At 48.7% G+C, this 57,671-nt stretch carries 46 protein-coding genes and 2 pseudogenes (1 of these 48 running past the window's edge); 32 read left to right on the top strand and 16 right to left on the bottom strand.

Features of this window, described 5'->3' with window-relative positions; translation table 11 throughout:
* The 3 genes from abnB to ACWXW9_RS25385 all read left to right on the top strand — a co-directional run.
* Positions 1-812, top strand: the 3' portion of a protein-coding gene (abnB, locus tag ACWXW9_RS25395; RefSeq protein ID WP_494931680.1) for an arabinan endo-1,5-alpha-L-arabinosidase AbnB. The gene continues 1,624 nt to the left of window position 1, outside the view; 812 of the gene's 2,436 nt are visible here — the last part of the coding sequence; its start codon lies off the left edge, out of view; its stop codon occupies positions 810-812.
* A gap of 400 nt (positions 813-1,212) precedes the next feature.
* A complete protein-coding gene (gene cspD, locus ACWXW9_RS25390; protein ID WP_013308356.1) occupies positions 1,213-1,413 on the top strand; it encodes a cold-shock protein CspD in 201 nt (66 codons plus the stop codon).
* A 131-nt stretch (positions 1,414-1,544) separates the two neighbouring features.
* Positions 1,545-1,760, top strand: coding sequence for a cold-shock protein (locus tag ACWXW9_RS25385; protein WP_013308357.1), 216 nt, complete (start codon positions 1,545-1,547; stop codon positions 1,758-1,760).
* Between the two features lie 148 nt (positions 1,761-1,908).
* Here the strand turns inward: ACWXW9_RS25385 and ACWXW9_RS25380 are convergent, their stop codons facing one another.
* A complete protein-coding gene (locus ACWXW9_RS25380) occupies positions 1,909-2,712 on the bottom strand; it encodes an alpha/beta fold hydrolase (RefSeq protein WP_494931679.1) in 804 nt (267 codons plus the stop codon).
* A gap of 187 nt (positions 2,713-2,899) precedes the next feature.
* Between ACWXW9_RS25380 and ACWXW9_RS25375 the strand changes: the two genes are divergently transcribed.
* Entirely contained in the window at positions 2,900-3,226 is a 327-nt protein-coding gene (locus ACWXW9_RS25375) for a hypothetical protein (RefSeq protein ID WP_494931678.1), read from the top strand.
* Positions 3,227-3,301: 75 nt separating this feature from the next.
* On the opposite strand, the pseudogene ACWXW9_RS25370 reads toward ACWXW9_RS25375, so the two are convergent.
* Together ACWXW9_RS25370 and ACWXW9_RS25365 are read right to left on the bottom strand one after the other, a co-directional pair.
* A pseudogene (locus ACWXW9_RS25370) lies at positions 3,302-3,496 on the bottom strand (GNAT family N-acetyltransferase); the annotation flags it as partial.
* 339 nt (positions 3,497-3,835) lie between these two features.
* Positions 3,836-4,399, bottom strand: a pseudogene (locus ACWXW9_RS25365) (hypothetical protein); the annotation flags it as partial.
* 214 nt (positions 4,400-4,613) lie between these two features.
* On the opposite strand from ACWXW9_RS25365, the gene ACWXW9_RS25360 reads away from it, so the two are divergent.
* The 6 genes from ACWXW9_RS25360 (at position 4,614) to ACWXW9_RS25335 (ending at position 9,377) form a co-directional block, all read left to right on the top strand.
* Positions 4,614-5,027 (top strand): GntR family transcriptional regulator, encoded by a 414-nt coding sequence (locus ACWXW9_RS25360; RefSeq protein WP_494931677.1) that lies wholly within the window; start codon positions 4,614-4,616, stop codon positions 5,025-5,027.
* The gene (locus tag ACWXW9_RS25355) at positions 5,024-5,737 is read left to right on the top strand and encodes an ABC transporter ATP-binding protein (protein ID WP_494931676.1); all 714 of its coding nucleotides are present in this window, start codon (positions 5,024-5,026) and stop codon (positions 5,735-5,737) included. The genes ACWXW9_RS25360 and ACWXW9_RS25355 overlap by 4 nt, the downstream gene beginning before the upstream one ends.
* Positions 5,734-6,501, top strand: a complete 768-nt coding sequence (locus ACWXW9_RS25350) for an ABC-2 transporter permease (RefSeq protein WP_494931675.1) — start codon at positions 5,734-5,736, stop codon at positions 6,499-6,501. Before ACWXW9_RS25355 ends, ACWXW9_RS25350 begins: the two co-directional genes overlap by 4 nt.
* Before the next feature lie 41 nt (positions 6,502-6,542).
* A complete protein-coding gene (locus ACWXW9_RS25345) occupies positions 6,543-7,028 on the top strand; it encodes a CcdC protein domain-containing protein (protein ID WP_494931674.1) in 486 nt (161 codons plus the stop codon).
* Between the two features lie 352 nt (positions 7,029-7,380).
* Positions 7,381-8,604: a stalk domain-containing protein gene (locus ACWXW9_RS25340; protein WP_494931673.1), complete on the top strand. Its 1,224-nt coding sequence runs from the start codon at positions 7,381-7,383 to the stop codon at positions 8,602-8,604.
* 95 nt (positions 8,605-8,699) lie between these two features.
* Positions 8,700-9,377, top strand: a complete 678-nt coding sequence (locus ACWXW9_RS25335; RefSeq protein ID WP_494931705.1) for a hypothetical protein — start codon at positions 8,700-8,702, stop codon at positions 9,375-9,377.
* A 100-nt stretch (positions 9,378-9,477) separates the two neighbouring features.
* Here ACWXW9_RS25335 and ACWXW9_RS25330 read toward each other — a convergent pair whose 3' ends face one another.
* The 3 genes from ACWXW9_RS25330 to bglX form a co-directional block, all read right to left on the bottom strand.
* Positions 9,478-10,482 (bottom strand): LacI family DNA-binding transcriptional regulator, encoded by a 1,005-nt coding sequence (locus ACWXW9_RS25330; RefSeq protein ID WP_494931704.1) that lies wholly within the window; start codon positions 10,480-10,482, stop codon positions 9,478-9,480.
* 79 nt (positions 10,483-10,561) lie between these two features.
* Complete coding sequence (locus ACWXW9_RS25325) at positions 10,562-14,002, bottom strand: GH36-type glycosyl hydrolase domain-containing protein (RefSeq protein WP_494931703.1); 3,441 nt, start codon at positions 14,000-14,002, stop codon at positions 10,562-10,564.
* 13 nt (positions 14,003-14,015) lie between these two features.
* Positions 14,016-16,190, bottom strand: coding sequence for a beta-glucosidase BglX (gene bglX / locus ACWXW9_RS25320; protein WP_494931702.1), 2,175 nt, complete (start codon positions 16,188-16,190; stop codon positions 14,016-14,018).
* Between the two features lie 490 nt (positions 16,191-16,680).
* Here bglX and ACWXW9_RS25315 point away from each other — a divergent pair, with 490 nt between their 5' ends.
* The 3 genes from ACWXW9_RS25315 to ACWXW9_RS25305 are packed head-to-tail and all read left to right on the top strand — an operon-like array spanning position 16,681 to position 19,728.
* Complete coding sequence (locus ACWXW9_RS25315) at positions 16,681-17,934, top strand: extracellular solute-binding protein (protein ID WP_494931672.1); 1,254 nt, start codon at positions 16,681-16,683, stop codon at positions 17,932-17,934.
* A gap of 36 nt (positions 17,935-17,970) precedes the next feature.
* A complete protein-coding gene (locus ACWXW9_RS25310; protein WP_494931671.1) occupies positions 17,971-18,855 on the top strand; it encodes a carbohydrate ABC transporter permease in 885 nt (294 codons plus the stop codon).
* Positions 18,856-18,873: 18 nt separating this feature from the next.
* Positions 18,874-19,728 carry a carbohydrate ABC transporter permease gene (locus tag ACWXW9_RS25305; RefSeq protein ID WP_494931670.1) on the top strand — a complete coding sequence of 285 codons (855 nt, stop codon included), beginning with the start codon at positions 18,874-18,876 and terminating at the stop codon, positions 19,726-19,728.
* A 91-nt stretch (positions 19,729-19,819) separates the two neighbouring features.
* On the opposite strand, the gene ACWXW9_RS25300 is transcribed toward ACWXW9_RS25305, so the two are convergent.
* A complete protein-coding gene (locus ACWXW9_RS25300) occupies positions 19,820-20,689 on the bottom strand; it encodes an Rpn family recombination-promoting nuclease/putative transposase (protein WP_494931701.1) in 870 nt (289 codons plus the stop codon).
* A gap of 135 nt (positions 20,690-20,824) precedes the next feature.
* Between ACWXW9_RS25300 and ACWXW9_RS25295 the strand changes: the two genes are divergently transcribed.
* The 5 genes from ACWXW9_RS25295 to ACWXW9_RS25275 all read left to right on the top strand — a co-directional run bounded on the left by ACWXW9_RS25295 (position 20,825) and on the right by ACWXW9_RS25275 (position 28,513).
* Positions 20,825-22,588, top strand: coding sequence for a sulfatase family protein (locus tag ACWXW9_RS25295; protein ID WP_494931669.1), 1,764 nt, complete (start codon positions 20,825-20,827; stop codon positions 22,586-22,588).
* A gap of 218 nt (positions 22,589-22,806) precedes the next feature.
* A complete protein-coding gene (gene arfA / locus ACWXW9_RS25290; protein WP_149095497.1) occupies positions 22,807-24,321 on the top strand; it encodes an arabinosylfuranosidase ArfA in 1,515 nt (504 codons plus the stop codon).
* A 421-nt stretch (positions 24,322-24,742) separates the two neighbouring features.
* Positions 24,743-26,590, top strand: coding sequence for an HSP90 family protein (locus ACWXW9_RS25285; RefSeq protein WP_494931668.1), 1,848 nt, complete (start codon positions 24,743-24,745; stop codon positions 26,588-26,590).
* A 26-nt stretch (positions 26,591-26,616) separates the two neighbouring features.
* Positions 26,617-27,678, top strand: a complete 1,062-nt coding sequence (locus tag ACWXW9_RS25280) for a hypothetical protein (RefSeq protein ID WP_494931667.1) — start codon at positions 26,617-26,619, stop codon at positions 27,676-27,678.
* Between the two features lie 88 nt (positions 27,679-27,766).
* On the top strand, positions 27,767-28,513 hold the full coding sequence (locus tag ACWXW9_RS25275; protein ID WP_494931666.1) for a glycerophosphodiester phosphodiesterase: 747 nt from the start codon (positions 27,767-27,769) through the stop codon (positions 28,511-28,513).
* A 170-nt stretch (positions 28,514-28,683) separates the two neighbouring features.
* Here ACWXW9_RS25275 and ACWXW9_RS25270 read toward each other — a convergent pair whose 3' ends face one another.
* From ACWXW9_RS25270 to ACWXW9_RS25250, 5 genes are all read right to left on the bottom strand, one after another.
* Positions 28,684-29,511 (bottom strand): class I SAM-dependent methyltransferase, encoded by an 828-nt coding sequence (locus tag ACWXW9_RS25270; protein ID WP_494931665.1) that lies wholly within the window; start codon positions 29,509-29,511, stop codon positions 28,684-28,686.
* 173 nt (positions 29,512-29,684) lie between these two features.
* Positions 29,685-30,560 (bottom strand): UTP--glucose-1-phosphate uridylyltransferase GalU, encoded by an 876-nt coding sequence (galU, locus tag ACWXW9_RS25265; protein ID WP_494931664.1) that lies wholly within the window; start codon positions 30,558-30,560, stop codon positions 29,685-29,687.
* Complete coding sequence (locus ACWXW9_RS25260) at positions 30,557-30,979, bottom strand: GtrA family protein (protein ID WP_494931663.1); 423 nt, start codon at positions 30,977-30,979, stop codon at positions 30,557-30,559. The genes galU and ACWXW9_RS25260 overlap by 4 nt, the downstream gene beginning before the upstream one ends.
* A gap of 3 nt (positions 30,980-30,982) precedes the next feature.
* Positions 30,983-32,074 carry a glycosyltransferase family 2 protein gene (locus ACWXW9_RS25255; protein WP_404521647.1) on the bottom strand — a complete coding sequence of 364 codons (1,092 nt, stop codon included), beginning with the start codon at positions 32,072-32,074 and terminating at the stop codon, positions 30,983-30,985.
* A 17-nt stretch (positions 32,075-32,091) separates the two neighbouring features.
* Positions 32,092-34,377: a glycosyltransferase family 39 protein gene (locus ACWXW9_RS25250; RefSeq protein ID WP_494931662.1), complete on the bottom strand. Its 2,286-nt coding sequence runs from the start codon at positions 34,375-34,377 to the stop codon at positions 32,092-32,094.
* Positions 34,378-34,667: 290 nt separating this feature from the next.
* On the opposite strand from ACWXW9_RS25250, the gene ACWXW9_RS25245 reads away from it, so the two are divergent.
* Together ACWXW9_RS25245 and ACWXW9_RS25240 are read left to right on the top strand one after the other, a co-directional pair.
* Complete coding sequence (locus tag ACWXW9_RS25245; RefSeq protein WP_192511729.1) at positions 34,668-35,354, top strand: response regulator transcription factor; 687 nt, start codon at positions 34,668-34,670, stop codon at positions 35,352-35,354.
* Complete coding sequence (locus ACWXW9_RS25240; RefSeq protein WP_494931661.1) at positions 35,351-36,841, top strand: sensor histidine kinase; 1,491 nt, start codon at positions 35,351-35,353, stop codon at positions 36,839-36,841. The genes ACWXW9_RS25245 and ACWXW9_RS25240 overlap by 4 nt, the downstream gene beginning before the upstream one ends.
* 60 nt (positions 36,842-36,901) lie before the next feature.
* On the opposite strand, the gene ACWXW9_RS25235 is transcribed toward ACWXW9_RS25240, so the two are convergent.
* Positions 36,902-41,194, bottom strand: a complete 4,293-nt coding sequence (locus tag ACWXW9_RS25235; RefSeq protein ID WP_494931660.1) for a S8 family serine peptidase — start codon at positions 41,192-41,194, stop codon at positions 36,902-36,904.
* Positions 41,195-41,553: 359 nt separating this feature from the next.
* Between ACWXW9_RS25235 and ACWXW9_RS25230 the strand changes: the two genes are divergently transcribed.
* Positions 41,554-42,489 carry a manganese-dependent inorganic pyrophosphatase gene (locus ACWXW9_RS25230; RefSeq protein WP_494931659.1) on the top strand — a complete coding sequence of 312 codons (936 nt, stop codon included), beginning with the start codon at positions 41,554-41,556 and terminating at the stop codon, positions 42,487-42,489.
* Positions 42,490-42,569: 80 nt separating this feature from the next.
* Here ACWXW9_RS25230 and ACWXW9_RS25225 read toward each other — a convergent pair whose 3' ends face one another.
* From ACWXW9_RS25225 to ACWXW9_RS25215, 3 genes are all read right to left on the bottom strand, one after another.
* Entirely contained in the window at positions 42,570-43,493 is a 924-nt protein-coding gene (locus tag ACWXW9_RS25225) for an alpha/beta hydrolase (protein ID WP_431091023.1), read from the bottom strand.
* Positions 43,478-44,020, bottom strand: a complete 543-nt coding sequence (locus tag ACWXW9_RS25220) for a MarR family winged helix-turn-helix transcriptional regulator (RefSeq protein ID WP_494931658.1) — start codon at positions 44,018-44,020, stop codon at positions 43,478-43,480. The genes ACWXW9_RS25225 and ACWXW9_RS25220 overlap by 16 nt, the downstream gene beginning before the upstream one ends.
* Positions 44,021-44,128: 108 nt before the next feature.
* Positions 44,129-45,091, bottom strand: a complete 963-nt coding sequence (locus tag ACWXW9_RS25215) for an ATP-dependent DNA ligase (RefSeq protein ID WP_494931657.1) — start codon at positions 45,089-45,091, stop codon at positions 44,129-44,131.
* 158 nt (positions 45,092-45,249) lie between these two features.
* Between ACWXW9_RS25215 and ACWXW9_RS25210 the strand changes: the two genes are divergently transcribed.
* From ACWXW9_RS25210 to ACWXW9_RS25160, 11 genes are all read left to right on the top strand, one after another.
* Positions 45,250-45,525, top strand: a complete 276-nt coding sequence (locus tag ACWXW9_RS25210; protein ID WP_134911509.1) for a GNAT family N-acetyltransferase — start codon at positions 45,250-45,252, stop codon at positions 45,523-45,525.
* Between the two features lie 293 nt (positions 45,526-45,818).
* Entirely contained in the window at positions 45,819-46,382 is a 564-nt protein-coding gene (locus ACWXW9_RS25205) for a DUF420 domain-containing protein (protein WP_430044496.1), read from the top strand.
* Between the two features lie 185 nt (positions 46,383-46,567).
* Complete coding sequence (locus ACWXW9_RS25200; protein ID WP_494931656.1) at positions 46,568-47,839, top strand: ABC transporter substrate-binding protein; 1,272 nt, start codon at positions 46,568-46,570, stop codon at positions 47,837-47,839.
* Between the two features lie 64 nt (positions 47,840-47,903).
* Positions 47,904-48,785: a carbohydrate ABC transporter permease gene (locus ACWXW9_RS25195; protein WP_134911507.1), complete on the top strand. Its 882-nt coding sequence runs from the start codon at positions 47,904-47,906 to the stop codon at positions 48,783-48,785.
* Positions 48,785-49,675, top strand: coding sequence for a carbohydrate ABC transporter permease (locus ACWXW9_RS25190; RefSeq protein WP_494931700.1), 891 nt, complete (start codon positions 48,785-48,787; stop codon positions 49,673-49,675). The genes ACWXW9_RS25195 and ACWXW9_RS25190 overlap by 1 nt, the downstream gene beginning before the upstream one ends.
* 52 nt (positions 49,676-49,727) lie before the next feature.
* The gene (locus tag ACWXW9_RS25185) at positions 49,728-51,557 is read left to right on the top strand and encodes a protein O-GlcNAcase (protein ID WP_494931655.1); all 1,830 of its coding nucleotides are present in this window, start codon (positions 49,728-49,730) and stop codon (positions 51,555-51,557) included.
* 98 nt (positions 51,558-51,655) lie between these two features.
* Positions 51,656-53,197, top strand: a complete 1,542-nt coding sequence (locus ACWXW9_RS25180; RefSeq protein WP_494931654.1) for a DUF4127 family protein — start codon at positions 51,656-51,658, stop codon at positions 53,195-53,197.
* Between the two features lie 5 nt (positions 53,198-53,202).
* Positions 53,203-53,922, top strand: coding sequence for an N-acetylmannosamine-6-phosphate 2-epimerase (locus ACWXW9_RS25175; RefSeq protein ID WP_494931653.1), 720 nt, complete (start codon positions 53,203-53,205; stop codon positions 53,920-53,922).
* The gene (locus tag ACWXW9_RS25170; protein WP_494931652.1) at positions 53,900-54,739 is read left to right on the top strand and encodes a MurR/RpiR family transcriptional regulator; all 840 of its coding nucleotides are present in this window, start codon (positions 53,900-53,902) and stop codon (positions 54,737-54,739) included. Before ACWXW9_RS25175 ends, ACWXW9_RS25170 begins: the two co-directional genes overlap by 23 nt.
* A 138-nt stretch (positions 54,740-54,877) precedes the next feature.
* Positions 54,878-55,792 (top strand): ROK family protein, encoded by a 915-nt coding sequence (locus ACWXW9_RS25165; protein ID WP_494931651.1) that lies wholly within the window; start codon positions 54,878-54,880, stop codon positions 55,790-55,792.
* Between the two features lie 25 nt (positions 55,793-55,817).
* A complete protein-coding gene (locus tag ACWXW9_RS25160; protein ID WP_494931650.1) occupies positions 55,818-57,428 on the top strand; it encodes an FAD-dependent oxidoreductase in 1,611 nt (536 codons plus the stop codon).
* The last annotated feature ends 243 nt before the right edge of the window (positions 57,429-57,671 follow it).

Genomic DNA, 57,671 nt, shown 5'->3' with positions numbered 1-57,671 from the left:
TGCCTACTCAAGCTACACAAGATACCACCATTTCGTGGGAGTCTTCACGTCCTGAGAACATTTCCGTGACAGGTGAAGTGTACCGTCCAGAAGCGGGTTCCCAGCCTGCAACGGTCACATTGACAGCGACCATTAAAAAAGACAAAGCAGCAGCGAAGAAAAGCTTTATAGCCACGGTTCCCGAGCAGGCTCAGGGTCCGCAGCTCGTGCACTATTCATGGAGTGAGGATCAAGGGACAACGGTCGTGGATAGCACATACAACAACTATGATGGCAAGGCATTTGGGGGAGCCACATGGGACAAGGAAGGGAAGTCCGGCGGAGCTCTTGTTTTGAACGGCAAGGATGGTTACGTGCAGCTACCGGGTATGGTAACGGATGCCGAGGACTTTACTTTTTCTGCGTGGGTAAACTGGAAGGGTGGTGCAGCCTGGCAGCGGATTTTTGACTTTGGAAATGGGCAGAGCCGACATATGTTCCTGACTCCATCTCAAGGAAGTGGTGTGCTACAGTTTACGATCCATGAAGGTACGGATCAAAGCCTGCTTTCCAAAGCACCGCTGCCATTGAACCAATGGACGCATGTAGCGGTTACATTGGAGGGGAACACCGGGAAGCTGTATGTAAACGGTGAAGAGGTAGCTGTTAATGATAGCGTTACCTTTAACCCGATAGAGCTGCTGACAAGCGAGGCTTATCTCGGTAAAAGCCGCTTTGCTGCCGATGCTAACTTTAATGGCAGTCTGGATGAGGTACAATTGTATAACAAAGCGCTGACAACAGATGAAATTAAGGCATTGGCAGGTCTTTGATGCTAGTTAAAAGGTAACGCAACAGAGTGGATGCAGAAGACGGGCATATTTTAGAGAAAGTTCGTCTTCTGCATAATGTTTTGTATATTTATTTTTCATTTGCTGGTATAATAAGAAGCAGTTGCGGATATACTGTTTTAAGTAGGCGTTGATGATTGACTTTCGCCTGATGAATACAGCTTGGACACATAAATAGAGGACAAAAGCACTCTGCATAATTTAAATTCACCAGTGCTTGCGTTTTCAATACACTTATGGTAATATGAGTATATTGAAATTGTGACCTGAGATTCGCATATTGTAGAGGGTTATTGTTTTAGGTTGAAATAACCTTGTGCAATATGTGAATTTTTATTTGTAAAAAATAAAGGTCATATAAATACATTTTGGAGGTAATTCCATGCAAACAGGTACAGTAAAATGGTTTAACGCAGAAAAAGGTTTCGGTTTCATCGAGGTTGAAGGTGGAAGCGACGTATTCGTACACTTCTCCGCAATCCAAGGCGACGGCTTCAAATCTTTGGACGAAGGCCAACGCGTAGAATTCAACGTAGTTGAAGGAAACCGTGGACCACAAGCTGAGAACGTTGTAAAACTGTAATTTAAAATTACAGCCTACTTCAGATGCCCCGAACATAGCGTTTGGGGCATTTGTTTTTATCTGTTCACAAGGCCGTTTTTGAACTGATTACATCTTATCGCTTTATAAATCATGAAGAAAGAGGGATGTTTATGTACAATTCACGGAAAAAGCCAATGGATGAGATTCCTGAGGAAATTACAACTGTCTGGAATTGCGCCAGCGATACGTGCAACGGATGGATGCGGGATAACTTCGCTTTTTCTGTCGAGCCGACATGCCCCATTTGCGGTTCTGCCATGGTGAAGGGCGAGAAAAAGCTGGCCGTTTTGAATAATACGAGCTTTAATCATACCAAACAATCCTAATGGGATATATGTTTGTAGTGAAGGATGCCCCATAGCCGCTAACGGCGCTGAGGCGTCTTTTTTGTTTTTTTTGGAGAACGCACCGCAAGGTGCTATTTTTTTTGAACATATGAATGTCCTGGTTCTCCGATTATGGCATGGGGGAAGGTTAAGATAGTATGCTCAGCAAGGTGGAATTAAATTCGGGGAGCGCATCGTAGAATACAGCATGACCGCTTCGTTCAAAAGGAATAAGCCTTGACCCAGCAATTCCTTTTTGGGTTTCGACAGCCAGTGGGAAAGGGCAGACCTGATCAAGCTTCCCGTGTAAAATCCAGGTAGGTACACGGATATGCGGAAGATCTGGGCGTAAATCAGAATCACGCAGTGAATATAAAGTGAAGGCCATGCTATGGACAGAGGCTGCAAAGCCCTGATCACGTATCCAGTCGCGAAAGCTCTGGCTGACGGGGTTGGCAAACAATAGTTCGCCAAATGAAGTGACCAGTTGCGGTCGATCTGTATAGGCTTGCTTGATGAGCTTATCCACTTCCGTGACCGGAGTGCCTTGAGGAAAGTCGCTGGATGGAGTGAAACGGGGCGTAGCCGCTCCCAGCAGAATAAGCTGATCGACGCCAAATCCCCGGTGCCTGCTCATATAACGTACGACAATAGCTCCCCCCATGGAAAAACCAATCAGTCGTACCTGTCTTAGCTGGAGCGCCTGAATGACAGCCAACAGATCGTCTGCTAGTCGATCATAGTTGTAGCCTTGCCATGGTCGGTCGGACCTGCCGAATCCCCTAAGATCCACCTGAATACAGCGATAACCGTAGGAAGGCAGCAGAGCTACCTGATATTCGTACATTCGATGATCCAGCGGCCAGCCATGCACCATCAGAACGGGGATGCCGGCTCCTGTATCTTCCACATACAGATTGACGCCTCGTTCCACCTCGATATAATATCCCAATGCGTTCACCCCTTTGGAGTCACAAAAATTCGTTCTTTCTCACATATATGTAGTCGGGGCTTAGCTCATTCAAAAAAGGGATAGCAGCAGTCACGATTTAAACATATTGATTGTTAAAAAATGTATGTCATCCCGCATAGCGATAAGATATAATGATGGGATGAAATAGCAACGGGAGAGTGGAACCATGGCACCATCAAAAACTTTAAAATGGATTACAGGTGGTTTAGAGCTATTTTTGGCTATTCCTATTTTGGGTGGATTCGTCGTCTTAAACTCTGCGTATACCGTATTGTTTTTTATGATGATTTTCCATATCGTTACATTAGTGCTATCGGTGGTAAACAAGGAGGCCTATTATGGATCTATCTTAGGGATCGTGACCTCTGTTGTCGGATGGATTCCGTTCGTGGGTTGGCTGATGCATTTGCTTTCAGGTATATTTTTGATGATTACAGCAGCTCAACAGCCGCGTTATCAAGATCGCAACTCCTATGATGATTATCGCTACTAAGTTACACACGGCATGAAATGATAAAAGATCCTGATAATACAGGGTCTTTTTTTTCACTCCTTAAATCTACCCATATCTTGGAAATTCGTCGATTTTATCATGAACTACAGCAATTAAAAAAAGATTTCGGCTATCCCGGGTATCTGTTTCAATGAGCCGTTCAAAACTGGGTGTATCTATAAAGCCCTCGCCTTGTTCTCTGTCTAAATTTTCAGTTTCTCCATCAATCTGCAACCGGATTTCAGACAAACGCTTCGCATCTTTATCCATGGCAGATCTAATAATATAGCTTATTCTCTTCACATAAAATTCCAGTAATGTTACCTCTTGACCAAGCTAGTCTACCACATATTATCTTGGTAAAAGAAAAATAAGCCTGTCCCCTTCTGCCGCAAAGCAGCAGGGGACAGGCTTATCTACTCCTCTATCCGTACAGGGAAGCCGGATGGAGATTTATTTAACATGGGGTGGCTATGTTTGATTAACAAATGGTTCTGTAAATGTGAATTATTGAGCTAAAGATTTTTGGAAAACTGGAGCCTTGTTAGCTTCAGCTTTAACAGGAGCTTTAGCTACTTCAGCCTTAACAGGAGTTTTGGCTACGTCAGCTTTAGCAGAAGTTTTAGCTGCATCTGCTTTAGCAGGAGCTTTGGCTGCATCTGTTTTAGCAGGAGCTTTAGCTGCATCTGTTTTACCTGCTTCTACTGGTGGCTTGGACGGTTTAACGCCGTTTACCAAATCCGTAACCATTTTTTTCAGGTTGGAGACACGTTGGTCATATTCAGTTGCTGTAATTTTGCTGTTTTGTTTTTCAGTGGCCAGCTTCGCTTTCAGATCCGAAACAAGCACATCAATAACAGAATCTACGCTTACGCCTTGTGCTTTAGCAATTGCTGCGAGTGTCTTGCCTGATTTTAACTGTGTATTCAACTCGCTGGAGGACAATTTCAATACTTTCAGAAGAGCCTTGTTCTCAGCGAAATTTCCCCCTACGATGGCAGGACCGTTAGCGTCGCCAGGGTTACCTTTAGGTGCCTGAGTTTTGTCTACAATTGGAGCTTTCTCAGGTGTAGTTGAAGCAGCATGGGCTGCGCCAGTGGAGTACAGTGCTCCACCTCCTAAAAATGCCAATGCCATCGTTCCTGCCAAAATCGCTTTCTTGGTTTTCTTCATCTTCATTTTCCACCTTTCGGTTATGGTTTGTTTGGTACGAGACTTATCATAAGATATGAACTTGAATGCTGTCTGAGCGCAAGCTGAGCATTTGCTGAATAGGTTTTGAACGGCATGACTAAAATTTCAACTAAAAATATACTTGTGTTATGTGTATTAAGTGATATAATACACTACATGCACGATAGATGCAGCGGATTAGGGGGAAACACCCATGGAAGAGCAAAAGGTTGGCTCGCTTCGGTTTTTAATTGATTTTAGCCAGCCATTATATGAACAGATATTAAATCAGGTACGAAGCTCCATTGCCAAAGGGGAGATTGAAATGGGAAGCAAAATGCCGTCCGTTCGTGATCTGGCACAGGAATTGCGTATGAATCCGAATACAGTGATGCGGGCTTATCAGGAGCTGGAGCGGGACGGACTGACCGAGAAGCGGCGCGGCTTGGGAACCTATGTTACGTCGTCCAGTGAGCGGGTAGACAACTTTCGGGAACAACTGGCCCTGACGTATATAGACCAGTTCCTGGGACAGATGAGCAGTCTGGGGCTGTCATGGGAGGATGTACAGCGGTATATAGCAAGCAAACAGAACGGGAATGATGAGGAAGGAGGCGAAGGGGCATGACGGAATCTATTGTGGTTGCGAACCGTATCACGAAGCAATATGGCAGTAAAAAGGCGCTGGATCAATTAGATGTCGTCATTCCTGCGGGCCGCATTGTAGGGGTGCTTGGGCCGAATGGCTGCGGTAAGTCCAGCTTTTTTCGGGCGATCACCGGATTGATTCAGCCGGACGGAGGCAGTCTTGAGGTGCTGGGGCAAAAGCCCGGCTGGGAAACCAACCGTGGCATATCCTACCTGCCTGACCGGGCTCGCTGGTACCCTAATCATACGGTGCAGCAGACAATGGAGTGGGGACAGTCCTTTTTGCCCGGCTTTAATATGAAGGATGCGCATAAGCTGGCTGATCATATGGACGTGGAGCTGGAGTTGAAAATGGCCGGGTTGAGCCGCGGGCAGGAGGCACGTGTGCTGCTGATTCTGTGTCTGGCGCGTGAGGTTCCGCTTATGATTCTGGATGAACCGTTTGCCGGCATTGATGTCCTTTCCAGAGAAGCAATCGTGGCTGGTATTATTGATTATTTGGAGGATCGGCAGCAATCCATACTTATGAGTACGCATGATATTCAGGAAGTGGAAGGCTTATTTGATTACACGGTGATGATGGACCGCGGGCGGGTGATATGGTCCGGTGATTCGGATGATCTACGTGGAGAGCATGGATCACTGAATCAGGTGTTCCGCAATTTGTACAAAAAGGAGTGGAAGGCGTGAATTCATCAGGGCTGTTCAAAGATTTGATACGGCATGAATTTCGAAATAAAGGAAGCTGGAGAAAGCAGAGCCGCAATCGACTGCCCAGATCGTGGAGACTTGTATATTTCTCACTATTTCTAATTATGTCGTTCGTTATTTCCTTGTATTTCGCGCTTCACAACCAACTCGAATTGACAAGGCTGTGGTATGTCACCCTGGGCTTGCCGTACATGATCATTTTCATGGGCGTGGGAAGTCTGAGAAGAGAATGGGAGAATGACACCTACGGATGGTGGCTGACCCTGCCCTATCCGCGAATGTGGCTGATTAGCGCCAAATGGATTGCTGCTATTTTACAAGCCATGGTAGTGACATTGTTCCTGTTTGTGGTAGGTTCTCTGTACGCGCTGTTCATCTCATCGACCATACAGCCTTACACGTTTGCGGATGCAGTGTCCTTTATCATAGCCGGATTGAACTGGTTTGTGATGATTATCGCGTTCACCCCATGCGTTATTGCGCTTGGTCTGCTTACAGTTAGTACAAAATTCAGCACATGGAGACCGATTAGCCCGATTCTCTGGATTGTGTTGATGGGTGGCGGGAGTGTCTTTTATTGGTCAGGCGATCAGGGGCTTTATGAGCAGTTTGACCATATTCAGACAGGACAATGGTTTCCTTTTACTTGGCATTTCCCGGTTGCGGTGTTGATCAGTTGGGTTGCTGCGTATGCAATAATCCGGCTGAACGCTTATTTGCTGGAGAAAAAACTGTCGATTTAGCATCGTCTCAAAAGATATATATATAGGAAAGGAATTTCACCATGACGACGATATTCATCTATGCATTGTTGGCTGTTTTGGTGGGGCTGATGATCTGGTTGAGAACCAAAAGACGAGGGGGACCGGTAAAAGGAAACGGAGTCCGTCTTTTGCTACCCTTATTTATCGCATTCCCACTCATGATGATGTCTGTGTACCAATTGATGCATATTCCCGGTCAAACGCATGCGTTTCCCGCCTTTTGGGAGCTATTTGCTGCTGGGCTGTTAGGTGCGGTGTTTGGTTACGTCATTCTGCTGCATACGGCATATGAGAGACGGGACGACGGACACATTTATCCCAAGCCGAACAAATATTTTAAATACATTATTATTGCCATTATCTTGATTCGCATTATTTTGACCCAGTATCTCAGCAGCTTAGGTACGTCCGAGATTAGTGTATTGGCGATTACGATGGCGCTCGTCTATATCTCCATCTGGCGAATTGGGAGCTTCATTAAGTTTCGGAGAACGTTATCGGTTTAAAGGGTATATGTCGTGTAAAGAAGCGGGTTTTCTGTTCAAAAGCGTTCATTCGCTTGGTGATAGAACCGGCTTCTTTATGGCTTCATCATAAATTCATCTGTTGGCCCATAAACATACATTGTTATTAACCTCTGTATCCTTTATTCTAAAGTTGTAGCTTGCTGTTTCACCGGCTGCAAATATAAAAAAATTTGAAAGGAGGGACATTGAGGTTTCAAAAGAATCCATCGGGGTTTAAAGGATAGGGTAGGATTGTAAATTCTTTTTTTTCGTGATAAGTTGTAACTGAAATAGTTACATATAAGGAAATCGTTTTTTATATTATTTTACAAGATGAGAGGGGTTTACATTCATGAAAAAACATACGGTTACCGCTGCACTCGCTGGCTTGCTCGTCCTGTCTTCTGCTGTGCCTGCTTTAGCTGCCGAGGTAAAACCTGCTACAGGTATCCAGGTTTGGGTAGATGGCAAGAAAGAAGCTTACAAGATCGCTCCTATCGTGAGAAATAAGCAGGTCTTAATTCCTTTGAGACAATTGGCCTCCAGTTTAGGGATTCCGCTGGATTCCAAGCATATTACGTTCAATACGGCGCGTCAAAGCACGACCATTCGTTATGATCAGGCGACGGTTGTACTGGTGTCGGGCAGTCCGGAAGCGCAAATCAATGGGATTAAGGTACCGCTGTCCACCTCGACCATCTTGACGAAACAAGGGGTAACCTATGTTCCGGTCGATGTTGTCAAAGAAGCGTGGGGCAAGCAAGTGACTTGGGACCCGACCAGCCAAACGGTGCAAATCGGGGTGAGCAATAAGGATAAGGTTGTTGAAATCCTGAAAAGCTTTGAAACCGGAGATACAAAAGCGGCTGAGACTTGGATCAGCAAAGATCAGTACATTCAGCACAATCTGAGCTTTGCCAGCGGGAGAGACGCTTTGCTGCAAGGGATTAGCCAATTGAAGGGAGCCAATGTACAGGTTGAAATCCACCGAGTCATTCAGGATGGCAACTTTGTAGCAGTTCATTATAAAGAGTCCATTGCAGGGAAATCAAGCATTGTCTTTGATATTTTCCGCTTCGATAGCAATGGTAAAATCGTTGAGCATTGGGACAACATTCAAGACTCGGCCCCAGCCAATCCAAGCGGACGTACGATGATTGACGGAGCAACACAAATCACAGATCGCAACCAAACCGAGAAGAACAAAGAGTTGATCCGCAAGTTTGTGGATGATATCCTGATGGGCAAGAACCGCGCCGCACTGGAAAGCTACTTTAACGGTGATCATTACATTCAGCATAATTCCTTTTTTGGCGACGGTGTTTCCGTTCTGAAGCAACTATTCCCCGCAGCAAATGGAAACCAGGGAAATTCCTCTGGATACGATAAGGTGCATATGGTCATTGGAGAAGGGAACTTCGTACTGGCTGTGAGCGAAACCAAATCGCCTGAGAGGAACACGACTGCTGTCTATGATATGTGGCGTGTAGAGAACGGCAAAGTGGCAGAGCATTGGGATGTACTCCAGAACGTTCCGCCTCAAGCAGAGTGGAAAAATACGAACGGCAAGTTTTAAAAACGACATTCACGGCATGACTGATACTTAAGGTGATTCCTCAACTACCCTATCCCTGCTAAAATGATGGAAACATGATGAGTGGGGATGGGATGATGGGGAATTTTAAACAGAGGGTAGGCTGTCTGCATGCGCATCACTCGAACATTGCCTATGTGGAACGGGCTTTTGCCCTTTATGAGGTGGAACTGGAGCATTTTGTGGACCCTGCACTCATGTACAGAGTTTCATCTGATCCAGACTTCTCGGCGGCGGATGCCAGTCGGAAGGTAGAAGAGCAACTGGAATGGATGGCTCAAAGTGGCGTAGATGTAATTTTGATTACGTGCACGAATTATATAGTCTTCGCGGAAGAGGTTCAATTGACAATGCCTACACCCGTGATAGTGTTGGATGAGTCCTTTTTCCATGAAATATGCGATGATCTGTTGCCACGGACCTTGGTATTTACGAATCCGGCTACTGTAGAGGGAACGATGAAGCGTCTTTATCATATAGCGGCCCTGTTGGGCAAGCCAGATATCTCTTCATTGATAGAGGTCAAGGTGGTGGAGCACGCTTTTGAACTGATTATGCAAGGTCGCAAAGGCGAATATATGGAAGTGCTGGTCCGTGCATTGCATGAACTGAGAGAGGCTGATCCAGACAGAACGCTGGCTGTGGCGCAGTTATCTATGGTTGATGCTGCATTGCAGGTGGAACTGGAGACGGGGCAGGCGATTGGCAATCCCTTACGGTCGTTGATGAATTTGCTTGAGAATTGGTTAGGTTGAAAAATAAACATGACTAAAAGAACTTCCAACCCGTGTTCGGGGGCAGTGGAAGTTCTTTTTTTGCAGGATAGCGTGTAATTGGGGGCTTATGCGGCGTTCATCAGGCATTCTGTTGATGTGGATTGCTGAATGCTACGCCTGCGGATTCCCTTTGGACGAGTGTAACGTACAGCCGTTCATGCTCCACGTCTTCCCCGGCAATGATTTTAAGAACTTGTCCGGCAGCTACTGCGCCCCATTTACGTTTGGAGTAATCAATGGTTGTCAGACGGGGCTGAATATATTGTGCCAGCTCGATATTATCAAAGCCGACGATATGAATGTCCTTGCCGATGGTAAGCTCCGACTGAGCCATTCGATTGTAAAAGCCTACTGCCATCTCATCATTGAGACAGAATACCGCGACGGGTGCCGAATCTGGGCTAACATGTTGCTGCAAAATGATCTCGGCCGCCTGTTCGCCGCCTGATTTCTCAAAATCGCCGTCAATCTCGATCATTTCAGCGGTGCCGCTGCGCTCAATTGTCTGCTTGACCGCCTGCATACGCTGCCATGAATCATAAGAGCCGTCTGGTCCGGTGACAACATACAGCTTGCGATGTCCCATTTCCAGCAGATGCTCCACCGCGAGAGCGGCACCAGCTTTGTTATCCAGCAGTACCTGGTTAATGTTAGGATGATTTAACTCGCGGTCAAGTACGACAATTTTATGCCCACGCTCGGCGTAGTTTAGCAGTTCCTGACTATCGAACGTCTGATCCAGTATGATGGCTCCATCGATCATGCGCTCCGGCAGCATTCGGTGAGATTGCTTGCCGCTGCATACGATAAGGTCATAGTCTTTTCGGTTCAAAATCTCCTTGATGCCATACAGCAAATCTCCATAAACGTCTCCACGAAAATCGGTCAGGAAGACGCCAATAATTTTGGTTTCCCTTTTTTTAAGATTACGTGCGGCGGCATTCGGCACATAGTTAAGCTCTTTGGCAATGGCTAAAATACGTGCGCAGGTCTCTTCCGTTACCTTATCACTGCCGTTCAAAGCGTATGAAACGGTAGATATGGAAACGCCCGCCTGTTTGGCGATATCTTTAATGCTGACCACATCGTTCCCTCCTTCTTGACGGGCAAGCAGCAAAGGGCGATCCCGCAAGATCGCCATCGCTTTGTTGCCTATGCCTGATTTATAAAATAATCTCCAGACGGTGTACACCGTCATGTTCCGCTAGCGTCTGCTCGAAATTCTTGCGCTTGATGCGCAGGGCACCCGAACGGTAGCGATTGTCATCGGCTGGCTCGCTCTCCAGCGGTGTTCCGTTCAATACCGCGCGGCCTTGCTCACTGCTGCTATGCTCTTGTGACATTCGATAGATGAAGGTAACGGGTTTCCCGGCAAAGGAAAATTCAAATTCCAGTCCGTCAAGATCATCCGGAAGTACAGGGTCCAGGATTAGGTCTTCGCCCGACTGACGGATACCAAGGACATTTGAAATGAGCTGATTCATATAAATCCCTGGACCGCTGGAATAGATTCTCCACCCGCCTTTGACAGGAACGGCTCCTTCACGCAGTTCACCAAACCGCTCTTGTGCTTCGTAGCGGGTATTAAATTTGCCGTCCGAGCTGCTGAAATACGCGTTGCTCTGACGCCATTCGGCGTTTGGTACGGACGCTCGAATGCCGACTGGGTTGATGAGCTTAAGGCTGCGCCAGGCGTCATCTTTGCGACCGAGCTTGGCCATTGCTTCCGCGAAGCGGATATGGGCATGCACATATTGCAGCCCGACCTCGCGTCCGAAGTTGGCCGCTTGCTCTGCGCGCTTGAAGTGCGAACTCACGCCACCATCGTACTGTGCAGGGCGGTTCATCAGACGCACGCCATCCGGGCACAGGAATTGCTCGCGGATGAGCTGCTCATGAGCCAATGCTTGTTCCGGCGTGAGCAACTGGCTGATCATGCTGCGTGTCATCGGCAGCAAGCGGTAGTGAATCCCCGTCTCCGTATCGGACGGATGGAGCATCAGCTTGGGCTGACCAGGCTCTTCCATATACACGAAGCCCGGGATAATACCGCTCTCCAGCATGTAGCGGTTGAAGTCCTTGCGGATGCCTTCGGCCATCTGGTGCAGCTCCTGTGCGATCTCGGCGGCTTCGCTTATGACGCCTGCCGGGGCTTGCTCCAGTGCAGTAGCAAAGTTGCGAACCACCTGATAGGTGAGTGCAACGGTCCAACTGCTCGCCATGTATTGCTTCAGTTGAGCGTTGGCTGGCTGGAGCGTGTCATCCCAATCGCCGTCGCCGTAGGCGGACAAATGTGTATCATGAAGGAAATTCGCTCGAATATATTCGATTTCCTTCATCGCGTGTTCCATGAGGGTCGCGGTCTGTTTTGTATAATCAAAAGTATGTCGGTTGGTGTAGGGTACATTTTCTTCCAGAATACTGTAATCCCGGGTAGCGGTCAAATAATCTCCCAGTACCTTGAGCGGCCAGACGATAATATCACCGTGGCTCTCTTCTTGTTGAACGCGAGTATAGTTGTCGAACATAAACCATTGCGGCCAGTTTCCGCTATCCTCGTACTGATGGCTGAACACGGTCAGCAGAATGGAACGGACTTCGTCAAACTTTTGTACGGATGAAAAATATTCCACCGGGCCCTGACATACATCGCGTGTTCCCCAAGCTGCACCACCGTATTGCTCCAGACCATGAGGCACAGAATAGTGGACAAGCATATTGTGGGTATACCACCAGGCCACCGCATTCACACGGAACAGCTCGCTGGTTTCATGTCCGCTATGCGTCAGATGGAAGCCGTTCATCAGTCCGGCAAAATATTGCCGATAGCGCTCGCGCCCAGCCTCAAAAGAGGCATTGCGTTCCGCGTGTGCTTGGCCCTTCCTGGCCGAATGTCCATGCAGCCAGCCTTGCACGGTGCAGGTCCATTCGCTGCTGTCGCCCAGCTCCAGCACGACCAGAGATGCATTAGGGGAGGCTGGACCCTGTAGCAGTGCGTGAGCGTCGCTCACTTGCTGTAACGGAGCGCCTTGTACCTGCATCCGGTACAACAGGTCCGGATAGGCTTCGGCGCTCAGGGAGGATGGGTCTGCGCGGAAGAGCAGGGCCTCGCCATCCCGTTCCATATGGAACGGAAGCTCATATTCGTTCACATGCATGGACATTTGCTGAGTCACGAGGAACGGATAGGCTTTGCCGCTTGCCGAGCGCACGTGAAGCTGTACTTCCGGCGTATCGGCGTTAGTATGGTTCGTAATGATGAGCGTATCGTCAGCGGTTTTGTAATACCAGCGCACATAGTTGAAGCCGATCTCGAACAGGGAAGGCATCGTGAGCAGACGGTATTTCCCATCGATTCCGACAAAGATACGCTGGCCGGATGTTTTTGGAATATTGAGCGCATTACGCGCGTTTGTGATCATTTTATTGAAATTCGTGTTGCCAATTACAAGCTGGGAGTTGAACACCCCGTACATATAGGAGGTGGTCGTAATGGTTTCTTCCTTACCTCCAGCGTAATGCCCGCCCATTAAAATATGTCCGTGGGGACGCTCTACACGAAGCTCTTTGGATTTGAGTACGACATGTTCATAGCTGTCCGTGAAAAAGGAAAGCAACGTGTCGCCGTCATGTTCTTCTTCCTGTCGTTTCGGGAAGAGCTGATCCAGCTCGGCTGCGGTCATATCCAGTGTGCGCAGCGGCTCCCCGATGTTCTGGGCTGGAGCTACACGCCCAGCCTGGAGATGGCTTGTGGCGTGCACCGGGATGGCGGTGTCGGCACCAGTCTCCAGAATAGTCGATACTTCTTCGCGTGCTTTCGTCACCAGTTCCTGGTACTCCAGCTTTGTAACGGCAGTCGGATGATTGGGTTGGAACAGGCCGTAAAAGGTAAAGCGGGCTTCCCCGGCGAGCTTTACCCGCTCGGATTGCAGCGCCGTATAGGCGAATTCGTACTGGTATACTTCATTGGCGAGCGAATCACGGCGCAGTGCTTCCGGCTCGTTCGTTTCTTTGTACGAAAGCCCAAAGAATTGAAATCCGTCCGTCGAATAACCAACGGTGCGGGTCAGCGAGCCTTGCTGGATGTAAGGGAATGCCTGACTTTGCGGCTGGTTTTGACGGGAACAAACCGTATAGCCTCTTTGTTCGTCATGGTAGACGGTATGGTCGATATATTGAGACAGATAAGCTTCATTACTGCGTACAGCCGCTGTATCCGCAATGCCGATATCCTGACCGTACACGATATCAGCTTCCACGTCATCGCCCTGTAAAGTTACATCCCAAAACCATACCCCGAGACGGCTTAGCGTGAATGTCACCTGATAGCCGACACCTGACGTAATGCCTTCCCAAATAATCTGTTGATCCGTTTGTTGTACAACTCCGGGTGAACGGACTCCAAGCAGGGGAGTGATGCTGACGCCGGACGGACGATACAGTCGCAAGTACAGGTTGTTCAGTGAACCGTCGACGGAATTGGTCAGCAGTTGATTGATCATGGTTGAGCCGTGGGCAATTTTGTATACATCACCGCTGCTCAAGAAGGTGAAGGACAGGTCTCCTGCCCGCAGCAAAATATTTTGATCCAGACTTGTATTCATCAAAGGTTACGCCTCACTTTCCTGTTTCTTTCACTAAACGAAAACGTCCTTCGGTAGTATCTCGGCTGTTAGGTCCTGTAAAGACGGCGAATTCACCGCTGTCACTATCAAAGCTCAGGTCTGCATGGTGATAGCGCAGTTGAGACTCGATCAATGCAAATTCCACTTCCCGGCTTTCGCCCGGGGCAAGAAGAACCTTGCGGAAATCTTTCAGCTCTTTCATCGGGCGAACCGTATCTCCGCTGATATCACGGATATAGAATTGAACCGTTTCCTCGACAGGACGTGTTCCTGTGTTCGTTACCCGTACCTTCACGGCCAGTGCTTGACCGGGATTGAGGGTGTCGCTGGAAAGCTGTACACTTTCATAGGCAACCTTCGTATAGCTTAAGCCATAGCCAAACGGGAATAAAGGTTCATTCGGTACGTCTAAGTATTGGGAGACGTAGCGTTCTTTTGTATTCGGGTCCAGCTGCGGACGACCTGTATTAAAATGATTGTAGTACACAGGCACCTGCCCCACCGATTGCGGGAAGGACATCGTCAGACGGCCCGTTGGTTCGGCATCGCCGTACAGCAGATCGGCAATCGCCGCGCCGCCTTCACCGCCGGGGAACCAGGCTTCCAGTATGGCGTCGGCCTCTTCAATGACACCGTGCAAATCCAGTGGACGACCGTTGAACAGCACGGCTACCATAGGCTTGTTCAGCGTCTTCAGGCGTTTTACCAGCTCCAGTTGGGCTTGTGGCAGGCGAATATCCGAGCGGCTGCCCGCTTCACCACTCATATCCGAACGCTCGCCGAGCGCCAGTACGATGACCTCTGCCTGGCTGGCAGCTTGCAGCGCTTTTGCATATTGTTCTTCGGATATTTCATCTATAGAGCATCCAGTCGCTACCGAGAGCAGCGAGGAGGATATTTTCGATTTGAACCCATCAATGACTTGAACGGCTTCTTCTTGCGAACCGCTCCACGACCAGGAGCCAAGAATATCACCGCTCTCTGCAAAAGGCCCGATCAGCGCGATATGCTGACTGCGATTCAATGGAAGAACGGAATCGTTTTTGAGCAGCACGCATGATTTGATCGCCAATTCCTTGGCAACTGCCCGGTGAGCTTCGCAGAACACGACTTCACGTTCTCGCTCAGGGTCTGCGCCACGTAGCGGATTGTCGAACAAGCCCAGCTTTTGCTTAAGCTTCAATACGCGTATGACCGCTTCATCAACGAGCGCTTCATCTAACTGTCCGCTACGAATCAGTTCAGGCAGATGCCCGTTATAGCAGGAGGTCATCATTTCAATATCTACGCCTGCCAGCAATGCTTTCTGTGCTGCCTCGCGCTCATCCTCGGCAATGCCGTGGGGAATAAGCTCCTTGATGGCGGCCCAATCCGAGATGAGCACACCGTCAAAGCCCCACTCGTCGCGAAGCAAATCGCGCATCAGGCGTTTGTTGCCCGTCGCAGCTACACCCTCTACGGTGTTGAAGGAAGTCATCACCATCTCGCAGCCTTCATCTAATGCAGCTTTGTAGGAAGGGAGATAATACTCGCGCAACTGCCATGCAGACAGATCGACGGTATTGTAATCCCGTCCGCCTTCGCCTGCGCCATATGCGGCAAAATGCTTCACGCACGCCGCCACCCGGTCCGTATCGTTCGTCAGGTCTTTGCCTTGAAAGCCGCGTACGAAAGCACGGGCAAATACACTATTGAGATAAGGGTCTTCCCCTGTAGATTCCATTACACGGCCCCAACGTGGGTCACGCACCAGGTCCACCATCGGGGCAAAGGTAACATGAACACCGGACACAGAAGCTTCTCTGGCAGCAATGGTAGCGCTCTCTTCTGCGAGCTGCACATTCCATGAACAGCCAATAGCCAGCGGTATGGGAAAAATCGTTTTGAAGCCGTGTACAATGTCTGCCATAATGAGAAGCGGAATGCCCAAACGGTTTTTACCCAAATGTGCCTGCTGAACACGAATAGCTTCCTCGGCTCCTGCGATGCCTAGCACCGATCCGACGTTACGGACCGTTTCTTCTGTGATCCCTAGAGATGCCATCGGTCCTGTAATTTGGCCGTCTGTTTCCGCATCTTCAAAAAAGGCTCCCACAAGTTGGAGCAATTGATCGACTTTTTCTTCAAGCGTCATATTTTGCAGGTAGTAATTCAGTTGTTGTTCCATCATAATCCTCCGTAAGCTACTCTGGTGGCAGCTTTCTTTTTCAGATCCATGAGATTTTGTGTTAAGAATGATTCAAAGAGGCGACGAACAGGCTAATACTTTACATAGAAGCTTAATATCCTGTCGTATTATTAATCGAAACGTTTCTATTGTTGAACTCAGTTGGATTATATACGCTTTCAAATAGAGAGTCAAATCGAAAAAGGGGGTCGTTTTACCAAGAAAACAACGCTATATAGATGAAATGAAAGAAAATGGGGTATAATTCTGGACAAATAAAAAATAATATCCCTATTGAATACGGTTTCAATTTGTTTTATAATGACTATCGAAACGTTTCTATTGATGAGTATGGTCCTTAGGCTTTCCACATATTTTCTATAAAAGCAGGTTTTAATTGGCTTTAAGCACTGTATGCTTTAACGTGTGTGATTGAATCCGCTATCATATTTGCATGATCGGTAAGCCGGTCATCTCGGGAGGAATTTCTATGATGAAAAGAACGTTAGGGATCATTTTGGCAAGCACATTATTACTGGGGGGCGCGTTGGCAGGCTGTTCGTCCAAGGATGAATCATCCGGCAAGGATGCGAATGGAAAAACGACGATTACCCTATGGGGTATGGGGGCGGAAGGAAAGCTGCTGCCTGAGATTGCAAAGGATTTTGAAAAGGAAAATCCTGATATTCATGTAGATGTGCAGGCACTGCCTTGGGATAACGCTCACGATAAGCTACTGACAGCAGTTGCTTCCAAATCCGGTCCGGATGTGGTTCAGTTGGGTACATCATGGGTTCCGGAACTTGCGTCTGCGGGTGCATTGACGGACATCACCCCTTATATCAGCAAATATCCTGAGCTGGAATCGAAGAATTTCTTCCCGGGTGCTGTGGATACGGCAAAATTTGAGGGAAAACCTGTAGGCGTTCCTTGGTATACCGAAACGAAAATTTTATTCTACCGTTCAGATCTATTGAAGCAAGTTGGATATAATGAAGCACCTAAAACGTGGGAAGAACTTTCTGACGCTGCTCAAAAGCTGGCAGCGCGTGGCAAAGGGAAGTATGGTATTGCCATTAATGCGAAAGAGCAGTCTCTGGGCTTTATGTTCGCTCTTCAGAACGGCTCCAAGCTGGTCGATGAGCAGGGCAATCCGCTGTTCAACCAGCCACCGTTTGTAGAAGCTGTGAAGTATTTGAACACCTTTTTCCAAAATGGCTCCAATGCTCTCGATCTTGGGATAGATTCCGTTCAGGGATTGCAAGGTGATGGTATCGTTCCTATGTTTATCAGCGGTCCTTACATGATTAGAGAAATCAAGAGCAAGGCACCTGAGCTGGATGGGAAATGGAATATAGCCGAGCTTCCTGGCAAAGTAAACAACCTGTCTGTTTTGGGCGGGTCGAACCTTTCGATTATGCAGTTTAGCAAGCACCCGGAGGAATCGGCCAAATTCCTGGCGTACATGAGTAAACCGGAAACGCAGTTGAAATGGATGGAGCTGTCCAGTACCTTGCCTGCCGCTACCAAGCCATGGGAAGATGCAAAACTGAAGAATGATCCGATGCTTCAAACGATTCGTAAACAGCTCGATCATTCCGCAGCATTACCGCAACTGGCAGCATGGGAAGAGGTTTCTCAGCAATTCATCAAGAGCTTCGAACGCATTTACCGTGGTCAAGCCGACGCACAGAAGGAAATGGATGATTTTAACCAGCAAGCTGCAAGTATTATGAAAAAATAATGATCCGTATCCGTCATTGTCAAAGGGAGTGAAGGCATGAAAGGAAGCTCGCAGAAGCTTGCGCCATACTTGTTTATCGGTCCCTCCATCATTCTGCTGACGCTGTTTTCATTGTTGCCGATTTTACTGGCACTCGTGATCAGCTTCACAAATATGGATCTGTCAGGACTAGTCAATTATGATAATATTCGATTTATAGGACTGGAAAATTACAAGAATGTGCTAATAGACCCTTCTTTTCTAAAGTCCATTGGGAACACTCTATTTTTCGTCATCATCGGGGTTCCTTTAGTGCTACTGTTTTCACTCAGCATTGCAATCCTGATTAACATGGGGAAATCACGTGCTTTCAAAGTTTTCCGCGTGGTGTTCTATCTGCCGTCCGTAACGAACGTGGTGGCGGTAGCGGTGGTCTGGAGTTATTTGTATAATCCGACCCTCGGGCTTTTCAACTATGTACTGGGCATGACGAATCTGGGTCCTGTTCCATGGCTGACCGATCCTACGATGGCAAAAATTTCGCTTATTTTATTGGCTGTTTGGCGGGGAATAGGCTTAAATATGATTATTTTCATTGCTGCCATTAAAGGGATTCCGGGTTCTTACTATGAGGCGGCTCAGCTTGACGGGGCCAATACATGGCAACAAATTCGTTATATTACCCTTCCGCAGCTCCGCTACGCTATTTTCTTCGTGTCCATTACGACGATGATCGGCTGGCTGCAATTTTTCGAGGAACCGTTCGTCATGACCAAAGGGAAACCGCTTGACGGCACGCTAACAGCATCTCTGTTCATTTACAATAATGGTTTCCAATTTAGTAAATTCGGTTATGCCGCGGCGGGATCATTCATTCTGTTCTTTGCGATCATCGCGGTGACGCTAATTCAGTTCCGTTTGCAAAATAAAACGGAGTCCTGATAGAGAGAGGTGATGAACGTGAAAACAGCTGTTCAGCAAGCCCGCGCCAATTCGCGCAATAGTGAAAAAACATTTCAATGGTTCGTGGCGATTCTCCTGACCGTGGGAGGTCTGTTGATGGTGCTGCCTTTTGCGTGGATGATTTTATCCTCCTTTAAGACGGAGAGCGAGGTAACCAAAATTCCTCCGACCATCTGGCCGCAGCATTTCACATTGGACAATTTTAAAATACTATTTGATAGCATGGCTTTTGGCACCTATCTGACCAATACGCTAGTGATTGTATTAGCTTCCTTTTTCGGATTATTCCTGAACGCCATGGCAGGCTATGGCTTTGCCAAATTCAAATTTAAAGGTAAAGGTTTCCTGTTCTATTTGGTGCTGGCCACGATGATGGTTCCGGGGCAGGTGACGATGATTCCTGTGTATTTGATTTTGAACCAGATGGGATTAACCAACACCATGATGGGGATTGTACTTCCTGGCTTGGTAGGTGCCTTCGCCATCTTCCTGTTTCGACAGTTCATGTCCGATATTCCGGAAGAACTGCTGGAGGCAACGCGCCTTGATGGTGCAGGGGAGTTTCGTACTTTCCTGCAAATCGTACTGCCTATCTCAACACCGATTTTGGCAGTACAGGCCATTCTGACCTTTATCGGCGGTTGGAACAGCTTCCTGTGGCCGCTCATTATTGCGAACGATGAGAAGCTGTATACGTTGTCCGTGGGACTGTCGTTGCTCAAAGGCCAAAATGAGAGCCAGTTCGCGCTCCAGATGGCAGGCTCAACCTTCATGGTCGTACCGATCATGATCATATTCATTGTTTTCCAGAAGTATATTATCGAGAATTATACGATTTCGGGTATTAAGTAGTAGTTGTGGCGATGGGTTATAAGCTACACATAGCAACGGCGGAGTTTCTTGGTTTAATACCGAGGAACTCCGCCGTTTTGTTGTTTTATTTTTATACTTGAATGGACTTAATTTCTTGTTCAGTTAATCCGGTAGCCTTTGCAATGGTAGCTATGTCCATACCCATGGAAAGCATATTTTTGGCGATATTCTTTTTCTCATCTTCTTTACCTTGGGTTAATCCTTTTTCCAATCCTTTCGCCATACCGATAGATTCTGCTCTATCGATCATGGAAGCTTCATCGTGCAGGTATTTCTGCCGGGCTTCATACAGACGTCTTGCTTCTGAATCCTGACTTAAGAATTGCAGCGTGTCCATGGCTTTTTCCAATCCTGGTTCGTTCATTTTTAAAACCTCCCATTTGGATGGATCTGCGCCTTTGAGAAACAACAGCCAGTTGACAAGCCCTCCTTCTTCGAAGGATGCGGTTTGCTCATCCAGCTTCAGCAGTTCCAAAAAGTGTACTTCAATATCATCAATAAGTGATATCCCTGTGCGGTCCTCACGTAAATGGAATACATTGTGGTATTCATCGTTAGGTAAAAAAGAATAGTTGAGGATGTTAATGGTCACACATTTTTTTAGTTCCTGGTATTTTTCGCCCTCATGAAGCTGTCCCGCATATCGCTTACTCCAATAGAACAACGTCCGCTTCTCAATATCGTATTTGTTGAAAAGCTGCATTTCGATATCAATTAGCTTGCCCTCTGCGGTCTTGGCATAGACATCAAAAATAGACTGCTTGTCGAGCGGATCGTCCTTATCTGTATAGGGATTCATTAAAATAATTTCGGTTAATTGAGCTTCTCCAGCTTCCATGAATATACGATTGAGAAACGCCAGCAAAACGTCTTTATTATTCTCACTACCGAAAATCCTTTTAAACACAAAGTCTACTCGTGGATCAAGCAACTCCATGATGACCAGCTCCCGTTTAGTATTAATTATATCATCTTTTTTAAGATATCAGAATGTCTGAACTTCTTTTCCGAATGATACTGTTTTGGGGCTTCACAACATAATCTTAGGGTAAAAACCAACCTAGGATGTGTTTACATGAATGATAGCTCATTTTCACCCCGACCCTTTGAAAAACCTAATTTTCTGATACTCCTTGTGGATGAGGAACGGTATCCTGCGGTTTATGAAAACCCGGAAATCAAAGAATGGAGCAGACAAAATCTGGTTACGCAAGGACTCTTGAGGTCTCACGGGCTGGAGTTTCACAGGCATTATATTGGAAGTGCTGCATGTAGCCCCAGCAGGACAACCTTGTTTACCGGCCATTACCCGTCACTTCATGGCGTCACTCAGACAGATGGGGTGGCCAAGGGAGCATTCGACTCCGATATGTTCTGGCTGGATAGAAACACAGTGCCTACGATGGGAGATTATTTTCGCGCAGCCGGATACCAAACGTATTATAAAGGAAAATGGCATATATCCGATGAGGATATTATCATCCCGGGCACGCACAAAGCCCTCCCTAGCTATCATCCTCTGACGGGTGTACCCGACAGAACATGGGAAGACATATATGATCGAGCTGACCGCTTGGACAACTTCGGCTTTTCCGGGTGGATCGGTCCGGAGCCTCATGGGAAAAATCCGCGAAATTCCGCTTCCTCTGCCGCTTTTGGTTTAAGTGGGAGAGACGAGGTATATGCTGCGGAAACCGTTGATCTGATCGAAGCGCTTGATCGCCGGAAAGAACATGACAACCAAGCAAAGCCCTGGTTAGTCGTAGCCTCATTTGTGAATCCGCATGATATTGTTTTATATGGTGCTATTACTGCGCGGTTGCCCATGTTTCGATTTGAGGTGGAATCGATGCCAGATGTCACTCCTCCTCCGACCATCAACGAATGGCTGGCTACAAAGCCGCGCTGTCAGGCAAGCTATCGAGATATTTACCCTAGAGCGCTCCAGCCCATTATAGATCAGCCCTTTTACCGCAAGCTGTACTACCAGTTGCAAAAAAATGCAGACCGTCAGATGCTGAAGGTATTTGAAGCACTGACTCGTTCTTCTTTTTACGATAATACCATTGTGATTTTTACATCTGATCATGGAGACCTGCTAGGCGCCCACGGCAATCTTCATCAAAAATTTTACTGTGCCTATGAAGAGATTGTGCATGTGCCTTTGGTCATTCATAACCAACATCTGTTTCCTCAATATAAAAGCGAACATACCCTGACAAACCACGTGGATCTCCTGCCTACCATGCTTGGACTAGCGAATGTTGATATTACTGCGATCCAGAGCCGCCTGCAAAACAGCTTCAGCGAAGCCCGTCCCTTGGTCGGACGTGATCTTACCCCTGTTATTCGCGGACAGAACCACGGGGAGATAGCTGACCAGCCCGTTTATTTTATGACCGACGATGATGTGACCCGAGGACAGCGGCAGATCAATGTACTGGGAGAGGCATATCCGTCTGTTGTTCAGCCCAATCATATTGAGACTGTCATTACGACCCTGCAAAGAGAGGGTGTAAAGGAGTTGTGGAAGTTTACCCGCTATTTTGACAGTACTTCATTCTGGAGTCAACCGGGGGAGAAGGATGTTACTATGCGCCCCGTGGGTGAGCATACATGCAGGCAGTACTCTCACTGGGTTACCCAGGCCAAAACGCAACCGGATCGTGACGAATTTGAATTGTATAACCTAACCCACGACCCTTTGGAAACATGTAACCTTGCTCATCCCGCATTTGCAACGCAGCAAACCAGAAGCGTTCAACAACGGATGATGCATGTACTGGAGGAACAACGTAAACAAAAATGTTTATATCCCGCTCAATCAGGCATGTGGTGAAAAACAAGCGTTTTACCCCCTTCCGGGTCATCGAAAAAAGATTGGTTTCTAAAAAAAGGGGGGATTCACCGTTATATGATTAATATTTATATTAAGTATTTAATATTATTATTGACTATAATTCTTTTTTTATGGTATAGTCGGATTGTGAACAACCACGATTTCGTAATCCTTATGTGAAGCAGACAACATTTTCGTATTCAGGGAGGATGGTTTGGATGGCAGCAGCTATAAAAGCAAAGATGATTGTAGACAAGTCTTTCCGTATTGCTGAAGTCGATAAACGCATTTATGGTTCTTTTGTAGAGCATCTGGGGCGTGCTGTATATGGCGGTATTTATGAACCTACTCATTCAACCAGTGATGAAAGCGGTTTCCGTAATGATGTAAAAGAGCTGGTGAAGCAGCTTGATGTTCCTATTATACGCTATCCGGGAGGTAACTTTGTGTCCGGTTACAATTGGGAAGACGGAGTTGGCCCTGTCGCGTCCAGGCCTAGACAGCTAGAGCTGGCGTGGAGAACGGTCGAGCCGAACGAAGTGGGTACGAACGAATTTTTCAAATGGGCAAAAGATATCGGCTCAGAGGTTATGATGGCGGTTAACCTGGGTACACGCGGTATTGATGCGGCACGTAATCTGGTGGAATATTGCAACCATCCGGGCGGCTCCTACTGGAGTGATCTGCGTCGCAGTCACGGTGTTGAGCAACCGCACAAGATTAAAACCTGGTGTCTCGGCAACGAAATGGATGGCCCGTGGCAGATCGGACACAAGACAGCGGAAGAGTATGGCCGTCTCGCGGTAGAGTCCGCAAAAGCGATGAAGCTGATTGACCCTGACATTGAGCTTGTAACCTGCGGTAGTTCCAGTTCGACAATGCCGACATTCCCTGAGTGGGAAGCAACGACGCTGGATCATACCTATGAGGTAGCCGACTATATTTCTCTGCATCAATACTATGGCAACCACGACAATGATACGGCCAATTATTTGGCACGCTCCATGGATATGGATCATTTTATTCATACGGTTATTTCGACCTGTGACTATATCAAAGCAAAGAAACGCAGCAAGAAAAAAATGATGCTCAGCTTCGACGAATGGAATGTGTGGTACCACTCCAACGATGCGGACAGCAAAATTGATCCGTGGTCTGTGGCGCCGCCGCAGCTTGAGGATATTTACAACTTCGAGGATGCGCTGCTGGTGGGCAGCATGCTCATTACGTTCCTGCGTCATGCTGACCGTGTGAAAATGGCTTGCCTTGCCCAATTGGTCAACGTTATTGCGCCAATCATGACTGAAAATAACGGAAAAGCGTGGAAACAGACTATTTTCTATCCGTATCTGCATGCATCCCGTTATGGCCGCGGTGTATCGTTGATGCCGGTAGTAGACTCGGAAAAATACGATTCCAAGGATTTCACAGACATTCCTTATCTGGATAGCGCTGTGGTCTATGATGAAGAGGGAGACGCTCTGACCGTCTTTGCAGTAAACCGCCACTTGTCCGAGTCGCTGGAGCTGACAGTGGATGTGCGTAGCTTCGAAGGCTATCGTATTGTGGAGCATACGGTGCTGGAACATGACGATCTCAAAGCGACCAACAGCCCGGCAGGAGAAAAGGTTACGCCTCACAACGGCGGTAATGCCAAGCTCGACGATGGCATCGTCAAAGCTCATTTAGGCAAAGCCTCGTGGAACGTAATCCGTCTCGCCAAGTCTCATTAATCCTTTTTTTGCAAAAGGTACAGCCCCGGCTGTACCTGCAAAAAGCCCGCATTCTCTCCTGTATGGGTATACAGGAGCAGCAATGTGGGCTTTTTGTATAAAATGAGCCATTTGTCCCTCAGCACTTATAGGGATACAAAAGCAGGCTCATTTTTAAATAAATATTATTTTAATTACTAAATTTAACTAAGCGAAGATGATGCTTATTAACTATACTCTCATATTACATACATCTTTATGAAGTTAATTAGACCCAGTTCCGATCATCCAAGGTGAAAAAAGACCCTGTTATAGCGTTGTCAACGTATTGATATCTGAAATGCAGGGTGTGCAATCCGTCTGTAATCCACGTTATAATTTACATGATGGTTTATTCAAAAGCGAAGGATTATCGTAGCATTTCCAGAAAGGAATGATCTGTATGAGTCAAACGGACGAATATCGTTTTCAGGTGAACCTGGGCGGTATGATTGATATTTTGGCCAATCATTTATATAGCAGTCCACGCGTGTTTATACGTGAGGTACTGCAAAATGCAACAGACGCAATTACGGCTCGCAAGGAGCCAGGGGAGACTGCTGCTGAAAGTAAAAGTTTTGAAGGTAAAGTGACCGTGGAGTTGTCCGGTTCCGGTGAGCAGCAGGTTTTGATGATTCAGGATAACGGCATTGGACTGACGGAAGAGGATATTCACCGCTTTCTGTCGATCATCGGCCAGTCCTCCAAGAAGGGGACGGATTTGCTGGCCTCGGAGACATCATTTATCGGACGATTTGGGATCGGTTTGCTGTCTTGCTTTATGGTGAGCGATGAAATTGTGGTGCTGACCCGCTCGGTGAAGGAAGGCGTTTCCATGGAATGGAGAGGGAAGCCGGACGGAACGTATACGATCCGTCGATTGGAGACGGAACTGCCTGTAGGGACGCAAATTTATTTGCGCTGCAAGCCGGGGAGCGAGTTTTATTATGAGCCAGCGCAGGTGGAGGAGTCTCTATTTTATTATGGGGCGTTGCTGCCATATCCGGTCATGCTGTCTGTAGACGGGGAGACCAAGCGCGTCAATCTTCCATCTACCCGTTGGATGCAGGACCCGGAACAATTGCGCAGTCGTCGCGGTGAGGTGCTGGACTTGGGCTATCGCCTGATGGGAGAGCGCTTTGGCGATTTTATTCCATTGCGAACGGCATCGGGCAAAACAGGCGGAATTGCGTTCATTTTGCCGCGCAGCATTAATCTGAACAGCAAGCGGCTGCATCGAGTGTATCTGAAGCATATGCTGGTGTCCGACAAAGCGGAAAATGTATTGCCGGAGTGGGCTTTTTTCATTAAAAGCCTGATCTGGACAGATGAATTGCAGCCGACGGCATCACGTGAGTATTTTTATGAAAATGAGCAGCTTGACGGGGTTCGCTCTGAATTGGGAACCTGTATTCGGCAAGAACTGCTACGCATGGCGGAGTATGAGCCGGACCGCTTGCAGCACTGGATTCGTTTGCATGAGCTTTCCATGAAGGCGCTCGCAGTAGAGGATGCTGAATTTCTGCGGATTATGCACCGCTGGTTTTCCTTTGAAAGCACGTTTGGGCGGCGTGAGCTGAGTGAATTGATCCGCGAGGCGGGCGGGCGTCCGCTCCATTACACATCGACGGTTGATGAGTATCGCCAGATTACCCATGTGGCGGCGGCACAATCCATGCTGGTGATCAACGGCGGCTATATTTACGATACGGAAATTTTGGAAAAGCTGCATTGGATCGACCCTGCTCTGCAAACCGAGCGGCTTAGTCCCGAGGATGTATCCATGTCGTTTACCGGACTGACGCAGGAAGAACGTGAGCAGTATTACAGCGTGCTACGTGTGATGGATGCTGCTTTGCAACCGATGCGCTGCCGTACGGAGTTGAAGCGTTTTGAGCCTGCGAGTTTGCCTGTGCTGTATACCATTTCGCAGGATGCGTTAACCTTGCGCTCGATGGAAAACACTGTCGAGGAAACAACCGCGCTTTTTTCCAATGTACTCGATAGTCTGAGAGCGGGGGTCCAGCAGAATGCGGGCTACTCGACCTTATATTTTAATCTGAACAATCCGGTGGTGGCGCGTATTTTTGAAGCTACCGATACACAGATGATTACGGCTGCAACGGAAATGATGTATGTGAACGCACTTATGATGGGCCATTATCCGATGAATCGCAATGAGTTGGGGCTGATGAATCGGAGCGTGCTGCATTTTATCAATTGGGGATTAGGGAACGGACAAAATACGTAATTGCGTATTTACAGGAGGATAGCCAAATGGAAGATACGATATATGATTTGATGGAACAGGCTCAGGATCTGCCCGGTGGGGCGGCCAAGCTGGCGATTTTGGAGGAAGCGGCCCGCTTGGCAGATGCTTCCGGATTGAAGGAACTCGGCTACGAAGTCCGGGGAGAGATTGTGGACTGTGCTATTTTTAATGGATATCCGTTGAAGGCGCTGATCGCTTTTTCGTGGCAATTGGGTCAATTTGATCAAAACCCCGACGAATATGATGAGCAAGAGTTGCTGTGGACTTACAAATGGATTCTCGGCAAGGTGTGCAGCTTTCCCAATATACCGAAAACCCAGGTGGAGGATCTTGTGGAGGATATGCGCAAACGTTATGCCGAATACGGGTATAATGAGCGTCCATATCACTACTATAAGTTCCGTATCGCGATGGATATGGGGAGACTGGATGAAGCACGCCAGTATCTGGATACCTTTCGTACGATTGAACGGGATAGCATGAGTGATTGCGAAGCCTGCGAGCAGAGCCAGATCGTTCGGTTTTACTATTTGACCGGAGAGGACGAGCAGGCGCTTGCCGTGGCCAAACCGATTTTGTCGGGACGGATGACATGCGCGGAAGTACCGCATGTGACGCTCTCCCAGGTGCTATTGCCGCTTTACCGTCAAGGGGAAGCAGACAAGGCGAAGGAACATCATCGTAATGGATATCGCCTGGTTCGGGATGACCGTGATTTTCTGAAAACCATAGCGGAGCATATCGAGTATTTGGCGGTTGCGGACCCGGTTAAGGGAATTGAAGTGGTAGAGCGTCATTTGCATATGGCGCTGGATTATGAGAGCGGGCTGGAACAAATGTATTTTTACGCGGCAATGGTAGGTCTGCTGCAAAAGCTCGATGCTTCGGGTGATAGTAGATTGATCCGGCTGCCTGCTTCTTTGGAGTGGGGCAAAGAGGAGCGTACGCTGACAGAAATTATTGCGTATTTCAGACCACTGGCAGAGTCGGCGGCAGCAGCATTTGATCGACGGAACGGGAATACGTTTTATACCGATTGGATCGGGAAAATTGTTCAAACCGCGTAGAAGAAGACGCACCAGTAACGAATATTTTATACAGCCCAAACAATGAGCAGGTATAATGTTCCTGTGAAATGACAGGAGGGGTTTTGTAGTGACTGTAACTGAGAAAGTTATTAATTTTGCACATCGCGGTGCTTCGGGTGTATGCCCTGAAAATACGATGGCGGCGTTCCGCCACGCACTGGAGCTAGGAGCAACAGGTATCGAAACGGATGTGCAGCGTACCCGGGATGGAAATCTGGTGCTGATTCACGATGAATCACTGGAACGCACGACAGGCTCCTCGCTGGATGTACGCGATATTACGCTCGAAGAACTGAATGGGTTAGATGCAGGCGGCTGGTTTGATGAGAAATTCCGGGGTGAGCGGGTGCCGTTGCTGGATGAACTGCTGGAGCTGGCGCAGGCTTCGGATGCAATCATTAATCTGGAATTGAAAAATAGCATTTACCTCTATCCCGGTATGGAGGAAGAGGTGATTGCCGCTGTACGGCGTTTCGGTTTAGAGGAGCGGGTGATTATCTCCAGCTTCAATCATGAATCACTGGCGCTCTGTGCGCAGCTTGCTCCTGAGATCAGGACGGGAGCGCTGTATATCGAGATTATGGTTCGCCCGGCGGAGTATGCAAGTCGATTCGGGGTTACAGCACTGCATGCCTACAAGCATTCCGTCACACCGGAGGGAGTATCTGAGGCACTGGCAGCAGGTGTAGTCTATCACCCGTGGACAGTGAATGAGCCGGAAGAAATGAAGCGGCTGCTGGAGGCGGGGGTGAGCGGCATCATCACGGACTACCCTGATCGCTTGGCATCTCTATTGGCTGTCCGCTCTTCCTAAGCCGACGCCGAAGATACCACGGAACTGCGACTAAGATTCGCAGGGACATGAGTGTGGCTATTTTTTTGAAGCCAAAAGACTCTCCTGTACGCACTCGTTTTTACGAGGCGAAGGAGAGTCTTTTTTGGCTTGAGCAGAAGAACATATCATCACGATAATCTGTTTCCTTTCTATTTGATGCCAAGCCGCATACGATAGCTGAACAAGATATCCAAGGTTCTGTCCTGAAAATGGTCCTCTACGAGCTTCACAAAGCAGGCCAAATCTTCATCAAGCGCCCGATTGCCGAGTTTGAATAGCGTTTGTATACCGCCTTGACTAAGAACAAGCCCTATATAACGAGCTGCGTCACACTGCTCACGGTTATGAAAGACAATTTCCCGGGTATAACGGAATTGTCCGCTGCGCTGTAGATTAGGCAAATGCTGCTCCTTGCTCCATTTATGGGCTTGCTGCTCTACAGGTGCTTCCCGATTCAGAATCTCATCTGCTTTGGCGATCAGCTGTACATAAGCTTGGTCTATCTCCCATTGCAGCACAGGAGGCCAATCGCAGTCAAAGGCGGCGAATACCCCGCCCTGAGCCAAAACTCTGCCCGCTTCCCTGAGCGTGCTGTCGGGGTCCATCCAGTGAAAGGATTGAGAACAGGTGATGACGTCTACAGTACGATCCTCAAAGGGCAGGTTGTTGGAGAACCCGCTTTTGAAGGAGATGGTGCCTGCCGTTGTCGCTCCTGCTGTCTCCAGCTTGCGCTGCGCTTTTCCTCTCATGTCCGGGTTGGGCTCGATGCCGACTATCTGCCGGGCCACGTCTTTCCAAATAAAAGTCGAAAGCCCTGTTCCACAGCCAATATCGGCCACAAGCTCCACTTTTCGTTCCAGATAGCGGGTAATGATCTCGACAACGAGCGACGGTGCTTCCGGACGGTGTTGGTCGTAGTCATCGGCAAAGCCGTTGAAACGGTCTACATTACTTTGCAAATTCCCCTCAGGTATCATATGGACTTCTTCCTCCCTGATTTCGGCGGACAGCCGAGCATATTCCGATGGTACTGTACTTTTACATTGTACAGGTTTATGTGTTTATCCTTCCACTCTCGTGGTTCCACAACATGGATTGGATATCAGAATATGCACAGGAGGAGGGGATAGGTGAATCTTGTGTGCCTATTTTATCGGGAAGCCAGCGCCCACTCGCGCATCATGGAGTCAAGCATTGGACGAAGATCCTCACGTTGCATACCCATGTGAAGCACAGCTTCCAGATATCCGGCCTTATCTCCAATGTCGTATCGCGTGCCTTCCAGCTCAAGCGCCAGCAGTTGATTTTGCAATGCTACCTGATGAAGGGCGTCAGTCAGTTGATATTCGCCGCCCGTACCCGTGGACAGATTCTCCAATATCGAGAAAATAGAAGGCTCCAATACATACCTCCCAATGACTGCCTGCCGTGAAGGGGCTTCCGCAGGAGATGGTTTTTCAACAAGTCCGCCAACTTCGTGAATAAGACCGTTCTGATGGATAGAGTCAATAATGCCGTATTTACTTACATCCTGTTCTTCCACTGTGCGTACGCCGACCACTTGCTTGCCAGTCGCTTCGTAGACATCCATCATTTGGCGAATCGCCGGAGTGGAGGAATTCATAATATCATCACCCAGCAACACAGCGAATGGCTCATCCCCAATAAACTGACGGGCACAACGTACCGCATGTCCCAAACCGAGGGGTTCTTTTTGGCGGATATAGTGAATGACCGCTTTGCCCCCGATGCTTTGAACCTCGCGCAGAAGATCATACTTGCCTTTGCTCTCCAGCACTTGTTCCAATTCCACGGACTTGTCGAAATGATCCTCGATGGCTTTTTTATTACGTCCAGTCACGATAATGATGCTTTCAATCCCGGATTTGATGGCTTCTTCGACAATATATTGAATAGCTGGCTTGTCGACAATCGGAAGCATCTCTTTAGGTAAAGCTTTCGTAGCAGGTAAAAAACGAGTTCCTAATCCAGCGGCTGGAATAACGGCTTTTGTAATTTTTCTCATAGAGATTCACTTTCCTTTCGAGATGGGGAACCGAATACCCAGTATCGGCTCCCGATATAGTTGATAATCATTCCGGCTGCGGTGGCGATCAGCTTGCATACGGCAAGCGGTAGCTCGGTTCCACTGTGAAGCATTTGTAATAATAAGGAGATCAGTCCCAATACGATCAGGTTGATAACGATAAATTTAGGCAATTGACGTTTATGAGTATCGGGTGCTGGTTGTTTGTTGAATGTCCATTTGCTGTTCAAAATGTAACTGTTGGCTGTGCCGCAGCTATATGAAATGATCTGCGACAACACAACCGGAACTCCGGCCCAAGCCAGCAGCATGAAAATGATATAATCTACGCCCGTATTCACCAGTCCTACCATGCCAAAACGGATCATAGGGAGTAGCTGGGCCATGCGGCTTTTCATAGGTTATGCTCCGTGACCGGATTTAGGTCCGGTATATACTGCGCTGTTGCCGCGTACTGTGCGGCTGGCGGATATCAGGCTGTCACGGGAACCTTGCATGTACAGGGATTCACGTTGTTCAGGGGCCTTCATGGCATGGGTAGGGCCGTTTTCGTATTGTCCACCCAGATGTTCACGGACAATGTAGAGCGGGCGAGCTTTGGTTTCGTCATAAATCCGTCCAACATATTCACCCATGATACCGAGAATGATCAGGATCACTCCGTCAAAGATCAGGCTGATGCTAATCATGGATGACCAGCCCTTCATGACATAGGAATCGGTGAAAAAGTTGAGAAACAATACGTACATCAGATACAGGAAGCCGGACATGGACAGGAGTGCCCCGATATAACCTGCCAGCTTGAGCGGTTTAATGGAAAAGGATGTGATTCCGTCCAGGCTGAGCTTGATCATGCGTTTCAGTGGATACTTGGTTTCACCAGCGAGCCGCTCATCGCGCTCATATTCAACAGCCGTCTGCTTGAAGCCGATCCAGCTGACGAGCCCGCGGACAAACCGGTTATTTTCCGGAAGCCGTTTCAATTCGTCTATTACCTTGCGGTCCATCAGGCGGAAATCGCCGGTATCTACCGGGATATTAATATCTGTTGATGCTTTCAGTACACGGTAGAAGAGGCTGGCAGACCACTTTTTGAAGCGAGTTTCGCCATTGCGTTTCAATCGCTTGGCGTAGACTACCTCATAGCCTTCCTTCCACTTGTTGGCCATCTCTACGATCAGCTCCGGCGGGTCCTGGAGGTCGGCGTCAATAACGACGACCGCCTCTCCCACCGCATAATCCATCCCGGCGGTAATCGCTAGCTGATGACCGAAATTACGGGAGAAATCAATCAGTACAATGGTATCGTCTCTGAGACTGAATTCCTTGATTAACTGGACGCTTCGGTCCGAACTGCCGTCATTTACGAATATCAGCTCGTAGGGCTCGCCCATCGAGCCCATCACTTGTTTCAGCCGCCGATAGGTTTCGGTAATGACGGCTTCCTCGTTGTACATCGGAATAACTATGGAATAACGGATTTGTTCACTCATTAGTAGTTCCTCCTCATTTATAATGTGATCTCGTATAATGTACCGCTTCCGCCACGTTCATCTCCGCCAGGTCCACCTTGACCATCCTGAGCGTTCGAGTTGCTGTTCGTGGTGTCGCTTCCGCTGTTGGATGCTTCAGCATTGGTACTGGTTTCGCCAGTTGTTGTTTTCCATTCATCTGTAGGAATCACTTTGCCGTGTTCCTTGATCCATGCTGTGACTTCGGAGTTACCGCTGTCTGGTCCACCGCCGCCTCCACCAGAGATCATGAAGTACTTCACTTGACCGCTTTCTACCAGCGCCTTGATCTTATCGACGGTATACACCGGATCAGAAGATACAAAGCCGTTCATAATGATCACTTTTTGTCCGGCTTCGATCAGATAAGGAGCAGCCGTTGAATAATTGCTTGCCGCGAAAAGATAGGTTTCACCCGTGTTATTCTTTTGCAGATAGCTCAGTGTTTTGCTGTCCAAGCTTTGACTGCTGTTCGGACCACCCATTCCTCTGGAGCGGGAAGAAGATCTTTGTTCAGTGTCTGTGCTCGTTCCTGTGCTTGAAGTATTACCATCAGAGCTGGATTGCTCTGCATTGTTGGTTTGGTTATTCGTCTGAGTTCCTTCAGCTTGTTGTCCATTGTTGCTCTGGCCTCTGTTCCCACCGTTACCACCTGGCATTCCGCCACCACCACCGCCGCCAAATTGTGTCGGTCCGGCTTGCGGGATCATGCTGTTCCCCCCGTAGGTGATTGGTGTCAATGCCCAGTATACAGGGCCGATGAACATAGCGAGTAGGCTTGCAATAATGGCATATCTCGTTAACTTCTCAGATTTCAATCGTGCTACTACCAGTAGCGCCGTGCCGATGATACCGAGGATCAATACGGCGATGGACCAGCCACTGCCGATGGTGTCGTTGTAATTTTGCAGGACGAACCAGCCAAATACCGAGGTTGCCAGTACCGCTGCGGGTAACAGCCAGGAGAGCCAGCCGGAACGCTCACGATATTGCTCCCACAATTCCACGAATCCGGCTCCGAAGAGTGCTGCAATTGGTGGTGCGAGCATAATCAGGTAATAATGATGGAAGAAACCTGCTACGCTGAAAAATGCAGCTACGGGAATCAGCCAGGCCAGCCAGAAGACGACCTCTTTGTGTTTTTGCGTGATATTACGACGTCGAATGCTTGCAAGCAGGCCGATCGAAGCAATCAATGCGAATGGAAGCAACCAGCTGGCTTGACCTGACAGTGCAGATTGGAACAACCGTAGAGGTCCCTTTTCGCCAGTGCCGAACATGCCGCCGCCGGAATTACCGCCAGGACCGCCAGGACCGTTACCGCCGAATCCGCCTGGTGGCATTTGACCACCAGCACCGTTGCCGCCTATTGTTGCAGTGCTATCCGATGTTGTAGCTGTTTGTGCTTGAGTCGAACTGGTATCGCTGTTGGTTGAAGCGTTTTGTCTCCGTTCCGAGCGTTGACCGCCACCAGCGCCGCCGCCTGTTCCTTGATCTCCTGTCAGACGGGACAGGCCGTTGTAGCCAAAGGCCAGATTCAACACGGAGTTCGTACCACTGCTTCCCATATAAGGGCGTTGGTCTGCCGGAGTGGAGTCCACCACGACTGCCCAGGAGAGCGACACAGCCATGAGCACGACTGCCGATGCTGCCAGTGTTATCGCTTTTCGCTTCCAGTTAAACTTGGAGCCCAGCAGGTAGAAGAGTCCCAAAGCGGGAACAACCATATAGGCTTGAAGCATTTTTTCGTTAAAGGCGATACCTACGACTGCGAAAGCCCAGAGGATCGGCCCCCATTTGTGGTTTCTAATCCCTCTGAACAGCAACCATGTTGCGAGCAGCAGTGTGAAAACCAGCATCGCGTCAATGTTGTTTGTGCGGCTGACGGCGACTGCTACCGGTGTGGTTGCCATTGCGAAGGCAGCCAATCGAGCAGCTATCGTACCGAAGCTCGGCTTGACGAGCAGGTAAATGAGAAGTACCGATCCGACTTGGGCCAGCGCTTGTGGCAGGATAATGCTCCAGCCGTGAAGTCCGAAAATGTAGGCGCTGACCGTTTGAATCCAGAACACCACAGGCGGTTTGTCTACCGTTACCGACCCTGCCGAATCGAGTGATACGAAGAAGAAGTTGTGAAAGCTCTGTAGCATGCTCGCTACGGCCGTCGTGTAATAGGTGTTAACATATTTGTCTTGCCAGATGTTGTATCCGTTCAAAATCGCGGATATTAGCATGATGATGATTAGGGGGACGTCCGCCCTGCTCTTAAACCATTTCTTAATCATGTACATTCCACTCCCTGTGAAAATTCTTTGTATTTATTCCGTTTGTTCCAGCCGCTATCTTCAGGACTGCGGAATGATCAGCCACTTCCGATCTTGGGCCCGGTGAACTACCGGCTTGCTATTATCATGCCTGACGTAGCTGAAATGGTTATGAGCGCTCCCTGAATGTTAGCTGAAAGCTGGATATGAATGCTTTTTTTACGTAAATATTCAGGTATATTAGATACAGGCGAAGATGTACCGAGCTTTTATTAAGAAAAAAAGTGGTGTCATGAAAGGAAAGATAACCGATGAATCCGATACACGGAGTTAAAATTATGCTGGCGGACGATGAGCCGCACATTTTGCAATTTTTGGAGCTTGGGCTGATTAATGAAGGATATGAGGTCAAAACAGCCGAGAACGGCAGTGATGCGTTGGATTTAGCGAGAGAGTTTCGTCCTCATGTTGCGGTATTGGATGTCATGATGCCTGAAATGAACGGATTTGAGGTATGCCAGAGTCTCAAGGAGACGGAGGATAACATCGCGGTCATTATGCTGACGGCCAAGGATGATGTAGATGATCGGGTGAAGGGATTGAAAATCGGCGCGGACGATTACATCGTGAAGCCCTTCAGTTTTAATGAACTGTTGGCTCGCATTGAAGCGCGTCTGCGGAATCAGTTTCCCGATCTGCTTGGAGAAGTGGTTCACGGACCCTTTCAGGTGGATGATCGCCGCAAGGAAATTCGCTACCAAAATCAGGTGCTGGAACTGTCACCTACCGAATATGAACTATTGAAATTTCTAGTATTGAATAACGGGATTGTTCTTAGTAAAAGTCGCATCCTGGATCGAGTATGGGGGTACGATTTTGGGGGCGAGGATAATATTGTCGAGGTGTATATCCGCTCCTTGCGTGAAAAGCTCAAAGATAAGGAGCATCGGGTCATTCGTACGCTACGCGGTGTTGGGTACCGGGTGGACTTGCTATGAAGGCGAGGGGGAAAAGCCGGAGGAGAACTGCGCTCCGTTCTCTCCGCTCCCAGCTTTTGGCCAGGACGTTACTTATTTTGGCGCTACTGCTCGTCTTGATCGGATTTTTACAATATTTCCTGATGAAAGATTTTCTGTATCGCAGTCGGGCGGATGCGATGGGTACGCAGTTAGGCTCAATTCCTGCCGATTTATTGATTAAAGATTCGCAGGAGAAGAGCGGAAGCTCCATCCCCAAAGAAGGAACCAATCGGAAGGATAACCGACCGAGGCCGTTTCTGTTTTGGCCGGATATGTCGCTTGCTTCTATAGATACAGCTGGAACCTTTACGAGCCTCTCTAACGAAAATGGACTTACGCCGCCGAGGTTCACCACTCAGCAGTATATTTCGATGCAGCAAAACAAGCACATGCGTTATGGGTATCAATTGCTCACGGATGCCCAAGGGAACGAGCAACTGGTCGTATTCCGTCCGCTCGGTCCGCCTGACCATTCGAATGGATTGCTTCAAATGGGTGTATCCACAACTTCCATGCAAGAGCAGCTGATTAACCAGTTACGTACCTTCATTTTGTTATCTCTGATTGCGCTCGCAATTGGTCTGGCGCTCATGCTTCCGGTGCTGCGGCGCACATTGGTGCCCCTTTCGAGGATGGTTGAGGCGGTCAAACGCATTGATGCGGGCAATCTGGCCGAGCGCTTTGACGCAAAGCAGGGGCAGTATGAGGTGGACCGCTTGGCGGTATCCTTTAACGGGATGCTGGAACGGCTGGAGCATTCATTTGCTGCCGAGCGCGAGTTACAGATGCAGATGAGACGGTTTATTGCGGATGCTTCCCATGAATTGCGCACCCCGCTCACTTCGATTCACGGGTTCTTGGAGGTGCTGCTTCGTGGAGCCGCATCTAATCCAAAGCAGCTTCAATCTGCACTGGAGAGTATGTATGGAGAATCCAAACGGATGAACAAGCTTGTCTCCGATTTACTGTTGCTGGCTAAGCTGGACCGGACGCCGGAGCTGAAGCTGGAAGATATGTCGCTGGATGCGTTGCTGCTGGAAATGAAGCCGCAGCTTCTGATGCTGGCGGGTAAACGAAGAGTGATTTTTGATATGACGGCGGGTGTGAGAGTGCTGGCGGAAGGGGATAAAATCAAGCAGGTCATGCTCAACCTGTTCCATAATGCTGTTCAGCATACGGATATGGAAAGAGGTGTGATCCATGTAAACTTGTCTGCCGGGAAAAAGCTGGCGGATATTCAGATTCGTGATAACGGGCCAGGTATGAGCAAAAAGCAGTTGGAGCGGATTTTTGAACGCTTTTACCGTGGAGATGAGTCACGTACACGCAGCTCGGGCGGAGCTGGTCTTGGTCTGGCGATTACACAGTCCATTGTGGAAGCACACGGCGGGAAAATCACCGCTGCAAGTACGCAGGGAGAAGGTAGTATATTCAAGGTTACGCTGCCGTTAGCGGGGACGGTATAACATAAAAGCAGCCTCCCGAACCGTGACGTTGTCTATAACGCGGCTCGGGAGGCTTTTGGGTTAGTTAATCAATGCAGCCTTTTGTAAAAGAACGTGCAGCACCTTGGCAGATGCTTCACGCGTTGTAGGTGCATCTGGCTGGAAGTAGGAGGAGCCCTTGATGGTTGCTCCGTTGATAATGCCTGCTGCGCTCACTTTTTCAATGCTATCCTTGGCATAGCCTGCAAAGGATGAAGCATCATGATACGGTGTGCGCGCAGGGCCATCGGCAGACGCTTTGATCTGGAGCAGGTCTACTGCCTTGCTCAGCACGACAGCAATTTCCTGCCGACTGATGTTAGCGTTCGGATCGAACTTCTCGCCGCTGCGACCTGTGATCAATCCGGCCTCATAAGCAGCTGCCACATCGCCAGAATACCAGCTACCTGCTGGAATATCGCCGAATGGTGCGGCAGTACCCGGTGTCAAGCCAAGAGCCCGGGTTACCAGGGCTGCAAATTCCGCACGTGTCACGTTCTTCTTCGGTGAGAAGGCCGTGTCTGTGGTGCCGTTGATCAGCAGCTTGTTCGCAAGCGACTGAATCTCGGATTGAGCATACGACGATGAAATATCTTCAAAGCTAACGGGACGAGTCGCCGCTGCATACGTCGAGAAGCCCGGACGGCTTACCTTAACGACTGTTGATCCATCTGCCTGCTTGGTAAAGACGGATGGAACCGGGTAGACATTTCCGTTTGCTGTATAGAGAACACCGACTGTATTCGGCTCAATTTGGCCAGGTACGGTAAAGGAGCGACTAATGGACTGTCCTGGCGCAACCTTAAGCGGTTCGCTCTTGCCGCCAGTGACAACATTAGCTTCAAACCCTACAGGGGTGCCAATCACAGTCGACCCTTTCAGCTTGCTCGTAAATGTGTTGCTTTCCTGTGCCTGGCTGCTGATTACCACTTCAATGCCTGCACCGGCGGGAGCATTTTTCAGAGCAGATATCGGCAAAGCCAGGGAAGCTCCAGTGTTGCTCACTATCAGGCTGCTTCCTGCCGGAGCCTTGTCCAGCGTTGTCAGTTGGGCGGAAGTCAGCGCTGCTTTGGTCGTTTGACCTGCTTGGCTGCTGGCTGACAGGACAATGGCTGTTGGGCTGGAGCCTGCTGCCGTCACAGCAGCCTGCAAATCTGCATCGGTTACAGCCAGTGATTGCACGTTATTATTCACCGAGACAGTTGTAGCTACTGCTTTTACCGCCTGTCCTTGCTTCACTACGGATTGAAGTGAAGGTGCAGATGTAGCGACAGGGGTGGATGTGGTGGTTGAAGCGGAAGGTGTAGTATTACTTCTGCCGCCACCTCCACCACTTCCGCCACCGCTACTGCTGCCGGAAGCGGTACTATTGTCGACGCGAATGGCCTTCATAGCGCTGAAAAATATAGGGCCGTCAGTATTGGTCACGACTTCGCCTTTCGCATTCAGTTCCGGCGAATTAACCTCCAGCTTATACACACCGTCCTTCAAATGCTGAATAACAGGCTGACCGCTGGCATCCAGAACAGGTTTTCCGTTAGCATCGTATTCGACATAGCTTCCGTCAATGTCCTTGAAGGAGTATGCGCCTTGCTTGAGACGGGCGTTAACTCCTTGCTCCCTAGGAGTCGTAATTCCATTAATAAGACCAATTAATTTATCATCTATGCCATATACATAGAGAGCAATTTGGTTTGTTTTATCCGTGGTCAGGCGGAAGGCAAGATCTGTTGAGCGTTGGGCACCTTTACGATTCGGGTAAATAATCGGGTTGGTTATACTCAGATCCTGCAAGCCGAAGCCTGTAGGCGGATTTTCCTTGCCAACATGAACGACGAACGGCAGATGCAAGGTAGGTAGTCCGGCGCTTTTCAGGATGACTTCTCCCTCATACACGCCTGTAGCTGCACTTGAGCTTGGCTGTACGGACAGGAAGAACGGTTGGGATTTACCCGCTTCTGCGGAAATTGCCCCCTTCGTGCCAACACCTTGCAACTGAACAGCGATATTGCTCACGTCAGGCGTGGTAACGGGCTTGGCAGGATCAGAAGTTACATGATCATGCAAAATGTAGCTGGCTTCATACTGTACGCTGTTTGCGGACAAATTTTTAAGCTGCAATTGTATTTGCTTCGCATCACTGCCTGGTTTTAACACCCCGAAGCTGGCGGAAGGATTGTAGTTCACGACCTCCTGCCGATTGAAGTTCTTATCGAGAATCGTGATCTGTTCAACAGTTTCCAGCAGGGCTGGTGTCTGAATCGCATTGGCGATGTTTACAAGTCCTGCACCTTGGGAATACACGTCATATTGGATTTGATCCTCATCGTAAAGCGTATCCGACGTGTTCGCCAGAGCAGCACGGATATCTAACGGCGTCCAGTTTGGATGCTGCTGCTTCAGCAATACAGCAAGTCCGGCTACATGCGGAGAAGCCATACTGGTTCCGTTGCTACGTTTGTAAGCATGATCATAAGAGGCATCCGGATAGAACTTGGCGAAAGCAGGATAGGTTGACAAAATGCCGACCCCTGGTGCACTCACATCCGGCTTGATGCTAAGCAGCTCGTCGCCGTTCGGCCCACGGGAGCTGAATCCAGCCATCGTATTGCCTGCATTATCTGTGCGAATAAACTTCTCTCCGAAGGAGACAGAGAACTTTTCTCCGGCATTGTCGACGAGTTGTTTAGCCAGCGCGCGACCTTCCTTACCTTTCATATCAAAGGTCGGAATAAAATCAAAGCTGTCGCCCTGGTTAGCGTTTACGTAGCTATCTAGACTCGGAATGGAGTCTGTCAAATCAGCCTGCGTGATGTCAGTCGTTTTTGCTCTCCCGTTAAAAATGATTACGGCTTTTGCGCCGTTTTCTTTTGCATTTGCAATTTTATCCACGAATGCCAGGCTTCCACGTGACACGAGGACAATTTTTCCGGCTACATCTTTTCCTTCAAAATCGTCAGGCTGCCCCAAATTTGCATATACCAGTTCATAAGGGGCAGTTCCCAGAATTGAAGCAAAATCCTCTTGGCCTGTCCCCCAGCCCATCAGATTAAACCCGTAATGTGCATAAGCATCAGCGGTTACTGTTTTCTTCAATTCACCATTCGCTTCCCAGTAGGAGTCGCGGGTAACTGAAGCTGTGCCCGAGAAGCTTTTGCTCGGCGAAGTGGCAGCACCGACAGAAATCGCCAACTGGGATGATGCAGGGGAACCCATCGAATAATAATAATTCCCGTTTTGTGCCGCATTACCATTCGCAATGACAGCAACTACACCGGAAAGCACCGCATTATTAATGGCAATGGAGTCCGGGGAGTTCGGGTCCTTCTCGGAGTCTGAGCCGAGGGACAGGTTAATCACGTTCATGCCATCCTTGACAGCGCGTTCAATACCGTCAATGACCTGTGCGGAGGAACCGGAGGAACGCCCGGTTTTGGTATTGCGTCCAAGCACTTTATATACGTATAAGTCCGATTTATAGGCAATACCCTTTTGTACAATATCTGCCGTTTTATTAGCGGCCTGGCCAGCAATCGTACCGGAGACGTGTGTACCGTGAGTTGTTCCGGAAAAACCTGTGCCGTACGGGTCATTCTCTTTTTCAAGGAAAGGCTCCTCGTAAGGATCATTGTCCTGCTCAAAAGAGTCATATCCACCCTTGTAAGCTGCTTTCAAATCCGGATGCTCATAATCGATCCCGGTATCAATAACCCCGACCTTAATCCCTTCGCCTGTCAAACCTTTGGCCCAGGCTTCAGGAACGCCAATCTGATCCAGCGGTGCGTTATCATACGTTGCTTCGCTGGCGGTGAGTGTTGGCGGGTCCTGTACGGGGATGGAATAATACGTTTTGTTTTCGTGGATGGATTTTACACCTGGCAATTTAGCCAGTTCCGGAATTTTGTTAGCTGGCAGCGTAACCTCCAAGCCATTAAGTACCGTGTTGTACTGGTAATTCACTTGAAGGGGAATGCTGTGCTCTGCCGCTCTATCCACGAACGTTGTTTGCTCATTGACGATAGCGGATTCCGCTTTTTGTTCGGATCGAGCTGTGAAAGTCTGATTGCCCGACTGTGCCGCATATTTATCCACGGCTAGTGGCTCACCATCAAGCTGTACGATGACTCTGACCTGCTGGGAGGAAGTGGTACTCAGTTCTGGCGAAATGAACGCCGGAGTTGCTTCGGAAGTCAAAGCTTCCTGTGCTTCTAAAAATGAACGGGTTTGCAGGTCTACGGTAGCAGCAGAACTGACAGATGGAAGAGACAAGCTTACCGTCAAGGCAAGAGCGAGTGTTACGACAGGAATTTTTCTCAAAATGATCGGCTTTTTCAAAGATTTCCCTCTTTTCAATCAAAATATGATTTGTCTACATACTAGGATTTGAAGCCACTGTCGAAGTTCTCACGCCTCCCTCAAGATTCAAATGATAGAATTGACCACTGGTGACTAACTTGCCAGTTTTGAGGAATATCTTACCATGTTAGTGGGATATATTACTATATGTTTTTATAATTTTTAGAAAAAATAAGGTTAACTTCACGTACATATTCCATGGGAATGTTATGGATTTAATAGATTATTTTTGAAATCATTCAAAGGGGAATGGGAGAATAAGAGATTTAATGATATAATCTGCATTGGAATTGTTGATATTTCATGAATGTAAAATGCTTAGTGCAAAGGAGTCGATTATGTTGGCAAAAACATTGATTTTCGGGCATAAAAATCCGGATACGGATACGATTTGCTCAGCTATTGCTTATGCAGACTTGAAAACCAAATTGGGTGCGGACGTGGAGCCGATTCGTCTGGGCGAGGTAAACGGGGAAACGCAGTATGCACTGGATTATTTCAAAGTGAGTGCGCCGCGTCTGGTTGAACAGGTTGCTGAGGAAACAGACAGCGTCATTCTGGTCGATCATAATGAACGCCAGCAAAGCGCGGTTGACATTGACAAAGTGCGTGTAACTGAAGTCATCGACCATCACCGGATCGCTAACTTTGAAACAAGCCAGCCGTTGTACTTCCGCGCTGAGCCTGTAGGCTGCACAGCCACAATTTTGAACAAGCTGTACAAGGAAAACGGGATAGCGATTCCGAAAGAAATCGCAGGTCTGATGCTGTCCGCGATCATTTCCGATTCCCTGTTGTTCAAATCCCCAACCTGCACCGACCAAGACGTAGCTGCTGCCCGTGAACTGGCTGAAATCGCTGGTGTGGATGCAGATAGCTACGGTTTTGACCTGCTGAAAGCAGGAGCTGATCTGAGCGGTCACTCGATTGAGCAGTTGGTGAGTCTGGATGCGAAGGAATTCCAGATGAACGGACGCAAAGTGGAAATTGCGCAAGTGAACGCGGTAGATGTGAACGACGTGCTGTCCCGTCAGTCCGAGCTGGAAGTAGCGCTGTCCCAAACAATTGCAGCTAAAAACCTGGACCTGTTCCTGTTCGTCGTAACAGATATTGTGAACAGTGATTCCATTGGTATTGCGCTGGGAAGCCAAGCACAAGCGGTCGAAAAGGCCTACAATGTGCAGCTCGACGACAACAAAGCCGTTCTGAAAGGTGTCGTATCCCGCAAATCGCAGATCGTACCTGTATTGACAGACGCTTTTAACAGTCTGTAATTCGGAAGCAGGCTACAATACAAAAGAAGCCACCTGAATCCAGCACTGCATTATAGCAGCGGAGGCAGGGGCTTCTTTTTTTATTTCTTTAATTCCGACAGTACATCACCGATGCGAAATTCAAAGGCCATTTTCAACTGATCACTCATCAAATGCCAGGCGCTCTCGGCTAGGGCGAGATCACCGCTATGTGTAAAGGCATGGGCAGCGCCCATATATTTTTTATAGGTCACGGGTACATCCGCTTCAATCAGCCGTTTGGCGTATAACTCGGCTTCGTCGGCCAAGGAGTCCAGCTCTGCGGTTATAATCAGTGCAGGTGGGAGATTATGCAGTGATTCTGCATAAACAGGCGAAACCAACGGGTTTCGTGCCTCATCCGGCGTGTGCAAATAGCTGTCATTAAAAATTTTTGCGATACGCGGCGGAATCGCCTGCTCGAATTGAGGCTTCAGCTTCGGATCGGTGGCGATATCCAGAGGAGGATAATCCAGCACCTGATACACGATGGGAAATTCCTTGCGATCCCGGGCCATTAGACAAATCGCTGCGGCAAGGTTTCCGCCAGCACTATGTCCTCCGACGGCAATGAGCTGGGGATTGACGTTCAGTACATCAGGATGCTTGTACAACCATTTGGTAACATCATAGCTCTCCTGTAACGGAATAGGGAATTTATGCTCCGGGGCCAAGCGGTAATCGACATTAACGACGACACAATTGGCACGTTCGGCAATGACCGGGCACCAGGCATCATCCATTTCTGCACTGCCCATCACAAAGCCGCTACCATGAAAATTGACGAATACAGGCAGTGGATCGCCAGTCCGGTTGGCAGGCTCATATACAAGTACCCTGGAGTCACCTACAGAAGTGGGGATGATTCGTTCTTCCCGGTGCACCTTCGGAGAATGAGATGGCTTGAAATCAGACGCCGCCACCATTCTGCCAGCGGATATACGCGCAAGCTTGACGAACAGCCTTTGTTTCAGTCTTCGCACCATTTTTCTTCTCCCTCCTTGGGATCAGTTAGACGCGAACCTTTCACATCTTCAAATGCAGACCGTACGCGTGACAGATAGGTTTCAAACTGGCAGATTTCCGACTCGCTAAAGTCCGACATCAGGCGTGAGGCCAGTCCTATGAAAAAAGGGTCCATTTGGTTGATCTTGCCTCTTCCTTTATCGTTCAGAGAAACAAAGATGCCACGCTTGTCATTCGGATCATCGTATTTGTTAATGTAGCCATCTTGTTCAAGGGAAACGACCATGGAACTGATCGCTGCCCGGCTTACACCCATTTTCTCAGCCAATGCAGAAGGGGATGACATTTCGTCTCTTTGCGCAGAAAGCACACAAAGTGCTATATATTGCCCATAGGAGAGCCCGAATTCACGTGAACGTTTCTCCATGCCTTTACGAATTTCATACGTTATAGAAAATAGTTCTACCAAAACACCAATCGGTTTATTGCCACCTGGAAACAGATTATAGGCCAGTTGACGAATTTCGGAGTCCAAGAAAAAGAACATGCGATCCACCTCGATGTAGTTAATTAGTTAACTGTAATTTAATTAACCACTGGTTGCAATGATTTATACAAACTTTATTCCGCTTTTTTTAAAATATATCTGCACAACTTACCATGACCAAGGTCCAATGCACTGCCCTACGTCCTGATTTACAAAAGCCTGTATAGAGGGCTGGCGGAGGGTACGCCCTTCCTGCCATCGCCACTCACTGTATTGAACCTTGGCGGTATACATAGGCTGAACCCATATTGCATCCCGATGACGATCCGGCTCATTGACAAAAGGCCGCGCTGAAATGGTATGCGGTCTTAGTCGCTCCGTAAGCTGACGCCAGTCCTCTCGCGTAAGCTTCCCTGTGCCTGCATGTCCAATGTAGCGCAGCCTTCCTTGCTTGTCGTACAGCCCCAGCAACACAGCATTGATGACGCCTCCGTTTAAAGTGTAGCCTCCAATGACAGCGATGCTATCGCCGTAATTCTTGACCTTGACCCATCGCCCATCCTTCCCGCCACATGTGTAAGGGCTGTCTAAACGTTTGCATACGATACCTTCCATCCCTTCGCTGCGCATCACCTGAAACAGAGCTTGTCCATCAGGATGAGCAGGCGCCAGTTGAACCCGTTCACTCGGCAGGATGACCTGATGCAATAATTCAAGCCTTTCTGCCAGCGGTTTACGGTGAACCCATTCTCCATTCAAATACAAAATATCAAACAGCATGTATGTAGCGGGCACAGCTTTATAAGCCGCTTGAATCCGATCCGTTCGACGAATCAGGTCGCGGCGCATAATGTCATGAAACGAGGGCTTCCCATCAGCTCCCAGTGCGATCATTTCTCCATCCAGAATGACTGAATCGGCCTGGCAGTATGAAGAAAAATAAGCAAGTTCCGGGTATAAAAGTGTTCGCTCATGCTGCTTCCGGTTAAACAGACGCGTGCTACCCTGATTATGATATGTCAAAATTCTTGTGCCATCCCATTTTATTTCGTACCGCCATAGGCCCTCCGTAGGGATTCGTTCACTTTGCACAGGTTCAAACGGGATAACGGGTTTCATTTCAGAACGCAAATACAACACCTCGCCTTTTTGGAATAAGGATAGTGTCGACGGCAGGCTTCTTTTTATGTGAGGATTTTGCAAAATCCTGATGTATGAGATGTTTCGTTGGACCTCAAATCGGGGAATGATAAGGATATCTAATCGTCGGCAGAAAGGGGCTCGGTTTCATGAGACAAATTCGCGAGGAGGACCATGCGGTAGTCATGGTGGATGATGGACAGGTGGTTGCGGAAGTAGGCTATAAATCCATAGATGACCATTCCTTGGTCATTGACCATACATTTGTATCCGAAAAGCTGCGGGGGCAAAAGATCGGCAAGGAGCTGATTGACAAAGTTGTGCAAATGGCGAGGGATCAGCATAAAAAGGTCGTTCCCGCTTGCTCGTACGCACTGGCCCTGTTCAAGCGTCATCAAGAATATAGTGACGTCTGGCAGCAGTAAACAAGGGGAACGCTCGCGCCACAAGTGCATAAACACCACAGCATCGGGACAGGTATTCAGGCCTTCCCGGTGTTTTTTTGCGTGTATAAAGCCCCTGAAATGGCCGTATTCTATCATTGTATGTTAAGAAAATGCTCTTCTAAGATGCTAAAGCACATTTTTAAATTGTCGGCTGTGAAATTGTTCATACTGTTGTCACTTCACAGGCCGTCCTCAGGTTCTATATAATATAATATGGTTATTACCACAACCGAAAACGAAAAGTTTGAATTTAAACGAAGGAGACGCTCATTATGAATAAAGCGAGTGAGGACAAGCAGTACGTTCCAACGAGCAATCGTAATTTCACAGCCTTGATTATCACCGTTTCCATCATAGCTAACGTGATTATTTTGCTGCTGTTCTTTTCGCCGATTGGATACCAGGGTAGTGTTAGCTTCGATATCACCATTTTCCCGAGGTTGAATGCGATTTTTAACAGTTTCACGTTTATTTTTCTGGTGGCGGCGTTGGTTGCCATTATCAAGAAGAACGTCAAAGTGCATAAAACATTTGTTTTACTGGCCTTTGCCAGTACTGTTTTATTTTTGTTTTCCTACCTGACCTTCCACTATATTTCGCCGGACACTGCAAAATTTGGCGGGGTGGGTATTATTCGACCGATTTACTTTACGTTGCTGATTTCACACAGCATACTGGCTGCCATTATCGTACCACTGGCCCTGTTCACAGTTGTATGGGGATGGACGATGCAGGTGGCGAAACACCGTAAAATTGCACGCTGGACCATGCCGATCTGGTTGTATGTCAGCTTGACGGGGGTACTCGTGTACGTATTCATGGCCCCGTATTATTAAATAGACTTGAACCTTCAGCAGGTTCAATGATCAAAAAGACGTCTCTGCTAACGGAGGCGTCTTTTTGATGCCTAATAAAAGAAAAATTATTCCTTCTAAATTTATTTTATTGAAAAAACGTTCCTTCTCTAACGGTATTTCTGCTATAATTTGCCTTAATCAACTAAGAATAAGGGGGTCACCATGTGACGAAGAAAGCGAAAGGCAGGTTACGGTTGCTTGTTTCCATGCTCGCGCTGGTTGTGCTGCTAAGCAGTTGCGGCGGCGGCTCAAACCCGAACAACGTAAACGGAGGAAAAGTGACACTGCAATTTTGGACCATTGCGCTACAGCCTACATTCACCCCGTATTTCAATCGGGTGATTGCCGATTATGAGGAGAAGAATCCCAATGTCAAAATTGACTGGAAGGATTACCCTTATGACGCAGTGACCAACAAGCTGTTGACGAGTATCGCCAGCGGCAGCAGTCCGGATGTGGTAAATCTCAATACGGAATTTGCCAGCCAAATGGGCTCCAAGGGTGCTGTAGTGGATATGAATGAGCATTTGTCTCCGGAGGAAAAGGCTGCATATTTCGAGGGTATTTATAATTCTACAGTTATTAACGGCAAGGCTTATGCGCTACCCTGGTATACCGGCACGGAAGTGCTATATATGAATACGAAGCTGGTAAAGGCTGCCGGATTAGACCCTGCCCATCCGCCCAAAACGCGGGCGGAACTGTCTGAGTGGGGCCGCCAGATCAATAGAAAAATTGGCAAAGCAGGCTATGCGCAGCAGCTTGTATCCAAGCTTTTTGCCATAGACGGGATTCCGATTTTGAATAAAGAAAAGACAGCAGCGGCGTTCAATACACCAGAAGCGGTAACCATGATTGATAATCTTAAAAAGCAGATGGAAGATGGTATCGTACTCAAAGAGGACGCTGATTTTTCACAGCAAGTGAAATATTATGCGGGTGAACAGGTTGCTTTCGAGCTGGCAGGCCCGACGTTCATCAACTTTATCAAAACGGCTGCGCCGGACGTATACAAGAACACCATCGCCGTTCCTGTACCTACAGGTAAAGCCGATGTACGGTTATCCAACTCCATGGATCTGGTCGTACCGACCAAGTCTGCACATGTGAATGAAGCGGTGAAGTTTGCTGTTTTCCTGACGAATGCAGAGAGCCAGACGGCTTTTTCCAAAGCGGCCAATACGTTGCCTTCCACGAAGGATTCCATTAAAGATCCCTACTTCACACAGTCGGACAAATCGCTGGAAGCACAAGCGAAAGTGGTATCCGCGCAAAGTTTGGATAAGGCGACAGACTACATGGTCGGTGTGCCTAATGCCAAGGACGTGAACAGCGCTGTCACGCGTGCTTTTCAAAATATTTTATTGAACGGAACGGACACGAAACAGACGCTTACTACCTTGGAGCAGGAAGTGAATGATATTTTAAAGCAATAGGTACAGCAGGGGAGTCATATCAAGACTCTCCTGTTCATTTATCAAAATCGGGTGGTGATGCAGCATGATCAAATGGTTGAGGTCGGAATCCTTTACGGCCTGGGCCTTTATGACGCCGGGACTGTTATTGCTTGCCGTCTTTGTATTTTGGCCTATTATTTACAGCATTCCGCTGGCATTGACGGATTACTCCGTCATATCGGATACCCATTATGTCGGTCTGGATAATTTCGAGGCAGCGTTTAAGGACCGCAATTTTCTCATCTCAATCTGGAACTCATTAGTGTACGTGCTCATTGTTCCCTTTCTCCAAATTTTCTCCATCCTGATGGCTGTGCTGGTGAACAGCCGTATACCGGGAATTAAAATATTTCGTACGACCTACTACATTCCTGTCGTAACTTCGATGGTAGCCGTGGCCTTGATTTGGAGCTGGTTGCTTGGCAATAACAGTGTTGTAAACTATTTGCTTATACAGGCAGGCTTGATCAGTAAGGACATTCACTGGCTGTCGGACAGTTCTTTGGCCCTGTATGTACTTATGTTCATCACGATGTGGAAGGGACTCGGGTATTATATGATGCTCTATCTGGCTGGTTTGCAGAACATTCCACAAGACCTGTACGAAGCCGCCAGAGTGGATGGAGCAAGCCGCTGGCGGCTGATCGTCCATATTACCCTCCCGTTATTAAGACCCTATATTCTGTTCTGCACCCTCATATCGCTCATGGCGGCTATTCGTGTGTTCGATGAGGTGTATGTACTGACCAAGGGTGGGCCGGGAACAGCCACGCTGACCTCCAGCTTGTATATTTTCCAAAAGGGGATGGAGCAGTTTAACTTTGGTTATGCTTCGGCGCTTGGTTTAATTGTCGGTGCCGTGATCGGGGTGCTCAGTATTATCGTATTCCGATTCAATAGGAAAGGCGGTGTCAATCCCTATTGATGAATCTACAGGATGACAAAATGCTACAGTCGTCCCTTCCGAAAAATGAAAGTAGCCGCATCATGCGCAACCTGGGGCGAGTTGTAAGGATGACGGTGATCTATGTACTGCTGGTGCTGCTCGCACTCTTTTTAATGGGACCGTTCCTATGGCTGCTCAGTGTATCGCTCATGCCGGGCCGCAACATTTTCTCCACGCCGCCCGCCATTTTCCCGACCTTTATTGATTTTGATAATTATGTTCAAGTGTGGCAGTTTATGAACTTTCCGAAGTATATGCTGAACACGGTGATCATTACGGCGCTTGGCGTTATTTTCAATGTGGTGCTCGCCAGTCTGACGGGATATCCCTTGGCTGTATTTCGTTTTAAGGGTAAAAATCTGGTGTTCACGCTGCTGATTGCCACCATGATTATTCCTTCATATACGTCGTTTATCGTACATTACCTGACCATTCAGGGGCTTCATCTGGGCAATACGTATTTGGGTGTGGTGCTGCCTGGAGCTGTCTCGGTGTTCAACATTTTTCTGATGCGGCAGACGTTTATCCATATTCCTACCGATGTGCGTGATTCCGGTAAAATGGACGGCGCTTCGGAATTCCGAATTTGGTGGCAGCTGGTGCTACCGCTGGTGAAGCCAGCGCTCGCCGTCATTTCATTGCTGGAGGCTATGTCGTTCTGGAACAGTTTCCTGTGGCCTATCGTTATTTTAAACGACACGGAGTTATATCCGCTGGCGGCTGCACTGACGTATCTCAATGGTCAATTTGCCTATAACTTTGGTTGGATTGCAGCGGGCACGATGATTTCGGTACTGCCGATCATTATCTTGTTCTTGTTCACACAGCGCTACTATATGGAAGGCTTGGCGGGTGCAGTAAAAGGATAGACCGGAAATATCGGATACGGATGATCCGTGAATGGAAGGGGAGACGGTTACGATGGAGCTGGCAAAAGGAACGCGGCCCAATTCCCGTGTGGGGCTAACAACGCAGGAGATTCAATATTATTTTCGTGATGTGTATGACAGTGGAGAAAAGCTGGTTATACCCGAACCGCGTTTGATTTGCGAGCTATCCTCCCGCTTCGGGATGAATCAGGAATATGAAGGCGTTCTGGACCCTGACGGGCCGATCAAGCTGATCTTGCCTCCGGGACCGGGTGTACCGACCGAAACACGGGGAAGCGTGCAACTGGTACTGGAGTATGATGGAGCGCTCGTTGCAGACGGCTACCGTTTGGAGATTCACAAGGAAGGTCGAATTGAAATTCATGCTGCTAATAAAAGAGGGCTCAATTACGGCATGGATGCCCTGCATTTGCTGCTTCAAGTCGAACAGGAGCGATGCACACTGCCAGTAGTGTCTATTCGCGATGAGCCTTCTTTTCCGGTCAGAGGGATTATTGAAGGCTTTTACGGAAAACCATGGAGCCTGGCGGATCGGCTGGATGCCGTCCGTTTTATGGCTGCGCATCGGATGAACACATTCATGTATGCTCCCAAGGATGACCCGTATCACCGGGAGCTATGGCGGGAGCCGTACCCGGAAGACACGTTTGCGCAGATTAGTGATTTAAAGGAAACCTGCGATCAGCATGAGGTGGATTTTCATTACTGCATCAGTCCGGGGAACGACCTGAGCTTTGGCAGCGATGAAGATTTCCTTAGTTTGACGGAAAAGCTGGCGGCTGTGATTGCCATTGGCGTGCGCCATTTTTCCATATTAATGGATGATATTGATTATGTGTTAAAAGGAGAAAATCGACATTTGCTGGGCCGCTCGGGCCACGCTCATGTCTTTTTGACGAACAAGGTGCATACATGGCTGACAGAGCGGCTACCTGAATTTACGCTGACAGTCTGTCCTTCGGAATATTGGTCGTATTGGGATACCGAATACAAAAAGGATTTCCGTGAGCGGCTGCACCCGGAGATTAAGGTGTTCTGGACCGGATACTTTGTGTTTGCTCCGCATATTGGCCAAAAGCACGCCGCCGATAATCATGCGTTCTTTGGGCATGAGCTATGGCTGTGGGATAACATTCCGGTGAATGATTGTGACCGTGATCGCTTATTCCTCGATCCGCTGCGCGGGCGGTATTCCGGGCTTCCAGACTGCGGACATACCGGTATGGTAGCCAACCCGATGAATCAGTGGGAATGCTCCAAAGTGACGCTCATTACGATGTCCCACTATATGTGGAACAGTGGGCGGTACATGCCGGAACTTTCTTGGGGTTGGGCTGTGCGGGAGTTAGCGGGAGCGCGCGCGGAGGAACTGATGTTTTTCTCCCGTCAAAACAGGAACAGCCGACTGGGCGGCAGCACGTATGAGGACGTGGACCTTGCTTTGCAATTGCGCGATATCCCGGCGCTGGATATGTACTTTGAGCGGCTGCTCCAAGCCGTGAGCGTCCTGCGGCAAGTACCTGCCGATGATCCGGCGGCAGGTTTCGTAGCACAGGCTGCGCCGTGGCTGGAACGCGCCGAGCTGGACGCTGATCTGTGGCGTACGCTGCGTCAAGCTGTGGTCAGCAGCGAGTGGCAGAGCGGTGCGCAGCAGGTTGAGGAGAGCATTACGCCGCCGGAAGTGGCTGGCGGGCAAGGGGCTGTGCCTCTGACGGACGAAGTCGTGGCGGAACTTCGGCGCTGTATCACTGCCTGTCTGGAGACGAAGGCTCGGCTCGGCAGTGATCCGGCAATCCGGGCAGCCGAGCGGTGGGGCTACGTCGGTCAGGATGAACAAGGCAAGTATCGACTGATCTTGTGAGCATCTGCTGATGATCAAGAAACCAAGGCAGCATAGCTGCCCTGAAAATAACCATTTGCCGTTAGGATAACGGTAATTTTCAGGAGAGGTGGATGTGTGTGGTGAAGCCAAACACCCGTGTGCTTTTTGTACCGCTGGATGAACGACCCTGTAATTATGAATTTCCTTATTTGCTGGCGCAGGGCACAGATTTGGAAATCGAGCGTCCCCCTATGGAATGGATGGGACAAAAGAAAATTCCCGGTGATACGACCCAACTGTGGGCTTGGCTCGAAGAACGTGCAGCGGGAGCCGATGGAGCTATTATTGCGATGGATACGCTGCTGTACGGCGGAATCGTACCGTCCCGGTTGCATGGAATGACAAGCGAGCAGGTCGGTGACAAGGTGAATCGACTTCGCAGGCTCAAGCGGCTTTACCCGCAGATGACCTTATATGCTTTTCAACTGATTATGCGTTGTCCGCAATATTCTTTGGCTGACGAAGAACCGGATTACTACGCCGATTGGGGGCGCGAGATATTCAGGAAGGGCTTTATTGAGCATCGTCAGGAGCTGGGAATTGCTACCGCAGAGGAGCTTCTTGAATTATCCGACATCAACGAACGTCTGCCTGTAGAGATACTGGAGGATTACCTGGGCCGTCGCCGTGTGAATCTGGAAGCCAATGAAGCCGCACTGGAGCTGGTAGCAGAGGGTATCATTGATTTTATGATCATTCCACAAGATGATTCTGCTCCCTACGGCTATACCGCCAAAGATCAGCAGCGGCTAAGAAATCGTATTTCCGATCTTGGGCTGGATTTGAGTGTGTACATGTATCCGGGGGCAGACGAAGTGGGCTGTACGCTGCTGGCGCGGTGGGTGAACCAGGCGAAGAATGCTGTGCCGCTCGTCTATCCAAGGCTGTCCGCTTTGCAGGGAGCATTCGTGATTCCGCTTTTTGAGGATCGTTATTTTTATGAAACGTTAAAATATCAGATTATGGCGGCAGGCGGATTGATCGCTTCTTCAGCGGCAGAGGCGGATTTGATTTTGTTGGCTAACACGCCCGGAGACACGATGGCAGAAGCATCATCTCAACAGCGTGCAATGGCCGGATATGATGTATACCGAAACGTGGTGGAGCTGGTCGAATACGGCGCCCATATGCTGAGACATACAGGTAAAAACATTGCAGTGGCTGATGTAGGCTATGCCAACGGAGCTGATCTTAAGCTGCTTAGACTTTTGAAGCAAAAAGGGCTGCTTTTTGAGCTGGCAGGTTATGCAGGCTGGAACACCAGCTCCAATACGCTGGGAACCGTCATTGCCCAGTCCATGCTGTATAGCCACTACGGGCCTACAACAGAGCATCTGGATTTTCTGGCGTTGCGTTACGCCGAAGATGCATGTTATTGCGCTGTGGTGCGTACTGCCATGAATAATGGAATTGTGGAACAAATGGGCTTCAACAAGTTTATGCTCGATGGACAGAGAGGCTCGGTTGCTACGGTCATTCGCGGACGACTGGAGCAGGCGCTCGACGAATATGTAAACGGGCCGGAGGGCCACGTGGAAATTACAGATTGCTATATGCCGTGGAACCGCACCTTTGAAGTCGGATTGACCGTACGGCATCATGTCGAAGAGAGAGGGTGATCCCAATGGAAATGGAAGCTGTATTATCAAAAGTTCAGCACGGCCTGATCGTATCCTGCCAGGCGCTACCCGATGAACCGCTGCACGGATCGGATTCCATGGTCAAAATGGCACGCGCCGCTCAGCAGGGCGGAGCCGTGGCCATTCGCGCCAATGGCGCAGCAGATGTGCGTGCGATCAAACAGGCGCTTTCCCTGCCAGTCATCGGTCTGATCAAGCGGGATTATGATGATTCCGATATTTACATTACGCCCACCCTCCGAGAGATGGAGGAACTGGTGGACGCGGGCGCGGATATCATCGCCCTGGATGCTACATCACGTCCGCGCCCAGGGGGATGCAAGCTGAAGCAGCTCATAGATTACGCCCATGGCCATGGAGTGGCTTCCATGGCGGATATATCCACACTGGATGAGGCGCTTCATGCGGCTTCCCTCGGCGTAAGCTGCGTATCCACAACGTTATCTGGTTATACGCCATACTCTGCTCAGATCGATGGACCCGATCTGGAGTTGGTTCGGAGAGCGTCGGAGCTGGTTCCCATGCCTTTAATTGCGGAGGGCAAAATCCATGAGCCTGCGCAGGTGGAGGAAGCATTCCGGCTGGGAGCATATGCAGTAGTTGTAGGCTCGGCGATTACCAGACCCCAATTAATTACGCAGCGGTTTGCCGATGCAGCAAGGAAGGCAGTGAAATGCATCTATGGAGATGAACGACCGAATTAATACGTACTTTCCTTCATTAACAAAATCGGAACAAAAGGTCGCTTTGTGCGTACTGGAGCGCCCGGCAGATATCATATATTTCTCCGTGACGGAGTTAGCTGATTTTGCAGGTACAGGCGAGACGACCGTCATGCGCTTTTGCCGGAAAATCGGTTTTAAAGGTTATCAGGATTTCCGACTGTCCCTGGCGCAAAACCAGACTTATCGCAAAACCGATGCGGGTGGGGAAAACACCGACCCAGACAACGAACATGATATTACCCGCATGGTGTATCACAATATGCTCGATATTTTGCACTCCAGTATGGGACTGCTGGACCGTTCAGAGCTTGGACGTGCGATAGCGTGTCTCGAACAGGCAGGCTATGTTCAATTTTTTGGTGTAGGTGCTTCGGGAATTTCCGCGCAGGATGCCAAAAACCGTTTCTTACGAATCGGGCGGCGCGCCGAAGCCGTGGCAGACGGACATATCCAGTCGATGATGGCGGTGTCCATGAAGCCCGGAGATGTGGCTATTGGTATCAGTGTATCGGGAAGTACGCTGGATACGAACGACATGCTGCACAAAGCCAAGCAAAACGGCGCGACCATTATCGCGATCACCAATTATGCAAAATCGCCCATCACCTCCATTGCGGATATCGTGCTGCTCACCGCAGGTAAGGAAGCTCCGATGGAGGGCGGTTCGATTGGAGCCAAAATCTCGCAGCTATTTGTCATTGACCTCCTCTGCGAAGGGCTTGCTCGTAAGCACACGAGTCATACCAAAGTGATGAAGGAAAAAACAGCGAGGGCGGTCATTGAACGAAGCTATTGAGGTTTTAAAGCGGAGAACTGGTCTATTAGGCTGTGTCCAATCGTTAGTTATTGTTGTGGTATATGACTTGCTATTATAGAAGCTTTACGTAAAAGAGCGTGTTTGTAGATATCGTTTGGCAACAAGGAGGACGCTGTAGTGGCAGATGCTGTGAACAGAGTCATAGGGATCGATATTGGAGGTACATCAGTGAAGGCAGCCGTAGTGGCACGGGATGGTGCGGTGCTGGATGAAATCCGGCTGGATACGGATGCTTCTCGCGGGCGTGATTGGGTACTCTCACGGGTATCCGAAGCTGTGGAAGGACTCAGCACCATTGGCAATAACGATATCGGCGCTCTGGGGATTGCTACGGCTGGCAGAGTAAACGTGGAGAGCGGTGAAGTCGTGTATGCCACGGATAATCTCCCCGGCTGGCAAGGTACACACTTGGTAACATGGGCGAGGGAGAATCTCGCCTTACGTGCTGTTGCTGACAATGATGCGAACGCCGCTTTGCTAGGAGAAGCATGGCAGGGAGCGGGGAGGGGCAAGCGACGCTTGGTCATGCTCACCTTGGGAACAGGCGTCGGTGGCGCATATATGGAAGATGGTTTGTTGTGCCGAGGGGCTCATTGGAGCGGCGGCGATTGGGGGCATAGTATTTTATTCCCAAGAGGCCTTCCTTGCAATTGTGGAAAAAAGGGCTGCGCCGAGCAATATGTATCAGGTAGCGCACTGTTACGCCGGGGCAGAGAACACACAGGTAAACAGTATCGATCGGGAATCGAGATCATGAAGGAGGCTGTTCGCAGTTACCCGGAGGTGCTTCAGGTACTGGACGATTACACCGCAGATTTAGCCATACTTCTGGCCAATATCTCGGTCACCCTTGATCCCGAGGCTATTATCGTAGGTGGAGGGGTAGCAGACGCGGGAGAAGTCTGGTGGCCCTTGCTAGAAAAGCATCTACAACAGCTGGGAGTCCAAACGGAAGTAAGCCGGGCGTTATTGGGTAATCGCGCTGGAATCATCGGTGCGGGACGGCTTGCTTTTGAACTAGTAGATTCCTAGAACAAGCATGAAAGGGGAACGAACCATGACGCAAAATCGGCTTGATACCGACATTGTAGTGATTGGCGGAGGTCTGGGAGGAACATCGGCAGCTCTTGCGGCAGCGAAGGCTGGCATGAGAGTCATCGTAACGGAGGAGACGGACTGGTTGGGAGGACAGTTGACTTCACAGGCCGTCCCCCCGGATGAGCATCGATGGATCGAACAGTTTGGCTGCACAGCAACATACCGTGAGTTCCGTAATCGTGTGCGTGACTATTACCGTCAGAACTATCCTTTAACGGAAGAAGCCCAAAATGACCCGATTCTTAATCCCGGTAACGGTTGGGTAAGCCGTTTGGCTCATGAACCACGAGTTGCTCTGCGGGTGCTTGAGGATATGCTTGCTCCCTATTTGAATACGGGGCGTGTTCGTGTATATTACCATGCCGTGCCCATTGCTGCTCACACGGATGGGGACTGTATCTCTTCTGTAACTGTTCGTACCTCGGATAGCCTTGTTGATGGATGTGGGGTGATGGTGCTGCACGGAACGTTTTATCTGGATGCCACGGAATGCGGAGATCTTCTTCCGCTGGCGGGGGTGGAGCATACGAGTGGAGCAGAATCGCGGGATGATACAGGTGAACCTCATGCGCTGGAGTGCGCTGACCCTATGGATATGCAATCCATCACACATGTGGCAGCCGTGGATTACATTCCGCATGGAAGCTTCATTATAAAGCGACCGCTACAATATGATTTTTGGAGGAATTATATTCCTTCCTTTTCCCGTTTCCCGATTTTGAGCTGGTTTGCTACGGATGCGGATGATACCAGCAAACTAAAACAGTTCACTTTGTTTCCTAACGATCAGGGCATTGTATCTCTGTGGGATTACCGTCGCATTGTGGACCCTTCTATATGGAGTAAACCGTTAAATGATGGAGAGGTAACTCTTTTAAACTGGGCGCAAAATGATTATTACCTCGGTCCGTTAATCGGTGTTACCGCTCAGGAGCAGGAAAGACATAGAGAAGGCGCACGTGAATTGACCCGTTCTTTAATCTATTGGCTCCAGACCGAAGCACCTCGGTTAGATGGAGGATTCGGTTATCCAGGCATTCGGCCTCGTGGAGATTTCCTTGGTACCTCCGATGGTCTGGCTAAAACCCCTTATATTCGCGAATCGCGCCGAATTCAAGCGAAGTATACGATATCAGAGTTCGATGTAAGTCGTGAGCTTCGCGGAACGGATGGGCCCAAACGATACGCGGACAGCGTAGGTGTAGGCAGCTATCATTTGGACCTCCATCCGACCACTGTATCTCAGCGGACATTTTACATTCCTAATTACCCTTATGAAATTCCGTTAGGCTCCTTTATTCCGGTAAGAGTGCGTAATCTGCTCCCCGCCTGTAAAAATATAGGGATGACCCAAATCGCAAATGGTTGCTATCGGCTGCACCCCACGGAGTGGAATATAGGTGAATCAGCGGGTAGTCTGGCGGCTTATTGTGTCTCCAACGGAGTATTCCCGATAGAAGTCAGCGAATCGGCAGAGCATCTGGGGCGTTTTCAAAGCAGGCTTCTTTGCCAAGGTGTGGAGTTACACTGGCCTGCGGAAGTATTTGAACCCGAAGGAGTCACTAGCTAAAACGTGAGGGGCTATTGCCCCTTGGCTGACTTTGATAAGGCCAAAAGATGATTTTAATAAGTAATAAAAAAAGTACTTGCTAAGTTGCTTAGATATATGATATATTATTTGAGCTGACAACAAAACAGCCGTTTCAAAAATGAAAAGCTTGGGTAAAATAATCTTTATAAAAGAAGAAAAAATAAAGATTGCATTTCTGAAACGAACATGATATGATCTTATAGCTGCTGAAAAAGACAGCGG

The organism is Paenibacillus sp. LT-B23 (assembly GCF_059417685.1).
The sequence above is the reverse complement of the archived record's forward strand: the minus strand, read 5'-3'. Positions and strand labels throughout refer to the sequence as shown.

Bases quoted from the DNA above. Each gene is read 5' to 3' on its own strand.
- cspD (WP_013308356.1), top strand. From the start codon at position 1,213: ATGCAAACAGGTACAGTAAAATGGTTTAACGCAGAAAAAGGTTTCGGT.
- ACWXW9_RS25385 (WP_013308357.1), top strand. From the start codon at position 1,545: ATGTACAATTCACGGAAAAAGCCAATGGATGAGATTCCTGAGGAAATT.
- ACWXW9_RS25375 (WP_494931678.1), top strand. From the start codon at position 2,900: ATGGCACCATCAAAAACTTTAAAATGGATTACAGGTGGTTTAGAGCTA.
- ACWXW9_RS25360 (WP_494931677.1), top strand. From the start codon at position 4,614: ATGGAAGAGCAAAAGGTTGGCTCGCTTCGGTTTTTAATTGATTTTAGC.
- ACWXW9_RS25355 (WP_494931676.1), top strand. From the start codon at position 5,024: ATGACGGAATCTATTGTGGTTGCGAACCGTATCACGAAGCAATATGGC.
- ACWXW9_RS25345 (WP_494931674.1), top strand. From the start codon at position 6,543: ATGACGACGATATTCATCTATGCATTGTTGGCTGTTTTGGTGGGGCTG.
- ACWXW9_RS25340 (WP_494931673.1), top strand. From the start codon at position 7,381: ATGAAAAAACATACGGTTACCGCTGCACTCGCTGGCTTGCTCGTCCTG.
- ACWXW9_RS25335 (WP_494931705.1), top strand. From the start codon at position 8,700: ATGGGGAATTTTAAACAGAGGGTAGGCTGTCTGCATGCGCATCACTCG.
- ACWXW9_RS25325 (WP_494931703.1), bottom strand. From the start codon at position 14,002: ATGAATACAAGTCTGGATCAAAATATTTTGCTGCGGGCAGGAGACCTG.
- bglX (WP_494931702.1), bottom strand. From the start codon at position 16,190: ATGGAACAACAACTGAATTACTACCTGCAAAATATGACGCTTGAAGAA.
- ACWXW9_RS25315 (WP_494931672.1), top strand. From the start codon at position 16,681: ATGATGAAAAGAACGTTAGGGATCATTTTGGCAAGCACATTATTACTG.
- ACWXW9_RS25310 (WP_494931671.1), top strand. From the start codon at position 17,971: ATGAAAGGAAGCTCGCAGAAGCTTGCGCCATACTTGTTTATCGGTCCC.
- ACWXW9_RS25295 (WP_494931669.1), top strand. From the start codon at position 20,825: ATGAATGATAGCTCATTTTCACCCCGACCCTTTGAAAAACCTAATTTT.
- arfA (WP_149095497.1), top strand. From the start codon at position 22,807: ATGGCAGCAGCTATAAAAGCAAAGATGATTGTAGACAAGTCTTTCCGT.
- ACWXW9_RS25285 (WP_494931668.1), top strand. From the start codon at position 24,743: ATGAGTCAAACGGACGAATATCGTTTTCAGGTGAACCTGGGCGGTATG.
- ACWXW9_RS25280 (WP_494931667.1), top strand. From the start codon at position 26,617: ATGGAAGATACGATATATGATTTGATGGAACAGGCTCAGGATCTGCCC.
- ACWXW9_RS25270 (WP_494931665.1), bottom strand. From the start codon at position 29,511: ATGATACCTGAGGGGAATTTGCAAAGTAATGTAGACCGTTTCAACGGC.
- galU (WP_494931664.1), bottom strand. From the start codon at position 30,560: ATGAGAAAAATTACAAAAGCCGTTATTCCAGCCGCTGGATTAGGAACT.
- ACWXW9_RS25260 (WP_494931663.1), bottom strand. From the start codon at position 30,979: ATGAAAAGCCGCATGGCCCAGCTACTCCCTATGATCCGTTTTGGCATG.
- ACWXW9_RS25255 (WP_404521647.1), bottom strand. From the start codon at position 32,074: ATGAGTGAACAAATCCGTTATTCCATAGTTATTCCGATGTACAACGAG.
- ACWXW9_RS25250 (WP_494931662.1), bottom strand. From the start codon at position 34,377: ATGATTAAGAAATGGTTTAAGAGCAGGGCGGACGTCCCCCTAATCATC.
- ACWXW9_RS25245 (WP_192511729.1), top strand. From the start codon at position 34,668: ATGAATCCGATACACGGAGTTAAAATTATGCTGGCGGACGATGAGCCG.
- ACWXW9_RS25240 (WP_494931661.1), top strand. From the start codon at position 35,351: ATGAAGGCGAGGGGGAAAAGCCGGAGGAGAACTGCGCTCCGTTCTCTC.
- ACWXW9_RS25230 (WP_494931659.1), top strand. From the start codon at position 41,554: ATGTTGGCAAAAACATTGATTTTCGGGCATAAAAATCCGGATACGGAT.
- ACWXW9_RS25225 (WP_431091023.1), bottom strand. From the start codon at position 43,493: ATGGTGCGAAGACTGAAACAAAGGCTGTTCGTCAAGCTTGCGCGTATA.
- ACWXW9_RS25220 (WP_494931658.1), bottom strand. From the start codon at position 44,020: ATGTTCTTTTTCTTGGACTCCGAAATTCGTCAACTGGCCTATAATCTG.
- ACWXW9_RS25210 (WP_134911509.1), top strand. From the start codon at position 45,250: ATGAGACAAATTCGCGAGGAGGACCATGCGGTAGTCATGGTGGATGAT.
- ACWXW9_RS25205 (WP_430044496.1), top strand. From the start codon at position 45,819: ATGAATAAAGCGAGTGAGGACAAGCAGTACGTTCCAACGAGCAATCGT.
- ACWXW9_RS25195 (WP_134911507.1), top strand. From the start codon at position 47,904: ATGATCAAATGGTTGAGGTCGGAATCCTTTACGGCCTGGGCCTTTATG.
- ACWXW9_RS25190 (WP_494931700.1), top strand. From the start codon at position 48,785: ATGAATCTACAGGATGACAAAATGCTACAGTCGTCCCTTCCGAAAAAT.
- ACWXW9_RS25185 (WP_494931655.1), top strand. From the start codon at position 49,728: ATGGAGCTGGCAAAAGGAACGCGGCCCAATTCCCGTGTGGGGCTAACA.
- ACWXW9_RS25175 (WP_494931653.1), top strand. From the start codon at position 53,203: ATGGAAATGGAAGCTGTATTATCAAAAGTTCAGCACGGCCTGATCGTA.
- ACWXW9_RS25170 (WP_494931652.1), top strand. From the start codon at position 53,900: ATGGAGATGAACGACCGAATTAATACGTACTTTCCTTCATTAACAAAA.
- ACWXW9_RS25160 (WP_494931650.1), top strand. From the start codon at position 55,818: ATGACGCAAAATCGGCTTGATACCGACATTGTAGTGATTGGCGGAGGT.